This is a genomic window from Vibrio sp. 1CM7H (assembly GCF_023161645.1).
In the GTDB taxonomy this organism is placed as follows: domain Bacteria; phylum Pseudomonadota; class Gammaproteobacteria; order Enterobacterales; family Vibrionaceae; genus Vibrio; species Vibrio diabolicus.
This window is the reverse complement of sequence record NZ_JALNTV010000011.1, coordinates 1-57671: the sequence shown is the minus strand read 5'-3', so window position 1 is coordinate 57671 and position 57671 is coordinate 1. Positions and strand designations below refer to the sequence as shown.

The following is a 57671-nucleotide window of genomic DNA, read 5'->3' as shown; positions in this document are numbered from 1 at the left end:
CATCGGGGCCCTATCCACTTTAGGGTTTCTGGTGGTGCTGTTGATTGGTTTATTGGCAGCCATTGCAGAGCTCAGTGATAAGCATAAACCTCGTTAATGTTAATCGGCTCACGCTTTGGTGATGCCGATTGATGCTGTTTTCACCGTTGGACATTATGTGTCTGACCCACCTCTATTCTCCCGACATTAAATGTCCGACTCCGGTGTGGAGCTTTGATGTATTGAGAGCGTAGTCATGAGCAATAAAACCAGCATTGAAGGGTTATCCGCTTTGCTGCACACGCTGATGCTTATTCCTCAACATCGATGGATCACCGTTAGGGAGTTGCAGCAGCAGTTAGCCCTACTCGATATCCACCGCACCACGCGCAGCATTAAACGCTACCTCGATGACATCATTGTGGAGGTGTTTAACGTAGAGTGTGATTCGATGAGCATGCCCCATGTTTATCGGAAAACTTCAGAGCAATTACTGAAGCTCAACAAACAGGAAATGCTCCATTGGCAACTGACCAACAAGTACTTACTACCGCTGGTTCCCGATGAGCTGAATTATGGGCAAGGTCGCCCCTCGGAGAGAGACAAACCCTTGCCCTACAAGGGTTCAGCATATTCAAAAGAGCAAGCATGGTTGGCCAAAGTCCATGTGGCATTGCCCAACGTTTCTGAATGGAGTAATGAGCAGCGGCAAGTGTTACATGCGGTACACACGGCATTACTCAACAACCGTATGCTCAAGATATCGAGTCAAGTTTTGCAGCAAGAGAAAGCGTTCATTGAACCACTGGGACTCTCGGTTCAGTGTGACGCGCTCTTGCTGCTTTTTCGATTATCCGGTCAACCTACGATACGCACCCTAGCCCTACCTCTAATTGATGAGGCCAGTGTGTCGACGTTTTCTTTTACCTATCCCACTGATTTCAATCTTGAGCAGTTTATGCGTGAACATGCTGAAATCCGTGCATCCCAAATTTAACTCACCAATACGGAGAGATACCCATGAACACTCTAATTCGAACCATCATGATGGCCCTATTGCTATTCAGTATTACGGCTTGCAGCGAGCAAGATGCAGCGCAAACCGTTACCGCCGATGTTGAAGTATCGATATCCAGCAACCCTCACTGGGGAACACTGGTCTTTGATATTCAAGCTATCACCGACAGCACGGTAATAACCGGCGTGGTCATCAATCGAGGCAACTGCCGCCTACCCGCAGGCACGACCTCTGAACTATCTAGAAACGTTCAATTGAAGTTCGGTGAAACCTATACCGGATACAGCAACAACTGCACTGTGGACAGCGTGAAAGAGATCGAAGTCACCTCCAGCGTTGGCACCTTTGTGTACACCTTCTAACTCTCTATCCCTCAGTAACACACTAAATCAACTCGTAAGGATCAACTATGAACAAGTCAACTCTACTCATCGCGACAGCGTTAGTTTTCTCGACCTCTTCCGCCTTTGCTGGTGGAACACTGGGTGGTAACCCATCCGCAGATTCGGGAGCCGTCAATGTCAGTGTGGGTAAGTGCACTCAATACAAAATGGATGTGAAAGCGGCGCAAGAGGCAGGTAAGGAGGCGTCGACCATCACCGTTCCTGAAGGCTGTGACGCAATCAAAGAAAAGTAATACCTACCACCAGCGACGGTAAAAAATGACAATGGGGAGCAATTACGCTCCCCATTTTTTTGTGTCTGTACGTCAACTACCAGTTCAAAAAAACCACTGTTTCTCGACTAAAACATTTTGGAAATAAATAACTTAACTAGTACCAGATGATAATACCTGAGAGGTTTATCGTTTATTGCTTAGCTAACAATATGAACATTACGCTAACTATAAACTAGAAAATGTCTGATGTTTTTACAGTTAAAGTTGAAACCATTGCCTTTAGAGGTTTTGCTTGGTATTTACGCGGTGTTGCAAGCTTGTACTTTTGCTTCCATTCAGGCCAATCTTTTACGTTTTCATTGGCTCTTGTCGTTGATAACCAATTAAGATTATGAGAATTTTGAGTCTTAGTTGTCATAAGTGCTCCATCAAAATTTAACTCTTCAAACTTGCTAGTAATGCTGCTTCTTTATCGATGTATGACATCGGAAGCATCGGTACTCTAACGGAAGCGTTACTTCTTTTCCAGTCAATTACCTTACCATCAACTTTTCTTCGCAGCTTCCTGCCGCTACCTAATTTCATTGAAAACAAGTCCATAAACCTTCTTGGACCCACACCAACGAATGCACTAAATATTACTTTTTTTTCACCCTCTTCTGTCTCTCCTTCTATAAATATAGAATCTTTGTGAAGTATTCGAGCAAAACTTTTGGGATAAGGTTCAATGTAGACGACTTCTTTTACGCCAGAGGCAACAATATGCTTTGCACAATTGTGACAAGGGTATGTAGTAGTATACAAAGTGCACCCCAAAGTCGGACTTCCATTTCTTGCGCAAGACAGCATTGCTTCCATTTCTGCGTGTACAGCGCGGCCGTACTCCGTAATATCCAGCAATCCAGTGTCTCTTAGTAGCTGCTTACCATGGGATATCAGTGACTCTCTTTGTTGATCTGTCAGTTCTGCTACAGGAATCGTAATACCTTCGATATGAGGTCTGATGCTTTTTACTATTTCAAGAATTAGCTCGTACTTTATTTTTTCATTAGAGTCATATCCCCATGCATAGTCTCTTTCATCCCTTTCATCAGGCCAATAAAGACCACCACCCGCTTTGGGGACATCGTTGGCACCAGTGGCTATTAGGTCACCCTCACTGTTAAGAATGACTGCACCAACCTGCCGTGATAAATCCGCAGATCTCAAAGCCGAAGCATTGGCCATAAACATCGCAAATTCGTCTTTCGTGGGGTGTATATGCGGACAGCCAAAAATCAGATCTGTAATTCGTCGTATATCAGACTCTTTAGTATCAGAGTCCATTGAAATAAAAGCATCAGCCTGCTGGAAAACATCGCGAGTTTTTTGACCTAGTTTGTCTCGCTCAGCATCATCACGTTTAATAAGTATTTCTACTTGCTCGTCACTCAACCCTTTTACCGTTCCAAGAAACTCTCTCCGGCTAGAGTAAGAAGACGTTACACCAACTAAATAGAACCCCTTTCCATACACCTCTCTGAGTGTCTCAACCTCATCAGGATGTTTTAAGGAACGAATGATATGCGCAATGCCATCTAAAGGGGCATTGTTATTTCTCTTACTATATATGGAATCAATTGCTGCAATAGCTAAGGCATCACCTCTATCAGCTTGATGTCTAAGTTTATTGCCGATCTCCATCCCTGTTGTTATTCGGTCAAACTCAGAATGGCACAGGGAAGAATCTGCTCTTGAGTCAGAAAGTATAGATGATGCCACTTGGCTAAGATGTACAGTATTCGCTGTGTATCCGTACTGATGAAGTATGGACTCTAATGTTCTTTGAAAATCTTCTAGGTTTACTCCCACAGGGGATACTAGACCAATTACTATTTCTACAGCGGTCTCGTTGGTTTCCTTGTGATCGCTCATGAAGTTCCCTTTTTAACGAATATAATAACGCATTCACTACGCTCATCATTTCATCAATTTAGTTTATGAACTATGACCTAAAACTCATATTAAACATTTGAACTCGTACCAGCATCCCATCACTACATGTTGCATTTACCTAAGCTCTCCTTTGGGAAGCTTAGATCGTTTCAAAAACAGGCAAATGGTTTCTTCGAAATTGCTCAATTCCGAAGATTCTCAGTTCTTCTGGTCAGCTTTCAGTGACAGTTCGGCCAATCCCTAGATCTATTTCGGCCTCTCTTAGTAATAGAAACTCACTATGGGGTAAAAGAGTTCTATTAGCTCGGTTGGAGCTGTACCTGCTTCCGATCTCGCATCGTATTCACCTTCAGACATATGTTATCTATAAAAACGCAAATAACAGGCAATAGAGGCTTGTGGGTGCAATCCTACAAGCCACACTGTTACATCAATAGATATCGCTTCTAGCAGCATCAACTGCTAACGAATCCGCTATCTCATTCCCTCTCACTCCAGAATGTGCCTTGACCTTAATGACTTCGACATACTTGTCTGCACGAAGAGCATCAACTGTCTGCCACAGCCGTCGATTCTTAATTGGATTCTTATCGGCTTTTCGCCAGCCTTTCTTCTTCCAATCGTCCATCCAGATGTTGAAACCTTTCACACAGTAATCACTGTCCGAATAGATAACATCGCCATCTTCTGCGTATTCCAATGCTTCAATTAAGGCCAGTAGTTCCAGCTCAGCATTGTCGGTTTTTCGATTGATGGTAAAACTCTCTTCATGAACAATCTCATTGTCTTCATCCATAACCACCAGCCCAATGCCACCTCGTGTACATCCGTGTTGGTTGTTTGGTGCAGCGCCGTCTACGTAAATTGAATAACTCATTTATTATCTCTCGCTAATTGAAAAAGGGCGCATGACTTTGCTTAGCCAGCGCCCCGTTGATGGTTTATCTGATGCTTGCGTTACTGAAGGATGCTTGGTTGTCTCGCAGTGCTAGACGTTGCTCCATCCATTCTTCGATTTCACTTTCTACCCAAGCCACCGCTCGTCCACCGAGTGGTACACTCTGCGGAAAATCGGTTTCATCTGCCATGAACTTATAGATAGTTGAACGGCCTAGCCCTGTTAGTGACATCACGTCTTTAAGTCGTAGAAATCTCATTTTCACTGGGAATCGTCTCCTGCTTTGTATATACCCATGTGATAAGCCACCACTGTAAAAAAATGCAGTCGGTCTAATCTGCACTAGAGCCAAAGAAGTAACGCTCTTCTTTCCATGCTTCAGCAAGGTTGCTCATACGTTTAAAGACACTGTTCTTTATGTTAGTGTCAGTGCTCTTACAGCGTGTACCCAAGCTATAGTTCCCTCGATCATTCAGTTGGACCATTGAGCGCTCATTACCTTGGTAGTGCTTTTTAATAGCTTCTCCCCAAGCTGTTTTCAGATGTCCCAAAATTTCATTGCGCTTCTCCATGTAAATGGCCTCACCAAATTGCTGCTTATAATCAGTAAACAACATCACTTGATAATGGTGCGAACGGTTACCCTCTCGCTTACGCCACACGTAATGCAACGAATCGGCGTTCAACTTCTCTTTCAGGATCTCAAAGTAATCATTCAGGATGCAAAACTTCGCATCTTGATGATCTTTAGGCAGATACAAATCAAAACGTGTAGCGAGAGCGACTTCAAGCTGACTGAGTGCCTGTTCAAAGACATCGACCATCGAAGTCAGTGCTGACTCGTACAGTCCTTTGTCGCTGTAATACAGCGGGTATTCTTCAAAAGTTCTATCAAGGGTAATGCTTGGGAGGTGGGTTCTATTTGACATGAGTAATACCTTTTCGTGTGTGAATGACATAGGCATTTCTCGCGATGTATTTTTTTAAGGTGAGCCCTGGCTGTAACCAAGGAAATGATAATCTAACATGCCAGTTCCTGTGGTTATATCGTTAATCCCACAGGAGCTGACTGTAACGTCACTTCCGGCTTGTGCCAAAGTTTCGTTGGTGGTTGCCGAAGTGCTTGGTTTTTTCTTTTGCAAGATAGCTTCCATGCTCAAATAGATCATCAAACTGTTGATTGAAGTACTTTGAGTTGGAATCTAGACGATGAACTACTGGAACCCCTGAGCGATCTTTGGATACGTAAACCAAACCATTGGCTTCATCATACTCCACCCCTGCCACTTTCGCCCAAGCATCTATGATCATAGAAAGTAAGTTCTCTCGTTGGTTTCTCGCCTTCCCTAACCAGTTAAAACGATCTTTGTTGAAAAGCAGCAACAAGTGGTAATGGTCATTCAGTGAAGAGCAACACTCTCTTACCCACACATACCTCACGGTACAAGGATGGACTCGTTGTCCATGTCTTTCTTTTCTTCGACCATCATATTCAATCTGAGATTGCAGCGAGCGGATAAAATCGGTGATTGCTCCGCGTTTCTCTTGTCCATTTCTAAGTTTGGGGAATCGAAGATCAACTCGTAACGCCATTGTACGCGGGTAAGCATCCAGGGCCTGCTCGATAGTGTCATAAATTCTATCTAGATACGGAATACAGAGTGCACCATGAGTCGTTTGAATGGGATGACCTCTAAAGGTTTTTTTATTGGTTAGTCTCAGGTTTTTGTTTTTTCTAGAACGTACCTTCATTTCTATCTACTCCTGTGTTTAGGTTCATAGATAGGTCGATGCCGTTATTTTTAGTTGTGCAAGTTGAGTGCGTAGAGTCGGATGACGTTACAACAGATACCTAATAATACTAACCAGACAGACAAAACAAGAATCGCCACATACACAGTTCCAACCCAACAGGGGCAACAAACGCCAGGTAACCATCAAAGATAGGGTGATAAACTGTAAAACATCGATACAAGACCACCGTTCTCGAATCCAAGTCACTTACAAGTTAAATGACAACCCATTGAGCACGATAATAAACCTTGCATCCTCAGGAATGAGTACAACACAAGCACAATTTATCGCACCCTTTCTCCCAACGACAAGCTACATAGTTCAATCATTCTTTCCAATACTGTCTTACTGCTTCTAAAACAACATACTCATGTACCTTTGAGTTAAGAGCCTTCATTCATAAGCAGCTTGCACTACCATCATCACACCGTCACAAGTTTGTACAGATCAGCTCAAATCAAATGAATACCTTTTTCAAGAACAAAATGGCATTCATTCATTGACAACAAAACTATATAAAATTGACCATTATCTTAAGAAATAGCAGTATAAGCGCACCAAAATCAGTAGAAAATTTACAAATCGATTTTATTTCTGGAACTTTTTAACTACGATTTTTTACTAGCTATGGATACAATTAAAATGTAAGTAAACTACGGAAAATAATCATTAAAACTACTTAGTAGAGAAGAATAGGAATGATAACAAGCGAACAAGCACTTACTAAAATTGGCCTTTTCAGGGCTAATGATGAAAGGTACTTAAAGTTTTACTGGGGCTATCTTGCTAAAAATTTCGACAAGATTATGGGGTTAGATTGTCAGGACAAGAGAGAGCTACAACGTAAAATATCGATGGTTTTTATGCGTGAAGATCTAGATGTTAAAGGCTTGGTAAACAGGTTAAATACAGCAGCGTTGGACAGCTTAATACCTGAAAAATCGTTCGACTGGATAGATAAAAAAGACGATAGGATTGTCTATTTCGTTTGGTCAATGCTGAGATTAGCAACACCTAGAACCTTAAAGATCGATGGAAGAGAGTCAGGGCTGAGGTACGCACGTAGACTGGATGACTGTCTTTATTATATTGATTCAAAGAGATCAAACTATTACAAAAGTTTAAAGTTAAATCCACTACCTATGCATCGCTCAGAGGCTTTACCGCTCATTAAAGATTTCTTTGATCAATGGAATGTCACCGCTCGTTCCAAAGAAGAACTCATGCTTACTCTCAAAGAAAAGTGGTTGTATATTGCATCAGATCTTCGTCCTGATTACTCCTGGATCGACCCAAAGAACAAGCAACAAAATACTTGGACCTCTAACTATATTTCCTCTCAACTAGAGTGGTTACCACACCTACCACCGCCTCTAACAACCTCTCAAACTTACAACATCAACATCGCGAACTTGGATACCTTATTTACCTTTCACAAAGGCCAACTCAGAAACCCAATTGAAAGAGATGAGAAAAAGAAGACAGAATACAAAGAATGGCTCAGCCATACAGATGTCATGCACAAAATGATGAAGGCATGGAAGCAAAAGCAGTTTCGAGAAAAGGCTCGGCGCGCATCAGCTAAATCTTAACCAGATGATACGCACTTCGCACAAGCTCTTCCCCTTACTTTGTTCATTACCCTACCTTAGAGCAAAGACTAGGCCATCTTAGCTGAAGGTAACGGGTGGACGTTCGCTTCCATTAGCGATTGCAACTTGTTACCCCATGCCTCCAGAACCTTTAATTGCTCATCGATATAATCATGATGGTTATAAACTCTGAGCATACCTGGGAGCTGGTGGCCGACTGTCTTTTCAATCGCTACGATATCTAACCCCATTTCACTACAACGACTGATAAAGGTACGGCGCAAGTCGTGAGGTGAAAAGCGCTCAAAATCGATAGGTAGATTACGTTTGATCAATGCCCGTACTGCCGCAGGTTCTTGCACTTTATCGACCATTAGCTGGGGCCATACCAACTTCCACTTACTTGGCACACTGTCACGCTGGTCTTGTAGAAGTGCAAGCAAGTAGTCACTTAGAGGCACTTTACGTGCATCTTGGCTTTTAGTGTGTCGTTCTTCTGAGCTGGCTGGTAACAGCCAAGTTCCCTCTTCAAAATCTAACTCACTCCAACGCATTTCTAGTACAGCACTAATTCGCTGTCCACAACCAAGTAAGAACTGCATTAAACGAATGTTAGAGGGATCTGTGCGCCATGACGGCATACTCGTTAACAGAATCTTTAACTCTGAAAAGCTTAAATTACGTTTTGTTACTTTAGAGCCGCCGCCAACATCTTTTGCTTTCAGCTGTGGTGCAGGATGAGTATCAAGCATATTTAGTGCTAGGGCATGGTTAATCACTTGATTGATGATTTTATGACAAACCCCGATAGCCCCCGCCATACGCTTACCGTCTTTATCGACCTTCGCATCAAAGACCCGGTTGAGGTCATATATGCTCAAATCAGCCAATTTGATGCTACCGAGAATCGGCTTGATATCTCGATAGTAAATGGTCCTCGACTGGTCACCACGAAGCTGTTTTGAAAGACGTTTTTCATCGAAGCTAATAAACGCATCGTCAAAGGTCTTCGCCTCATCTTGCGCTCGTTTCTCGATATCCAACTCAACCTTTGGGTTCTTACCATTCTCCAACCAACTACGATAACGACCCGCTTCCTTTCGCGCCTGATCCAATGTCATCCCGCGCTCTGGTTTGATCTTAATGTATCGACCCATAGAGATTTTTTCGTGTTTCTTCCCTACTTGAAAACGAAAGATCCAAGTCATTGTGCCTGTTGGACGAACTCGAATGTTCAATCCTTCGACCTTCTTATCGGGGATCGAGTATTCCTTATCCTGTGGCTTCAATGCTTGCAACGTTGCATTGGTACTGATTCGTTTCGTCATCGTTGGAAAACCTCTACATTTCTGGGTACGGCTCTGGGTACGGCGTGGGGTACGGCAAACGTCGAGTTTCTATTGTACGGCTTTGGACTTTACCGGACAATACGATTACAAAAATCAATAAAAATCATAACTTTAAGCTCAAAAAATATAACTCTATAGACTTTAACGGATTAAAGGTTCGATTTACCCACCATATGGAAGCGGGCGTGCTATTGGAACGCAAAGCGTAACCCACCGCGTCAAATACAAAAAAGCGAGCTCAATGGCTCGCTTTTTTTGTATTTGATTCGTTTTGCTTATTCCGCAGAAGTCTTCTTGCTGACAAACCCTAGCTTCTTACCAATCCATGCGAGTAAGATCATTGAAACCATGATCGCAAAGAAGTTTGAGCCTGCTTCTGGGTATTGCGCTTTAATAAACGCAGAGTGACCAAACGCACCTACGAAGAAACACGCCAAGCCAACTAATGGGATATCTTCTGATACCGGATTATTTAGGTACTCTTGGTAAAGAGCTTGTACAGCCAGTACGAGTGCAATCAATGGGAAGATTGAAAAAGACACTTCACTCATGGTCAACCATGACAACAAAGCATCACCACACATACCTGCAACCAGTGCCAAAATCAGCGTTTTCTTTTCAGATTTATTTCCATTCGACATTATTCTATCCCGCCTTTTAATCGGTTACGTTCACGTTCTTTGCGATACCAATAGGCCCCTTTGGCTATCATTCGCAATTGCATGATCAATCGCTCGGCGAGTTCATCGCGCTCACGTCGATCTAAATCTAAAGCTTCAGCCCCCGAACTGAAAACCAAAGTCACAGACGCTTCTGCTTGAGTATACGCCTCTTCTCTGGTCACGCCGGTGCTCATTAAATACTCGGTTAATTCTGCCGCAAAATGCTGGATTTCTCGAGCAACAGCGGTACGAAATTCAGCAGAAGTGCCGGAGCGCTCACGCAACAATAAACGAAAAACGTTCGGACTACTTTCAATGAATTCCATAAAGGTTTCGACCGAGGTACGAATTACGCTACCTTCTTTCACAATACGTTGACGCGCCTGACGCATCAGTTGACGTAGTAGCAAACCGCCTTCATCAACCATGGTTAAGCCTAGCTCATCCATATCTTTGAAGTGACGGTAAAAAGAAGTCGGTGCAATCCCTGCCTCTCGGGCGACTTCTCGCAAGCTAAGGCTGGAAAAGCTGCGATCCGCACTTAATTGACTAAATGCCGCATCGATCAATGATCGACGTGTCTTCTCTTTTTGCTGTGCGCGGATTCCCATCGATTTCATTCTTAACTTGCTCTTTTTCTGTAGGGTACAAGAGCCTCAATATAACGCAATTTGCTCCTACGGAGAAAGATATGTTGCTTCGCTCGCTCTGAGCGCCGAGAACGTTACTATTGGCATGCATCTAATTGCAATGTTCTCGATGCAATTTATAGACATACAACATACCAAATCATCCTTTTGGTCGATTCTGCGTGATCACTTCCACTCTCTAACAGGCATGACGTGTACCAATAGAGTAAATGAGTTAAAATCGCGCTAAAGCAATGTTAAGCAAATATAACAAGGAAGGCATCATGGCGCATGTTAATCACTATGACGTGATCGTAATCGGTAGTGGCCCTGGCGGAGAAGGGGCTGCAATGGGATTAACCAAAGCGGGACTGAATGTTGCCATTGTCGAGAAAGAAAGCAGTGTCGGCGGCGGTTGTACTCACTGGGGAACTATTCCATCAAAAGCTCTGCGTCATGCCGTTAGCCGCATCATCGAATTTAATAGCAACCCGCTATTTTGTCGAAACAACACCAGCGTTCATGCAACATTTTCTGACATTTTAGGTCATGCTAAATCGGTCATTGATAAGCAAACTCGACTTCGTCAGGGCTTTTATGACCGTAACTCATGCACACTTTTGTTCGGAACCGCGCGATTTATCGATAACTACTCAATTGCAGTGATGCAAAGCGACGGCACAGAAGAAATCTATTCTGCGGATAAGTTTGTCATCGCGACGGGTTCTCGTCCGTATCAGCCTAACGACGTTGATTTCTTGCATGAGCGCATCTACGACAGTGATTCCATTTTGAGCCTGAAACACGACCCTCGCCATATCATCATTTACGGTGCAGGCGTTATCGGTTGTGAATACGCTTCTATCTTCCGCGGTCTTGGAGTGAAAACCGACCTTATCAATACCCGCGACCGCTTGTTGGAGTTTTTAGATAACGAAGTGTCAGATGCGCTGTCTTACCACTTCTGGAACAGCGGTGTGGTAATTCGTAATGATGAGACCTATGAAAAAATCGAAGGCACAGAAGATGGCGTGATTATTCACCTACAATCTGGCAAGAAGATGAAGGCAGACTGCTTGTTGTATGCGAATGGTCGAACAGGTAACACCGATAAGTTGAATTTGGGTGCTGTGGGTCTGGAAGCGGACTCTCGCGGACAACTAAAAGTAAACCGTAATTACCAAACCGATATCGAACACATTTACGCTGTAGGCGATGTCATCGGTTACCCTAGCCTTGCAAGCGCCGCTTATGACCAAGGGCGATTTGTCGCACAAGCCATTACGAAAGGTCAGGCAGAAAACTATCTGATTGATGATATTCCAACGGGTATCTACACCATCCCAGAGATTAGCTCTGTGGGTAAAACCGAGCAAGAGCTAACAGCTGCGAAAGTACCGTATGAAGTAGGACGCTCTTCGTTCAAGCATCTAGCTCGTGCACAGATCGCAGGGAAAGACATCGGCAGCTTGAAGATATTGTTCCATCGTGAAACCAAAGAAATTTTAGGGATTCACTGTTTTGGCGAACGTGCCGCGGAAATTATCCACATCGGTCAAGCCATTATGGAGCAAAAAGGCTCAGCGAATACCATCGAGTATTTCGTCAATACCACCTTCAACTATCCAACAATGGCCGAAGCGTATCGTGTCGCTGCGTTGAATGGTTTGAACCGCTTGTTCTAATCTATGCTTCTTGATAGCAGACAGAAAAACAGCAGGCTTGGACCTGCTGTTTTTATATCAACATTGTGCGAGGAAGGTATCCTTGTGCCATTGGTAGAGAAAGATAACCCCTAAACCAACCCCCCGCATCAACATAAAGCTCGTCATTGCAAACCACAGCGCGTGATTTTCCCACTCGGCGAATAAGTAAAAGACGACGAAGAAACTGCTGGTCGCGACAAACATACTATTGCGCATGTCTTTGCCTTTGGTTGCACCGACAAAAATGCCATCCAATAGAAAGCACCACATCGACGCAAGTGGCATCACCACCAGCCAAGGTAGATACACCGCTGCTTGCTGTTGTACCGCCTCAATTGAAGTGATCATGGCGATCAACTCCGATCCCGCCAAACCAAAGAGCGCGGTCAGTCCTAAGCAAATAATCAAACTCCAAAAGAAAGTGCCGACAAGCGATGCACTCAATTGTTGCCTATCTTTTGCGCCAATCGCCTTCCCGACCATGGCCTCCATTGCATAAGCAAAGCCATCCATGCCATACGAGATAATCATCAGGAAGCTCATCAGAACCGCATTTGCAGCGACAACCTCATCACCAAAGCTTGCGCCTTGGAACGTCATAAAGCTAAAAGCCGCTTGCAGACACAAAGAGCGCAAGAAAATATCGCGATTCAATTTCACGAAGCGCCCTAAACCGTGTTGAGTGCTGGCTAGCAACTTTTGAGGTGATGGTAATTGCCTCTCTCGCCAAGTTTTCCAGACACACATGAGACCAAAACCCATACCTGAGTAGTCAGCAATCACCGATGCCAGCGCAGCGCCTTCTACTTTCCACCCCAAACCAATCACAAACAACAAATCGAGGGCAATATTAGTCACGTTGGTGATGATCACCATCCACATTGGTGCTTTGGAATTTTGCGTTCCGAGCAACCACCCCAACAACACAAAGTTCATTAGCGCAGCGGGGGCACTCCACACTCGAATAGAGAAATATTGCATGCCGTAGTGCTTCACTTCAGCACTGGCGTCACTCCAACCAAAGATCAAATCAGCAATCGGGTTATGGGCAATAAGAAAGACTAACGCAAAGAGCAGCGCCATGAGTGAGCCTTGCATAAACACCAAGGCAAGTTGCTTTCGGTCGTCACCGCCATAGGACTGCGCCGCCAACCCAGTAGTCGACATACGCAAAAAACCAAGCAGCCAAAATGTCACACTGATCATGGTACTGCCCAACGCAACACCGCCCAAATACCAAGCATGGTCTAGATGACCAATCACCGCAGCATCGACCAAACCGAGCAATGGAACAGTAATATTCGACAGCACCATAGGTATCGCTAAAGCTAATACCTGGCGATGAACTTTTGGATTAGATAAAGGAGAGAAGATTGAATTTGTCACAGGCACCTCATCAGTAAGATCGACGAGTGTACCTGAGCGCTTAACGACTAGCCAATTACCACTTGATATGAACGAGGACTGGCGTGAGGCGATGCTTCAACATTGGAATCTTATTAAGCCAACGCTGCCAAGCTTTCCAACGAGAACAGAATCTATCGAATGGCGAGAAAGCTTTCACCCACTGTGCCCATGGTAACCATTGCAATATCTGTTCTGCAGGCGCTTCAAAGCCATGAGCATAACGATCAGAGCCAAGCTTTTGTCCCCATTTGGTTTCCGTTAAATCTCCTGCCAACACCATACACAGTTCAGCAGAGACAAAATGTCGACCCAAGGTTTGAATAAATTTCGCGACTTGGCGCTCTGTGCAATCGAGCAGTGCCATTTCACATAAAATGAGTACTGGTGCTTGCTCTGGAATGGCTAACGTCTCTAGCCACGACATTTCATCCACACTGCCACAGCGATGTTCATAACGTTCATTTTTGTGGAACAAGCGCTGACGCCATACCAAATTTTCCGTCACGTCCAGCTCTATCCAATGGCAGCGCCCATTATCCAAACGATAAAAGCGGGTATCCAGCCCAGCTCCAACATTGATTATCCAAGCATCGGGATACTGCTGTAAGAAGTGACTAACCTGCTGGTCACAAAGCTGAGTCAGCGTCACGTGCAGCAATTGCTTCTGCGCAATATCACCACTCAAACAATCCGGCGCCATCTTACAACTCAAACACGCTTTAGCAGCTATCGGATCGTACACCAAGCCATTGTCGACCATGCTTTCACGGCTACGCAATAACAGTGGCTTTAATAGATGGTTAGGAACTTGATGTTTAGACTGAGACATGGGCATTTCCTGCGCCAGAGAGAAAACATAGACATTAATAAGGATGATAATGAATATCAATTACATTATCAAGCTTATAAATTGCTCAAAACAAACAAGGTCAAGATGATAAGCAAGCTTTTGGAGGAAGTAGAAAAAGAGAAAAGAAGAGAAAAGACAAAACAGCCCAGATGAACTGGGCTGCTTAAACACACTTACATCCAATCGGTATTACGAATAATACCAACGGCTAAGCCTTCAATCGTAAGGTGCTGAGATGTTAAGTCCACTTGAATTGGGGCAAACTCTTCATTCTCAGCATGCAGTAAGATGATTGAGCCTTTGCGCTCTAAACGCTTTACTGTCACATCATCATCAACGCGCGCAACGACAACTTGACCGTCTCTCACGTCTTGGGTTTTATGCACAGCGAGCAAATCGCCATCCATAATCCCGATGTCTTTCATACTTTCGCCATTTACACGAAGTAAGAAATCCGCTTGCGGCTTGAACATCGCAGGGTCGACTTGGTAGTGCGCTTCTACGTGTTCCTGAGCCAATATGGGCTCACCTGCAGCAACTTGACCAATCAAAGGCAAGCCCTGTTCGTCATTAGCTGCAGAGTCATCAAGTAGGATACGAATCCCACGCGATGCACCTGGGATAATTTCAATTGCTTGCTTACGAGCAAGCGCTTTTAGGTGTTCCTCTGCGGCATTCGCAGAGCGGAAGCCAAGCTCACGCGCAATCTCTGCACGAGTTGGTGGCATTCCGGTGTCATCGATTTTACTTTTGATCAAATCGAAGACTTGTTGTTGGCGTGGCGTTAACGGCTTCATGTCTCACCTGTCTTTTTATACAGTTAACTGTGAGTATATCCAGTAAATGCTCAAATGAAAACCCAATTGGTTGTTTTTTAATTTATTTGTGGAGTGCACTTCGTTTGCTGCCCAAGTTCATTATTCATGCGTTTAAAACACCGCCTTTTCAGTTAATCAAAGTAAAGCAACAACTTAGGAGTTCGACTAATTTACAGCCAATAAAATTAAAAGGTTTGACCAGTTTCTGGTATCCTTGCTGCGCTTAAATTTTATCGCCTAGGCTTATTTCTTTTGCCGTACTCATTTCTTTTTCTATAGAAGACATGCAAAGCGGACACTGAAATAAGGTTAGGCCTGTTTGAATACCTATTGAGGCTGTGAACTTTATGTCTTCTGGACAATCATTTTCACGTTCATTACTAAAACTACCTTTATCGGTACTGGTAAAGGGCACCACAATCCCGTCGAACCCGATTGAAGATCTGAATATCGACCTCGCTAAGCCGATTGTATATGCCCTACCGTTCCGCTCGAACGTGGATTTGCTGACACTGCAAAAACAAGCCATGAGCCTTGGTCTGCCTGACCCGCTCAGTCCGCTGGAAATCAATGGCAAAACGCTGAACCGTTTCGTCTTTATCGCTGCGCGTCCAACTGTGATGAACAACGATAATGATGTCCCAACCGACTCTGTCTCTCTGTTCACTGACTTACTGGAACTACATAAACTGGACAGTGAGTTGGATGTTCAAATGATCCCTGCAACCGTGCTTTGGGGTCGTAAGCCAGGTAAAGAAGAGAACCAAAAGCCTTACCTTCAACCGATGAATGGTCCGCAAAAAGCCAAAGCGGTAATGGCGGCAGGACGCGACTGCTTAGTTCGCTTTAGTCCCGTGGTATCTCTGCGTTATATGGCAAACTCTCACGGTACCGACAGCGCAATTGCGCACAAATTGGCTCGCGTGGCGCGTATCCACTTCTCACGCCAGAAACTGGCTGCTTCAGGCCCAAACCTGCCACAACGCCAAGTGTTGTTTGCTCGTTTATTAAAATCCCCAGCTATTGAACTGGCGATCGCTGACGAAGCCAAGAGCAAAAATATCTCGATTGATAAGGCACGTAAAGAAGCCCACGACATCATGGATGAAATCGCCGCCGACTTCTCCTACGGTCTAGTGAAAAACGGCGACCGCATCCTGAGTTGGCTATGGACAAAGCTATACCAAGGGTTGCACATCAATAACGCCTCGACTGTGCGTCGTTTAGCGCAAGACGGCCACGAAATTGTGTACGTTCCGTGTCACCGTAGTCACATGGACTACCTACTGTTGTCTTACGTTCTATACCATGAAGGCATGGTGCCTCCGCACATTGCGGCAGGCATTAACCTGAACTTCTTCCCGGCCGGTCCTCTTTTCCGTCGCGGTGGGGCGTTCTTTATTCGTCGTAGCTTTAAAGGTAACAAACTGTACTCAACCATTTTCCGTGAGTATCTAGCCGAGCTGTTTGCCAAAGGCTATTCAGTCGAGTACTTCAGTGAGGGTGGTCGTTCACGTACAGGTCGCTTACTGCAAGCGAAAACGGGTATGCTGGCTATGACCATCCAAGCAATGCTACGTGGTCTAAACCGCCCAGTAACGCTAGTGCCGGTCTACATCGGTTACGAGCACGTAATGGAAGTAGGCACTTACGCGAAAGAGCTGCGTGGCAAACGCAAAGAGAAAGAAAACGCAGGGCTTGTACTGCGTACTCTGCGTAAACTGCGTAACTTTGGTTTGGGCTATGTGAACTTCGGTGAGCCAATTCAGCTCAACCAATACTTGAACGAGCATGCTCCTGAGTGGACGAAAGACATCGACAGCATGGGTGGTAACAAACCACAATGGATGAATCCTGTGGTCAATGACCTTGCTAATAAGATGATGACGCACATCAACGATGCGGCGGCAGCAAACGCGTTGACCTTGTGTGCAACCGCACTGCTTGCTTCTCGTCAACGTGCACTTTCTCGTGACTCGCTGATCAACCAGATTGAGTGTTACTTAAAGCTACTCAAAAACAACCCGTACTCAAGCACCTCCACTATCCCTACCGAAAGTGCTGAGGAGTTGGTCGATCATGCGATTTCACTTGATAAGTTCGTGATTGAAACCGATAGCATGGGTGACATCATTTCGCTGGACCGTAGCCAATCGATCCTGATGACCTACTACCGCAACAACATCATCCACTTGTTTGCTCTGCCATCATTAATTGCTCAGATGATCATTCGTCAGCGCAACCTTTCGGTAGAAAAGATTCAAGCGAATGTCGCGCAAATCTACCCATTCTTGAAGAAAGAGTTGTTCTTAAGCTATCAAGAAGACGAGTTGGATGAATTGGTCGTTAAAACACTGCATGAGTTTGCCGATCAGAAAATGATTAGCCTCGATGGTGATAAGCTGGAGATCAATCAGTCGAACAACCAGCCTTTGGTTCTGCTAGGTCGTACAATCACGGAAACACTGCAGCGCTACTCTATCGCGATGAACTTGCTTGTTGCTTACCCAGAGCTCGGTAAATCGGACCTAGAACAGAAGAGCCAAGATATTGCTCAACGTTTAGGACGCTTACACGGTATTAATGCGCCAGAATTCTTCGATAAAGGTGTGTTTACCGCTATGTTCAATACGCTCAAACAGCAAAAATACCTCGATAACGATGGTAACTGTGACACGAAGAAAACGCAGCAATTTGCACGATTACTATTCACTCTGCTTTATCCAGAAGTGAAACTGACGATCGAAGAGAGTATTCATCAACTTCAGTCGTAACCGTTTTACCTTCTTCCAAAATAAGAAAAAAGGCATCCAATCGGATGCCTTTTTTCTATTTCTTCGCTTACCAAAATGCGACCAATAACCCTATCGCTATCACCATGCCAACATAGTTGTTGTTGAGGAAAGCCTTAAAGCACAACTCCCGCTCACGGTGACGAATTAAGTGCTGCTGATAAACAAACAACGACGCTGCAATCAAAAGGGTCCAGTAGTAACTTTGCCCCAATTGGTAGAACTGCCCTAACCAAACCAACATCGCGAGCGTAATCAGTTGCAACACACCAATAATAAGCTTGTCATGACGACCAAACAAAATTGCCGTCGATTTAATGCCAATCTTTAAATCATCATCGCGATCGACCATCGCATACTGAGTATCATAAGCAATGGTCCATAAAGCGTTAATCAGAAACACAAACCAAACTATCAGTGGTAGCTCCCCGGTTTGTGCAGCCCACGCCATTGGAATTGCCCAGCTAAAAGCTAAGCCTAAAAAGAGTTGTGGAATATGAGTGTAACGCTTCATAAATGGATAAATGAACGCCAACACGATGCCAGCGAAGGATAGCTGAATCGTCAACGGGTTCATGGTCAGCACTAACAAGAATGAGCTGATACCCAAAACCAAAAATAATCCAATCGCTTCTTTTGCTGTCACTTTCCCTGATGGCAGTGGGCGTTGCTTGGTACGTTTTACATGGCCGTCGACTTTGCGGTCAGCAAAATCATTAATCACGCACCCCGCGCTACGCATTAGGAATACACCCAATACAAACACGATAAATACATCCCAACTCGGCATCCCTTGGGCTGAGATAATTAGCGCCCAAATCGTTGGCCACATCAGTAACAGTGAACCAATCGGGCGATCCATGCGCATCAGTTGCCAATATGCTTTGGCTTTTTCTGCGGACATTTACACTGTCTCCTTAGCGTAAACTGGTGAATTAGATAAGAATAACTCGGCGACTAGCATCGGTTTGTGATTCATCCACAACCTTGAGCGTCGCGCTAACAAACGTCCTTCTGGTACGGCTACCCATCCCATTTGCAAAGAGTCCCGCTCAACGTTATCTGCGCTGAACACAGTTAGTCCTAATGGGATATCCCCTTGTTGAGCCAAATCATACTGCTGATCAACTAAGGTTGAGCGAGGAATTAATGTCCGTCCGATAACCCAGTTATCATTGTCACCACACAAAATTACCTCTCGCAGTAAGCAATCTTGTTCGGACAATAACTGGCTTTCGTCCTGTTTTAACGTCGCCGCAGTGACGATCTGATTTTGTAGCAATTCTACCGTTAATGCTTGGCAGTGTTGCTTTAAACGACGTGACAAAGACCCTTGCTCTTCAAGCCAGTGCTTGGCAAATTCATTTGGAAATTCGAATTCTTCGGGGTTTTGCCACTCTACTTCCAATAAAGAAGCAAGATAGAGTGATGTTGGCTGATTCATACTAGTATTCAATTGGAGGCTTTATGCGTACAATAAAGCAACAACTTACCGTCCATAGTAATGTATGTAACCGTAAGTTCCGTTATTTGTTATAGACGGCCCATTGTATCAAGACTGAAGCGATTCGAATATCGCGATCCAGAGAAAGAAAAGTTAGAAATATGTACAAACGTTATATAGCCCAAATTATTTTTGCGTTAACCATACTGTTCGCCGCACCAAGTTGGGCTGAAACGGAAGAAGCTGGACCTAAGTTGGCATACTTTACCCTTGAGCCTGATCTGACTACTAACTTTTACACCAAAGGCAAAAAGTTAGGTTATGTGCAAGTGCGCATCGACATCATGGTAATGAGCCAACAAGATTTATCGATTGTTGAGCATCACCAACCTTTGATTCGCGATGCAGTGATTGAATTACTGGGTAAGCAAACAGAAGATACTATTAAGTCCCTCTCTGGCCGAGAAGATCTGCGCAAAACCTTAGTGACGACCCTCAACGAAACACTTTTGCCCGAAACAGGTAAAACCATCATTGCCGATTTGTTGTTTACAAAATACCTTTACCAATAAACCCAAATCGTTTTGAACATAAAAAAGACCGCTCTTGAGCGGTCTTTTCATTTCAGCTTTAGGCTTGCTGTTGGTATTTCATCTTGCCTGAATCAAACAGCGCAATCGCCATCCCCGACAGTAAACCCACTAAGTGAGCGGTGTTTGCAATCGCCATGAACGGCTGCACAAAACCAAGAACTAACCATACCAACATAAAAACGATGATTGGCTTGGGTAGCGTAAGGCCTAAATGTGGCAAGCGGTAACCCAATATCCACAAATAGCCAAGCAGTGCATAGACCACGCCAGACAAGCCACCGAAGTTTGCCCCTTCAACATAGAATTGGCCAGCCCCAGAAAGCGCTGCTGATACTACAAAGAGTTGCAATAGCTTACCGGAACCGAGACGACGTTCGATGTCGCCCCCCAACTGCCACCACCATAGTAAGTTGAACACGATGTGAGTCACTGAAAAGTGCAGTAACGCATGGCTTAGCCATCGCCACACTTGCCATTGTTGTCCCTCAAAGGCTGGGAAGTGCAACAACTTAAACACGCCATTGCCAAAGCCAAACATTTGTAACAAGTAGATGATGGTACACACCGTCATGATCAGCAAAGTCATTGGGCCGGCTTTTGCTTTGACCATGCTCATGATACTCGGGCTAGAATAATGAAAGGTGCTCTTGCGAGTATCGGCAACGTCCCACGAGGCGGCGCTGTATTTTGAATCAGACGGGTTAGCAAGGAACTGCTTAAGTTCGGCTTCCGCTTCTATTTCATGCTGGCTATCAGTCAGCCACAGCGCAAATTGCCCATCCCCTTCTGGCATCATTTCGATGTCAATTTGGCGAGAGGCCATATAATCAATAAAGGCTTGTGCCATACGTGGATTATTTAACGTTACCAATCTCTTCATTAACTTCTCACTATCGGTAGTTCTGCTCGATGCCAGGCTTCAAAGCCACCATCCACACTGTACACCTGTTCAAAGCCTTGGTTAACTAAATATTGCGCCGCACCTTGGCTACTAATGCCGTGGTAACACATCACCAGAATAGGTTGTTCGAACTCCACTTCATCCATAAACGCAACGATCGTATCGTTAGTTAAGTGATACGCGGACTCCGCATGCGCAACGGCAAACGATTGAGGGTCACGGATATCTACAAGCTTCGCATCACCCTGCTCGAGCAGCGCTTGCGCACCTTGTACATCGATATGCTTAAACTGATCCATTTACTTTCTCATTGTCTTATTAATATACCCAAGCAACCTCGAACCTAACGTGCTAATCAGCACCCGTGGTACAGCATAAAATCTATATTTGAAGCCGCTTGGGTATACTGCCGCTATTGTAACCTATCCAACGGCAAACTTAGACACATGGATAATCAGGCTTTTCAAAAGTGTACACATTCCAACCATTTGTGGATAAAGCTGTGAATTGCGTTGATAAAGTGTATTTGGATCTTTTGATCCACAATATGTAGTGATGATCCTGATCTAACTGTGTGTATATCTATAACTATCCCCAGATGGGAAAGTGCTTGAATCCCTTATTTTGTCCGGGTTTCGAACAGTTGATAAATAATTACTTCACAGAGTTATACACAGGTAGCACATAAAATCCGGATCGCAAACGCTATCGATTTTCGATCGACAATAAAAAAGCCGAGATCACATGATCTCGGCTTTCTATGAAAATCTTACTTTCAATTAGCAGTGGAAATTAAAATTCACCCACGGCCAATTTTAGTTTCTTCATTGCGTTTTTTTCTAGCTGGCGAATACGCTCGGCAGAAACACCGAACTCATCAGCTAAGTCTTGCAATGTTGCTTTCTCATCATCTAACCAACGAGAACGCACGATGCGCTGACTACGCTCATCCAAACTCGCTAATGCATGACCCAAGCGATTGTTGGTGTGCATTTCCCAGTTAGCTGCTTCGATGTTGTCAGCCACATCAGACGATTTGTCTTCTAGGTACAGCATTGGCGCTGTGTAAGCGTTTGAGCTGTCGTCTTCGTCAGTTGGCATATCAAAGGTTGAATCCACCGCCGCTAAGCGTGATTCCATCTCGCGAACTTCAGAAGGCTCAACACCTAACTCACGCGCAACGGTTTCGACTTCACCGTTGTTAAACCAACCCAAGCGCTTTTTCGACTTACGCAAGTTGAAGAACAACTTACGTTGCGCTTTAGTGGTCGCAATTTTCACGATACGCCAGTTACGTAGCACGTATTCGTGGATCTCTGCTTTGATCCAGTGGACAGCAAAAGACACCAAGCGAACCCCTACCTCTGGGTTAAAACGCTTAACGGCTTTCATTAGACCGATGTTACCCTCTTGCACAAGGTCCGCCATTGGCAAACCGTAGCCAGAGTAACCACGAGCAACGTGAACAACGAATCGTAGGTGCGAAAGAATTAGACCTTTTGCAGCCTCAATCTCACCTTTGTAGTGTAATCGTTCTGCCAGTTCACGCTCTTCGTCTGCAGTCAGCATTGGGTAGCTGTTTACTGAGCGAATATAGCTATCAAGGCTATCTTGCGTGACTAGAGCCATCGGATACGCTTCTTTTGTCATTCAATTCCTCATCAATCTCTGATCTGGAGCATTACATTGCAAATTTAGCTTCGATATCTTGAACTCAAAATGAACAAGTTTCAAGAAGGGGAAGCAATTATCCATAAACATTCGGTCTAAACAAGGGATCCAGATTAGCTAGTGCTAATAAAATCCAAGTAGTAAGACCTTCATCACTTAAACTGGTTCAATTTCTTTTAAATGTCGTTGCGCAGAAAAGCGCGCCGCAATGCATCCCAAAAGACTACCAATGATGATTAATAGCAAAGATTCATCCCAGCTTAGACCAATCAGGCGAAACTGGCTGTCGTACAATGCAGCAAGATCTTCCACCGCACTATTCATAACAATGGTCACTAAAGCCGTTACCAACCACGCGATGGTGGCACCTAATACGCCAAACCACATCCCCGTGTACAAATAAGGACGCAGAATAAAACTGTCCGTCGCACCGATCAGTTTCATGGTTTGAATCTCTTCTTTATTCGCCAGCACATTAAATCGCAACGTGTTGCCAACGATTAAAAATACCGCACCGAGCATCAACACTGTCAGAGTAATGACAATAATACTCGCGAGAGTTTTGATCGCATCAAGACGCGCCAGCCAATCTTCATCAAGTCTCACGTCGGTCACGTCTTGTTGCTCTCGAACGTCTTTGGCTAATGACTGAATATCACTTTTTAGCTCCGAGGCTGGCGTAATTACCAACACACCGGGTAGCGCATAGCCACTTAAAAGACTGATAGCCTGATCGAATCCTGCATATTGGCTTAAATCAGATAGACCTTGTTGCGGTGAAATATATTCCACCTCTTTTACCAAAGGCCAAGTTTCAATTTGATCTTTGAGAACCATCACACGTGCATCCGGCATGCCTTCTACTAAGTAAGCACTAACTTGCGAGGGAGATGCCACATCTTCCGCGGCACCCGCGACGTTTTTGCCCAGTAGATACAAACAAGCTGGCATAGCAAGTGCCATTGAAATCACGGCTAGGGTCAGGATATTACCTAAAGGTCGTTGCCATAAGGCGCTAAAAGAGGATTTTGCTTGTTTTGCGTGGACAGAGAAAAAACCATCGGTATTTGCACGCTTGGCACTGCGGCCTTTCCCCTTCTTTTGGGAGTGCTTGTTACCTGCCATAGTCTTCTACCTCACTTAGGAAGCCTTGGTTTAATTCAAAATGACGATACTGTGGGCGAGTGTTTACTAACCCCACATCGTGCGTGGCGAGTAAGATGGTCACTCCCGCACGATTAAATTCTTCGAACAACCGCAATACGCGATTGGATAGTTCGGGATCGAGGTTACCTGTCGGCTCATCAGCCACCAGCAACGTTGGTCGATTGACTACGGCACGAGCAATACCGACGCGTTGTTGCTCACCACCAGAGAGTTGGCTCGGCAGGCAACGAGCCTTATCAAGCAAGCCCGTTTTATCTAACGCCGCAGAAACGCGGCGTTTGATTTCGTTTTCAGAAATCGATTCGATGCGCATCGGCAGAGCGACATTGTCGTATACGCTGCGATCCATCAATAGGCGATGATCTTGAAAAACAATCCCAATATTGCGGCGCAAAAAAGGGATGTCTTTGCTTGGAATACGCGTGATGTCGTGGCCATTAAAATGGATTTTGCCATCGGTTGGTCGCTCTATCGCGCAGATCAATTTCAGCAAGGTACTTTTACCAGCCCCGGAATGTCCGCCTAAAAACGCCATTTCACCGCGCCTCAGGTGAAAATCGACTTTTTGCAGTGCTTGTCGACCACCTCGGTAAGCTTTGCTTACTTGCTGAAATTTGATCACCGTTGATTTCCTCTAACTCTTTTTATTCTTCACGACTAAACAGTGCGTCAATAAACTCTTGAGTTTCAAATGGACGCAAGTCTTCGATACCTTCACCCACACCAATGTAACGAATTGGAATACCGAACTGATCAGCAATAGCGAAAATTACGCCGCCCTTGGCTGTACCATCCAGCTTAGTCAAAGTAATCCCGGTTAGAGGGGCAACATCACTGAAAAGTTTCGCTTGGCTAATGGCATTTTGTCCTGTACCTGCGTCAAGCGTTAGCATGATCTCATGTGGTGCAGAGTCATCAATTTTCTTCATCACACGTACAATCTTACGCAGCTCTTCCATTAGGTTCGCTTTGTTCTGTAGACGACCTGCTGTATCAGCAATCACCACATCCACACCACGTGCTTTTGCCGCTTCAATCGCATCATAGATAACAGAGGCACTGTCTGCGCCAGTATGTTGAGCAATCACAGGAACATTATTACGTTCACCCCACACTTGTAGCTGCTCAACCGCTGCGGCACGGAAAGTATCTCCCGCTGCAAGCATCACTTTTTTGCCTTGAGTTTGGAACTGCTTCGCTAGCTTACCGATGGTTGTGGTTTTACCCACGCCATTTACACCCACCATCAAGATGACGTAAGGCGTTTTGTTGCTATCGATTTCTAGTGGCTGTTCGACTTTAGAAAGAATCTCAGCCATTTCTTCTTTCAACAAACCATAAAGGGCTTCGCCGTCTTTCAGATCGCCACGTGTGGCTTTTTCTGTCAGGTTGTTGATAATTTTTGTTGTGGTATTCATGCCCACATCAGCAATAAGCAGTTGCTCTTCTAGCTCTTCAAATAAGTCTTCATCGATTTTCTTACCGCTGAACAGACCGAAGAAGCCAGCACCAATATTTGCTTTTGTTCGGCTTAGGCTGCGTTTAAGACGAGCAAAAAAGCTTTCTGTTGGCTTTTCTTGTTCTTGAACACGAGGCGCGGCCGATACGACTTCTGGCTCCTCTGCTTCTGGCTCCTCTGCTTCTGCTTCTGCTTCTGCTTCTGCTTCTGCTTCTGCTTCTGCTGGGGCAGCCTCCGCTTTTTTCGATTCTTCTTCAAGTTCTGGCGTTGCTTCCGCTTGCTCAGCAGCCGCGTCGGTTTGCTGCTCTTCAGAAGGCGCTTCCACTGCTTCTTCTTTTACTGTTTCTTCAGTTTTTGGTTTTGGGCTTTGTTCTTCGTCACCAAAACCTAGCCACGAAAGTAATCCGCGCTTCTTTTTTTCCGTCATCTGGGGCTATCCTAGATTGTTCTTTTATCTATTAATGACTCTTTTTTGACAAGATTATTATCTGTCTAAAAAAGGCTAATGACAAAGTTGTGAAAACTTTCCGATTAGGTAATTCTAATCTTATTAGTGTTACACTCTGTCATCTTGAATATTCTGGGCTGTATCCAAGCTCCAAGCTCATTGCTTGGGCGATTAGATATAGTATCACTTTATTAGCGGTCAAAAAATCTATGGTAAGACGTCGCCAGCAAAACTCATCACAAAAAAAGCCAACAACGGGCTTTGTTCGCATTATTAGTGGCTTATGGAGAGGCAGAAAACTTCCTGTACACGATGCTGAAGGCTTACGCCCCACGACCGATCGCGTCAAAGAAACGCTGTTTAACTGGTTAGCTCAAGATGTACCACAGGCAAAATGTCTCGACTTGTTTGCTGGCTCTGGCGGCTTGGGATTTGAGTCAGCTTCGCGCCAAGCAGAGCAAGTGACCATGGTTGAGCTAAACCCACAAGCTTTCCAACAGTTACAAAAGAATGTTGCCTCTCTTAACGCGAACAACATCCAAGTGGTAAATACCGACGCACTGAGCTTTTTGAAGCAACCGGGTTCTGCTCACCATGTGGTGTTTATTGACCCACCGTTTCGCAAAGGCCTATTGGATGAGACCGTGGCTCTGCTAGAACAAAATGGCTGGCTCGCGGAAGATGCGATGATTTATATTGAAACAGAAAAAGAACTCAATATTGCCGACTTACCAGAAAACTGGCAATTACATCGAGAAAAAACAGCAGGCCAAGTGAGCTATCGTCTGTACGAACGTACCTCCGCATAACGCCTCGATTTAAAAGGATACTTAAATGAAAGCACTAATTATGCTGGCCAAAGCGGCTATCGCCTTTGTTTGGTTAGTATTAATCCTAAATATTTTTATGCCCTTTCCCGGCAATGCCGCGATTGCGCTATACATCATGACCGCTTTTTTGTTCATCATGCACGGTTTACAAATGGCCATCTTCATTGGTGCATTTGGCGACAAAATAAAAATGAGCAGTTGGGAAAAATATTCAATCCTGATTTTTGGTATTTTTGCCCTACTCGATATTCGTCGTAAACACATGATGTAATCGCTCAGATACGAAAAAGCCGCTCTTGTGAGCGGCTTTTTTTCTGCGTTTAGTTCGTCACCCAATGTAACTTTTTACACCATCCAAGAACATTTGAGTGGAGATCATCACCAGTAACAAGCCCATTAAGCGTTCTACCGCCTTCAAGCCACGTTCACCCAACAAGCGATTAAAGAAGCCATAAAACATCAGTATAAAAAATGTTGCGCCCCACGCAATTACGACTGATGCTGACATTTCCAACATTTTCTCTGGATGTTGCGAAGACAGTAAAAGCAAGGCTGCAATCACTGAAGGGCCCGCGATCATAGGAATGGCCATCGGAACAATAAAGGGCTCCTCGCCTGCTGCCAGTCCAGTGATGCTGCCAGCACTCGGGAAAATCATCTTAATCGCAATAATGAAGAGAATAATGCCACCTGAAATGCTGAGCGTTTCTGGCTGGACATGCAAAAAACTTAAGATGCTTTGTCCTGCAAACAGAAACAGCATCAAAATCAGTAAGGCAAACAGTAGTTCACGAATCAATACCTTACGACGACGCTTGGGATCGATATGTTTGAGAATAGACAACACAATCGGCAAGTTACCGAGAGGGTCCATGATTAGAAACAGCATGGTCGCTGCAGAAAGAATGTCCATATTCTGGCCTCACCTAAAAAATGGCGGCCAGTGTATAGCAAACTGACAACGTGAGTACATGGCTGAGGGCGAAAACAGCATATTCACCCTCGCATCATAGCCGCCGCTTAGTGATTGCAGACACGCGCCATATTGACCACAAACTTACCTTCAAGCTCACGGATTTTGTCGCGCTTGAGCAAAAATGCTAGCAATGTATCTAAGTCTAGATTATTCAGTTTACAGGTGTGAAAGCGAACGGTGTTGCCAAAGTGCTGTGCCAGCGCTTCGCGATCCATTGGCGTTTCTCGAAGTAGGTTTAGCAGCTCGTGGGCATGGATTTCACTCATTATTGACTCCAGTCATCAAGAACAATACGTCCAGTTTACTGAAATCTTCGGGAGCTGCTTTGACTTAAATTAGTAAATGATAGAGGCAACAATGAGGGCGTGGGCAAAGAAGTAGCTACCACTTACCCACAAATAGGCGTGTTTCATCGGTTTTCGGTAACCGTGTATCGCATACGCCAACGCCGAATAGATCAAAACTAGGGTTCCGCTGAAACCGATAGCATTGGCATAGCTCGGGGCCTGCAACCAAACTTCACCCGCCGCCCAAGCAAGCTGAACCAACATCATCCCCATGATCACAACAGGAAACACCAGAGAGTCGAGTTGAGGTAGCAACAAAAAGAACGCCACGATACTCGCTGCGAGCAGTAGGGCCAACAGCCACCAGACAATCTCACCATTAAGCTGCACCCAAAATGACTTGCTGTAGCACACCTGAGCAAGCAAATACGCAGCAAAGTAAATTAGCTTACGAGTTTTAAACGAGTGCAGCGTATCTGCCACCATAGAAACAATAAGCCCACCCGCAATCCAGTAGGTATATGTTGCGGATGCGCCTTGAGTTAACACCAACACAAGAAGAAGTAGCAGAGTAAAGATTTTAAACACGAGGGATTGTGTCGGGTTAGCTTGTTTTGCTCCCAACACGGAATACACACCTGATAGCCCTATCGCCAGCCAACTCCACATGCCGTATACACCTTTTACTTAAACTCGCCGCTAGTCTAGGTAGACCAGTTTTGATGTAAAGACACAATCTGCGAAAGTTGGATCTCGCTAGCGATTCGAAACATTTTGTAACCCTCAGTCTGCACAACAATTAAGTCGATGAGCCTTAGTGACGGCCATAAATATGGGGCACTGCCCTATCCCATGAGCCAAGTTCATCAAATCACACGGCACAGTAACCCGCGCTTATTAAAACAATTTAACTAAAAGCCAGCCCAATGGCCTTGGTAACCCATCACGTCAAAAACTGATGACTAAACCATCAGACTGCATACATCACAGGCAACAAGAATAAATAACAGACACAAAAAAGAAAATCGTCTTGGTAGTGAGCTAAAATAGTAGAAACCACCGCTGAACAGATTAGAACAACATGAAAAATCAAACTTAACTCAATAACAAAAACATCAAATAACGAACGTAAGCCAATGATAAATAAAGCCACATTCTCAATAACCATTGAAAACACCGACTTCATAAACCATCAAATCACTAAACACTTTTTAAGCCCATATTTTCTCATTAGATAAGAAAATTCCCCTTCCACACCTCAACTCAATGATGCACCTCCATAGCACATCTTTTTATTTTCTCAATTTTTGAGAAACACAGACAAAATCGGCAATCAACATACCAACCGAAACAAAAAACAATTTCCAAGCCAACAACAAACCAAGATTGACACTTTAAAATCATACACTTAAACAAAATACGAACAACAATCACACAATACGAGCATTTTAAATACAACACAAAAAACACAGTTTCATTAGTCAAAAACACGTAAAAAAAGACAAGTTAAGTGTATTTTTTGAAAAGATTATCGAGCATATGTTGATCAAACCCCAAAAACAGTGCTATATTAAATTCATCGAGTTCATCAAAGATTAAGGGGTAGTGTTATGATTTCATCTTCTCAAAAACAAGGGCTGGTAATGATTGCAGTGGTTGTGGGTTTAATGACACTGCCAATGATGTACTAACCTACTGATTAAAAATAAAAAAGGACGCAAATGCGTCCTTTTTTATTTATCTGTGCTTTTTTACTGTATGTGTTTGGACAAGATATCCCAATGCATGTAGTAGAAACCAAGAGCGGCGAGCGTAATCAACGTCATTAGCAAAATTGCTGCACGCCAAATAAAACGAGAGCTTCTTGGCGTTAGCTCTTTTTCACAAGCGTCACATGCCGCCATAAAGCCTTTCCGATCATCCAGCTTATAATCGTCTTCGTGAACCACTTTATTACGCACAGTAGCGATAAAACGAAGCTTTGCTATCACGTCATGTGGTAAACGTTCTTCACAACTATTAATAAGTTGGTGTAACCCTTTCCCTTCTGCATGGTACTGAGTACGCAAAAGTTTTTCGATCGTTCGGGTACGCATGACTACTTTTTCAATATCTGACATCGTAACCCTCCTTACCAGACCCTTCCCGTGTTCGTTATTTTTATTCTTCTATAAATTTAGAGCTTTTTCGAGCCGTTAAGTGCAATTTTACTTTCAATTTGTGCCCTTGAGCGCATATAGCCAGACAAGTGAAAGCTGCTTAGTTCAGCTTTAGTGACGTAGCTTGCAGATGAAGCAACGATTTCATCGCGTCCCCATTGAGATAAACCGTGAAGTGCGCCGAATAAAATTCATGTCCCTTTCATTAGATTATGAATAAGTTATCTCAACTCATCGTTTCATCAGTGAGTTCTGTAGAATAGAGCTCAATGAAACATCGGAGGTTAACATGCCAATCTCACTTATTGTTGCCCTGTTCGCCCTTATTGCTTTGGGCGCATGGGTATTTTTTCGTTTCTATAGCAAGCACTATGTGGGCGAAGATGCTCCAGAACAAAGTGCACAGGTAACTATTTTAGATAAGCAAGCTATCGACGTCCCAGATGCACCACCAGGCCAAGACGACCAAGAATATTGGATTTATGTCCAGCGCGGTTCTATTGGCCCTAAACGAGAGTTCCAAATTGGAGTGCACTACTACCATGCACTCAACCCTGGAGATAAAGGAACGCTAACCTATCGTGGTAACAAATTCCTTCACTTCGCCATCAAACGTTAAGGCAGTAACCAACGAGTCTTGGCAGAGCGAGAAAAGAGATAGCTCATCGCCAAGGCTCCAGCTCCACTGATAATGATCCAGACTGGAATCACCCATGCGGGATGTCCGGTGTACCAACCAAACGCTTTCATCGGCCATAAGAAAATTGGGTGAAGTAAATAAATCCCCAAGCTGTGCTGACTGATCACACTCACCACTTTTTGTACTTTTGGTGACAAGCCTTCCCCAAAGTAACGACCGATCATGAAAATCATCGAAGCCGCTAGAATGACATTCAGTGTTTTGTAAGACAGCCAGCGTCCAACCGTGTACTTCTCCGCCTCTAAACTGTTCGTCACGACCATAGTAAATGTCACAGCCAACGCGACGAGGCCAAACCCTGTAAATAAGGTCACCATAGAGCGGCTCAAAGGCACTTTTTGAAATAGAACATAACCCAGAGGAAGGTAACCCATGTAGAGCCACATTTGGTTACTCCACGGACCATCAATCTTGAACAAAAACAGCGTGCTGGTGAAAAGCCAAAATGCGAGATAGGTATACAACACATTGTCATCAACGTTGCGTACCATCCATTGGAACAACGGAATCACAAAATACAGCGGTATAAAGTAATAGAAAAAACCGAGGTGGTAATACGTTGCGTGGAATGGGCTATTGCTTAACACCTCTTTTACGGTTTCAAAGTCAAACCCTTGAGCCGTCCAGCCAGAGAGGTATGCATAAAACATCGACCAAATAAGAAATGGGACTAAGACTTTGCCTAAACGCCTTTTGATATAATACTTACCGTCAAATGGTCGAGTGTCACTGAGCATCAACGCTCCGGTGATCAGAATGAAAACTGGCACCGCCCAGCGGGTAACGCTATTAACGCCTACCGCCGTCAACCATTGGTCAAACGGAATCACTCCTAACTCATTTCGATAAGGGGCCAAGACGTGAATGGCGATCACTGCCACCGCAGCAAAGCAGCGCAATAAATCAAAAAACAGAACCCTTTCTCTCATACCTTTCCCTACTTTGAGTCGCTTATCGTTTATAGCATAGGGTAAATCTCAGCCAGTGAAATGGTTAACAATCTGTTTTTGCTTATTTTTAACGCAACAATGACCTACAACGGGGATTTCATCGCCACTCTAATCAATTAACGAGAAGCAAACATTAGCATTCACTCTCGATGCCAAACCCACACAGTTTGATTACATCAAACGGCGCATAAGAAATAAAAAATGGCTCCAAGTTGGAGCCATTTTTTACGATCTACAGATAAAAACACCGGGCAAAATTTACGCTGTGGCAACTTTAGCTTTTGGCAACTTAATCGAAATCAACGTCGTCAGCGCCAAGAAAGCAAAGGAGACCCATAAGCACGCCGCAAGACCAGCCTCTTGGTAGATCCAACCCGATAATACCGTGCCAATCAAACGTCCCATCGCATTGGCCATGTAATAGAAGCCAACATCCAGAGATACGCCATCGCCTTTGGCATAGCTCACTATCAGATACGAGTGCAGCGAAGAGTTAATGGCAAACACAGCGCCAAAAATCATTAACCCCACAACAATCACCAACTCAGGCTGCCAGCCGATTTGCACACCATAAGCAATACCGCCCGTAATTAACGCAAGAATTCCTGCCCATACTAATGCTGCACTACCATCAGGCACGCGACCTTGCGCTTTACCAGTAATACGCGGCGCAAAGCCTTGCACAAACCCATAAGCAATGACCCATGCGGCTAAAAAGCCACCGACCCACAAGTGATCCCAACCAAACACGCTGCCGAGATAAATAGGCAGAGCGACCACAAACCACACATCACGCGCCCCAAACAAGAACATACGTGCCGCAGATAAAATATTTATAGATTCGGATTTGGAGAAAATTTGGCGAAACTTAGGTTTGCTCTTTGCTTTACCCATGTCAGCTTCTAGCCAGATCATGCTGCAAACAAACACCAATGCAAGCACACTCGCCATAATAAACATCGAGTTTTGGAAACCCACCCAAGACAACAACAAGCCACCGACAAAGAAACCCGCTCCTTTGAGCGCGTTCTTCGAGCCCGTCAAAATGGCCACCCATTTGTAAAGCGCGCCTTGCTTCTCGTCTGGCACTAGCGTTTTAATCGCACTCTTAGCACTCATCTTGTTGAGGTCTTTGGCTATCCCCGACAAAGCTTGTGCCGCCATCACCCAAGGAATCGTCAGCCATGCGTTGGGTACTGCCAGCATCAACAACGCAAACACTTGCATCGCTAAACCAATGTTCATGGTTTTGTTCAGGCCTAACCTTGCGCCCAACCAACCACCAATCAAATTGGTCACCACACCAAAAAATTCATAGAAAAGGAACAGTGAGGCAATAGCTAACGTGGAATAACCCAAGTCGTGAAAATAGAGCACCACCAGCATACGCAGCGCTCCGTCGGTCACGGTAAAGTTCCAATAGTTAAACGTCACTAACATGTACTGACGAATACTTTTGCTCAATTGAGAAATCATATTGACCTCTTATGTACAGCGATAGAAGCATTTAGATCATCATGTGCCAAATGCTTATTAACCTGTACACCAACCATAAGGCGATACAACCTTAGTTCGAATTCACAAACACACCGAAATTTATAAACGGACAAATATAACCAATAAAAACAAAAATTTAGATTAATATCTTTAGTTTTACTTCTGACCTATTTTCCATTATATAAACCGGAACATAGCTTTTGGATCATGATGTTCCAAAAGCTATTTAAGCTGATCAAGCGTCTTTCGCCACGCGTTCGATGTACTCAAGCTGCACCGGTTTTGTAAACGCACCAGGGCGAAGCGCCTGCACTTCTCGCACGATATCTTCTAACTGCCATTTCTTCTCTAGCAGCAAGTGAGCCGCAAACAAACCTGTACGACCCGAGCCGCCCATGCAGTGCATCGCGACTTTGCCACCTTGAGCAAGAATCGCATGCAGTTCCGGACTGGCTTGGTGCCACTTCGCCGCAAATTCTTCACTTGGTGCGCAGTCATCTTCAATCTCGATCTGGAACCATTTCATGCCCAATTGCTGAGTGGTGTCACCCAAAGCCGCAACGTCTTTCGCTGCTAACTCGCTATCGTCCAATGCAGTAACGACCGCTTGAACCCCCTGCTCCTTCAACTGTTCCAACGACGCTTTCAACTCGACGCCTTTGGTACCCGGGCACGGTGTTAGGACTAATGCACCAGAGTCCAAATCTAATTGCCATGTAGGATGAGACATTGTGAACTCCTGTTATGCCAGACCAACGTTTCGAACCAATTCTGCGGTGCGCGTTGCGTATCCCATTTCATTGTCGTACCAGGCGTAAATCTTCACCATTCGTGAGCCAACCACCATGGTGGATTGTGCATCAACGATGGTTGAGCGTTGGTCGCCTTTGTAATCGATCGACACTAACGGACGTTCCTCAAAGCCAAGAATGCCTTTTAGCTCCCCTTCCGACGCCTCTTTCAGCAAAGCATTCACTTCTTCTGCTGTGGTATCGCGTTTTACATCGAAGATGATGTCGGTCAATGACGCATTCGCCAACGGTACACGTACCGCGTGGCCGTTAATCTTGCCTTTTAAATCTGGGAAAATTTCCACAATCGCAGTCGCACTACCGGTAGTGGTCGGGATAAGACTCATGCCGCACGCACGAGCACGGCGCAGATCTTTATGTGGCGCATCCAAAATGGTTTGCGTATTGGTCAAATCGTGAATTGTCGTGAAAGAGGATTGCTCAATGCCCAACTTCCCATGAATGACTTTCACCACAGGCGCTATACAGTTTGTTGTGCACGAAGCGGCTGTCACGATACGATGTTTTTCAGGGTCGAAAATATGATCGTTCACGCCAACAACAATGTTCGCAATGCCTTCTTCTTTCACTGGCGCACTCACCACCACGCGCTTCACACCTTGATCGAGGTATTGGTCTAGGTACGAGGTTTTGCGGTGTACACCTGTCGCTTCAATCACAACATCGCAGCCAGACCAGTTCACAGCGTCGATATCACGTTGCTGAGTCGTGGCGATGCGCTTGCCGTTGATGACGAGTTCATTGCCCTCAACCTGCACTTCATGGTGCCAACGACCTTGCACTGAATCGAACTCTAATAAATGGCCAAGCGTCGCTGCATCACCTGCGACATCGTTGATTTGCACAAACTCTAACTCTGGCCAGTCGAATGCCGCTCGCAGTGCTAAACGACCAATTCGGCCAAAGCCATTAATGCCTACTTTAATTGTCATAGTTTTACCCTTTAATCTTCTACCTTGAATCTCTGTTTGCTATTAACAGCAAGCCTCACGACTTTTATCGTGCAAGCGTGTGATGTCGTCTTGGTACTCTTGCTTCAAACAGTTTGATGCCACTAAGTCTTCAATCAGCTTACGCATCCAACCTGGTAATTGCTGCGATAACTCGTAGTACACCCATTGCCCTCGGCGTTTATCCACCAAGATGCCACTGGAGCGTAACTGAGCAAGATGACGAGAAACTTTCGGCTGACTCTCTTGCAACGCAAACGCCAAATCACCCACGCAAGTTTCGCCTTCACGGGCCACCAGCATTAAACAACGTACGCGCGTTTCATCGGATAACAGCTTGAAAAACTGATGTGGAAGCATAATAAACATACCTATATATGGATATGCGTATATACTTATTTAACTCTAGGATGTCGTCAAGAGTGATCCCAGAATCGTCATAAAAGTTTCACATCGAAACAGCCAATAAAGATTGAGAGAAGAACGGTTAGAGAGAATAAAGATACGGCAGAAATTTACGCAGTTGCGACGTTTTGACTCCAGCGAACCGCTTCACCTAACGAGAGCTTGACCTCTTCCAAAGACAACCCCAACTGCGTCGTGATTTTTTCGACGCCTGACCAGTCGGCACGCTCGTAACACTCTTCCAGAGAAATCAGCGCACCATAAACCCCCTTGCGATGTAATAAGGCTTGTTGTACAGATTCGCTAAGTGGCAATTGCTTGACTAAAGATTCCACCGACAAATCAAGCATCGCATCTAAAATCGATAATAAGCCGACCATAAACCCTTGTTCGTTGAGGTGGGAAAATGGCTGATAACGCGACATTAATTGGCAGAACTGCGCTCGTTGTAATGAAAGGTGATACAGTTCTCGAGGCTTGTTACTAGAGATATACGACGCCACGACCAAGGAGACAAACTGCTTAAGATTATCCTGACCAAGGTAGATCAAGGCCTGACGAAACGAGCTGATTTCGACAGCGAGGTTCGGCGCTTGCGTATTTACAAAGCGCAATAATTTGTACGACAACGCGACATCTTGCGTAATGATGGTTTCAATACGAGTAAAGTCTGGCTCTGGTGAGCAGACTTCACGAAAAAGCTGTAGCGCTAACACTTGCTCAGGGCTCACGTATTTTGTTTGCGAAACTAATGGCTTACTAAAAAAGTAGCCTTGGAAAAACTTAAAGCCAGCCGCTTTGGCTTGCTCAAACTCTTCTGCGGTTTCAACACGTTCCGCCAAAAAGTGATATTTGACGCGTTTAGCAAGGTGAGCTTTGACCAACGCACACGCTTTTTCCAGCCCCATTGCCATGATATCGAGTTTAACGATGTGCACGTAAGGTAAGAAGCGACGCCACTCCGGCGTTAAGGTGAAATCATCCAGCGCGATCAAATAACCTTCTCGATACAACTCGCGAATTGCATCGAGAAGAGCATCGGTCGGTTGGCAAGTTTCCAGGACTTCAACGACGATTTTATTTTTTGGCAAGCTGCGCGGTAAGCGGCGCACCAAGCTTTGATGAGGAAAGTTGATAAAGCATCGCGAAGAAGCAATCACTGGGTTAGTGCCCAGTGATAGGAAATTCTCGACAATTAATCGGTATGTTGCTCGGTTTGACTCAATATGCGAAGGGTATGCATTACTCTCCCCATCTCGAAACAACAATTCATAACCCAGCGTCTGTCTTTTGCGGTTAAAGATCGGCTGGCGAGCAACATACGTTGTATTCATGCTAAAGAAGGACCTATAAATGGCTTATGACTTTGCAGCTGCTAATAATGCACCACAACCCATAAACATTGAACCGAAGACTTTGTTTATTTTCCCCATGATTTTATCGGAGCGAATAAAACGTCCCATTTGCGCCGCCAAGGTGGTGTAACCCAACATCACGCACGCGTCGATCACAACAGTCGTAACACCAAGCACCAACAGTTGCGTCAGTTGGTCTTGTGCCGGGTCAATAAACTGTGGAAACAACGCCACCAGAAAAACAATCGATTTAGGGTTCGTCAGGTTAATCAAAATAGCTTTGTACAAGAGTGCCATGCCAGACATGTCTTTGTGGCTCTCAGCCGCCACCAAGCTGGAGGTGTCTCGCCATTTCTGGATACCCAACCAAACCAAATAAGCCGCGCCAACCCATTTAATGACAGAAAATGCCGTTGCCGACTGTGCGACCAGCGCACCAATTCCCGCCCCAACTAACGCAATGTGAATGGCCAAACCAATTTGGAGACCGATCACAGCCCCCAAAGATTTGCGAGTACCATAACTCAAACCATTGCTGATTGAGTTCACCGTGCCAGACCCCGGAGCCAAACTAAAAACGATTGCAGTTACTACATAAGCTAACCAGACGTGGGTATCCATTGCATTTCCTCACTAATTCTTCGATGATACATCGCGTAAACAACGTATCTTCAGGTAATCGACTAATGGCTACTAACCATTCACCTTTGACTTATACTCAAGAGTCATTATTTGAGCAAGCAATTGGTGGTCCGATCGCGGCACTTTGGCAAACTCGCCAAGAAGGCTTTGTTAAAGGAACTGAGAAAAAGAACATCTACTGGTGCAAACTGACCAACCCAGAACATAAAAAAGCCGTGCTCATCGTTAATGGGCGCATTGAATCCTCCTGGAAATACCAAGAACTGTTTTACGATCTCTATCGCCAAGGCTTCGACGTCTATTCCTTTGACCACCGCGGACAAGGTTTATCAGATCGTCTATTGTCTGACTCAGATATGGGTCACGTCTATGACTTTACTGATTATATTGACGATATGGGCGTGGTCGTAAACAAACACGACCTTAGCGACTATCAGCAATGTTTCATCATTGCCCACTCCATGGGCGGCGCAATCGCTACACGTTATCTGCAAACTCACCCAGAACATCCCTTTACCGGCTTGATTCTTAGTGCGCCTATGTTTGGTATTAATCTGCCATGGTACTTATCGCCAATAGCGATTCCAGTGACACAAATTATGTCAGCGGTATCGACTTTGCCACGCTATGCACCAGGACATCAGGCCTACTTTCCTAAACCCTTTGAAGATAACCCACTCAGCCAAAGTTACGGCCGCTACCAATGGTTCCGAAATCTCTATACGGAAAAACCGGAACTGCAAGTCGGTGGACCGAGCACTCGATGGGTATGGCAAGGGCTAATGGCAGCAAAACAATGCTTTTTATTGACTCGCCAAGTCAAAGTACCGGTGCTCCTGATTCAAGCTGGGAACGATCGTATTGTCAGCAATCTGGCACAAAAACGTTTTATCGATAAATTGCGTAAAACCAACCCATATGCGGAGCTACTTTCTATCGAAGGCGCACAGCATGAGATCTTATTCGAGACCGACCAGTATCGTAATCAAGCACTCGATGCGATCTTCCGCTTTATGAATGACCCGAAATCATCGCCAAACGAAAAAACATAATAAGAACTCTAGGCGACCATTTCACGGCCATGATTAAAGAGGAAATGTCTGCACATTGATTTACCCTCTTTTTCATCCTCATTTTGACGTACACTGCTTGGGTCTGGCTGCGTTGAACCATGCAGATGCAACCGACCAAAGTTCCCCCGCATTCGGAGCAGCATGATCTAGTCAGTCTGCTGTACTCCGTTTGCAATCACCTGTTCCACACTATCCAAACCGTTTACGAGGACTTCATGAGCACATCGCTACCTTGCAAAGAGATCACTAAAATCGTTGCCTCTGATCTGGATGGCACGTTACTCGCACCAAACCATCAGCTCAGTGCTTACTCAAAAGAGACGCTAAAAGCGCTGCACGAAAAGGGTTACACCTTTGTCTTTGCAACAGGCCGTCACCACGTAGACGTTGCGAGCATCCGTCGTCAGGTCGGTATTCCGGCTTACATGATTACCTCCAACGGTGCCCGTGTGCATGACCAGGAAGACCAGCTGATGTACAGCGAGAATGTCCCTGCAGAGCTGGTTCAAGGCGTGATCGACACGATCAAGCACGATCAAGAAATACTTATCCACATGTATCAAAATGACAGTTGGTTGATGAACAAAGACGACGAAACATTGCGTGATTTCCATGACGAATTCACATACGTCTTATTCGATGAAGACCAAGCGCCAACTGACGGTATTGCGAAAATCTTCTTCACCCATCCGGCACAAGATCACGAACGCTTGGTGGTGTTTGAAAACAAACTACGTGAACAATTTGGCGATAAGCTGAATATTGCGTTTTCAACACCATGGTGCTTGGAAGTAATGAGTGCAGGTGTGTCTAAAGGCCATGCTCTTGAAGCGGTAGCGAAAAAGCTCGGCCTCACGTTAGCAAATTGCGTGGCATTTGGTGATGGCATGAATGACGTAGAAATGCTGTCGATGGCAGGTAAAGGATTGGTCATGGGCACATCACACGAGAAAGTGATGAAAGCATTGCCAAATAACGAAGTGATTGGCAGCAATGCAGAAGATGCGGTTGCACACTACCTACAAGATCACTTGCTGTAAGCTGCAATACTCCAAACAATAACAAAGGGCTGCACATTCGCAGCCCTTTTCTTTTATCGCTGACTTGGCAACTTCTCTTTGCCAAGGATCGCTTCCCACTCTTCTTCTGTCACAGGCATGATCGACAAGCGATTTCCACGTTTCACCAATGGCATGTTCTCAAGTTCTGGCATCGCTTTCATCACCGATAACGGAATCACTCGCGTCGTTTTACGCACGAATTCGACATCCACCATAATCCAACGCGGGTTGTCTGGGTCTGACTTTGGATCGTAATAATCACTTTCAGGATCGAACTGGAAATGATCGGGATAGGCTTCTCTCACGACTTTAGCAATACCGGCAACGCCAACATTCTTGCAAGAAGAGTGATAAATCAGGACTAAATCGCCCACCTTCACTTGGTCACGCATCATATTGCGCGCCTGATAATTACGAACTCCCTCCCAACATGAAACCTTTTGGGTTCGAAGCGTGTCAATAGAAAAGGTATCTGGTTCAGTTTTAAATAACCAATATGCCATAATGCCATCCGATGCCGATTGAGTAACAATAATGAGGAAGATATAACATGAAGGCTTTGAAAAACCCAGTGGCGCTTGCCACTCTGCTGGTTCTGCAAGCATGTAGTTCGCAGCCGCCACAATCTGGCGCTGCCGACCCAACTTCTCCAGCAGCCACCTTAGATAAGCCTGACACCATTCAACCTCAAACCTTTATGCTACGTGGAAAAGTGATCGTCGGTCACGAGAGCCAATACATCATGCCTTGTGGCAGCGACAAGCAATATTGGTTACAACTGTCACCACAGCAAATGCAACGAGCAATTCAGTTAAATAACGAGCCTTACCAGACCATGTATGGAGAGGTTATCGGCCATCTCAACCCACCGGGCATCGATGGGTTTTCTGCCGATTTCGATGCTAACTTTGTCGTAGAACAAGTGAACTTCCTCACAACGGAAAATCCAAACCGTTGTCAGCAACCAAACAAACCAACTCGCGTGTTTGGTAATGAGCCTTCTTGGTCGGCAAGCTTTGAGGCTAATGGACTGACATTCCAGCCAATCGGAAAACAAACCTCAAAATTAGCGATTAAGAGCAGTCAACTTCAACCTCGCCAGCGCACATATCAACTACAAGATGGTGAACTTCGCCTAACAGAAAACCTCTGCTCAGATACGATGAGTGATTCTTTGTATGGCTGGAAAGCGACGCTAAAACATGATGGCGACACTTATCAAGGTTGTGGTACAGCTGCAAACGTGGACGCTACGCTTAGCTGGGCCAATACCTATGTCGCGACTTCAACCCAATCACAAGGTTTTGAGGTGCAAATGACCTTAAACCCAGACCACAGCGCCACAACAAAATACAGTTACGCCAATGGGCAGGCACCGTTAATCGAGCGTGGGTACTGGCAACAATTAAGTCCGTCTCAGGTTCAAGTCGTCATGACGCATCATCAACAACAAAGACTGATGTCAGAGCGACTGTTTACGCGAGAAGGCAATCAGCTCAAAGCGACCAAAGAAAAAGTCGGTAACTTGGTATACCCAATCGCCGATGGTGGTTTGGTGCTTTACCCTGCCACCGTTCGTGATGAGGGCATGATGCAACCAGCCGAGAAACGCGCCAACAAGCCCATCAGCAGTGCAGACGTACCTTCTAGTGCGGAGTTTGACTCCAAAGTAGATGCCGCCGTGCGCAACTACTTCTTCATTCACCAAACCAACCCCAACAACAACCAGTACCGTTGGCTAACTTACGACCTCAACGGCGATGGTAACGAAGAGCTATTAGTACAGCTGGATTGGTGTGGTTCCGGTGGCTGTACATTGCTGATATTTGAACATCACGAAAAAGAGTGGCGCTTCAATAGCCGTATCACACTGGTACAAAGCCCAATTATGCTCGGCCAACAAACCTCTCATGGCTGGCGAGATCTAATTTTTAATGTCAGCGGTGGCGGAGCTAAGGCAGCCCAACACGTGATGCAATACAGTGGGATTAGCTACCCACTCAACCCAAGCATGGCACCAACGGCAACGCCAAACCAAATCAGTGGAGTGCGTCTGTTCTCGGATGGGATTAGCCCGGTTCGCGAAGGAGTTCGTCTGTAATGTCGCAACCGTGTCCAAATTGTGGTTTTCAATTCAACTGTATGTGCTCACTGGTGCCGAAACTTACCAGCGAGCACAACATCTTGCTGTTGATGCATCCGAATGAACTGACGCGTGATACTAATACCGGCCAGCTACTAGAGCAGTGCCAACTCAATATTGAGCGAGTAATCTGGGACCGAAAACAACCACCAGCAGAATTGCTCGCTCGATTAGCTGATCCGTCGCTGTATCCAGTGCTTCTATTCCCAAGTGAAGAAAGCGTCACACTCGAACATGTGGCGCTCCAAAGCCAGCAACAAACCAAAAATCCGCTGTTTATTATTTTGGATTCCACCTGGCAAGAGGCGCGCAAGATGATCAACAAGAGCCGTTGGTTAGAAAGTATCCCTACTATGGCGCTGTCTACATCGGCAGACTCGCAATATCAGCTGCGACGCAACCAACAACAAGGCAACTTGTGCACGTTTGAAGTCGCCGCACATTTACTCGGACAACTAGGCGAGCAAAATAACCAGCAAAAAATGCTCACATTCTTTGCTCACTACCTTGCACTATTTCAAGCCGAAAAAAGTGGACACGCCCTCAAGCAATCACCGAGCTAACTCAACTAAAACCGAATGGCTCAAAATAAAAAAACGCAGCCAAGGCTGCGTTTTTTTATTGGAATGGTTTCACGTGAAACACAACTAAAACAAACGCGTAGGTTCACCCAAGTAGTAGCCTTGCAGATAGTCGACGCCCATATCCTGCGCGATTTTGCACACCTCTCGATTGTGGACAAACTCCGCCACCGTCTCCGCGTTAAACACCTGACATAAACGCACCAACTGAGAAGCTATTTTGCGCTGCTTTAAGTCTTTATCGATATCACGGATCAAGCTGCCATCGAGCTTTATGACTTCCGGCTCCAGCTTTAGGATTTCATCAATATTGGAATAGCCTGAGCCAAAATCATCAACAATGATACGCGCTCCTAAGCTTCTAAAATGACTGCATACTTCGATCATTCGACCGTAGTCTTTGATTTGCTCAGATTCCAACACTTCCAAACCAATTCGCCTAGGGTCATTGAGCTGACAAATTTCATGCTCTAAAAGCATTAAAGTTTTATCACTAAGCAAATCTTGCGGCGATAAGTTAATAGAAAAGTCACCTTGCTTATCTCGCATGTAATATAACGTAGAATGGATCATGTGCCGACTCAATCGAGTATAAAGATGCGTATCGGAAATAATAGGCAGGAAGCGCCCTGGCGCAATCACCGTTCCATCCTCCTCCAAAATGCGAACCAAACATTCTTGGCTTGCCAATTTATGGCTATCCGCATGCACTATCGGCTGGCTATAGGTGATGATGTTCTGTTTGAGAATGGCTTTACTGACGCAGCTCAACCATCCAAGTTGCTCTTTACGCACATCCTCACTGACTTCGATGTCTTTCGCATTGCAGATATGGGTATTACTGCGCACACCGGAACGCCTCGCTTCAATGCCTTTAAGCAATAGCTCATCCGCAGAAGCTGATGGAAAATCTCGACGACTCACTAAGCCACCGCACAGCGAGATAGAAAGATAATCTATTTCGCGCAGACCAATTGGCTCAAAATTAGTTTGCTCTACCGCGTCGGCAAAACGAGTAAAGTGCTGTTTGATGGTTTCGCTGCTTTGGTCAGCTTTAAATATGAACGCCCACTCACCAACCCCAATACTATAAAGCTGCAAAGCCGTTGGCATGCCAAAACGCTTTCGCAGTCGATTCGTAAAATGCATTGAGAGGTCTTTAAGTAGCTGATCCCCTACTCTATAACCGTATTTTTCATTGATATGGCTGAAGTTAAGTAGCTTTAGAGTCAGCAAGTGCTCATCCAAATCAATGCTACTCAGCCGCTCTTGCAGCGCAACTCGGTTTTGTAATCCAGTGCGACTATCTCGCCGATAGCTTTCTTGTAACTTGCGCGTTTGGCGATCGAGTTGATACCCCATATGCGCGTTCATATGGTTGAGGTCGCCAATCGCATTTCGAATCAAGCTAAACAATGGTGAAATAGAGGAGCTAACGGGCGACTTAGGCAAGTTCAATGCTTGTACTTCATCTCCCTCTCGCATCGCTAAATACGTCAGACTGTGATGAAGAATTTCTGGCTGTCCAATACCGCCATGCAGTTCCCCCATACAATAACTACCAAACGTCGTCGCGATATCTTTGAAGGCTTGGACTTCGTCGCTGCTGTCAATAAAGTCTAACCGTGACGCGCAGTTAAAAATCATCACGACTTCAGGTTGGTGCATGGCTAACTCAACCACACCATGTCGCACCTGTTCGAGCGTTAATGAGGGGTGGTTATAGCAAAATTGTACTTCGTCACCAAGACACCAAGGCCTGTCGAAACTCATACTGCCATCAGCGTGCAGCTCCGTTACCGTACAAACTTCCTTGCGCCCCAAACTTTCTCGATACAAAGGAAAGCTGAGCAACTGACTCAGCGTCACATCATGGCCATCCGCCAAGTAACGCTTGTATACGTCCAACGCTTTCTTCTCACCTAAGCAATACAAGCGCGTTCCTTTTGCATGGGTGACTTTATGTGGCATGCCAATCGGGTTCCATTCCGAATACGCATCCGTCCATAACTTCAAGGTATCACTGTGCAAAGCTACGGCGACCACAGCGTTATCGTAAACTCGGTTTTGATATATCACCCAGCATCCATCATCAATACTCTGCGCCAACCCTCCAGAGATCACGACTTCTTCACTGGCGAAGGTTTGAAACAAGGGATAGTCGCGTCGTTCAATTTGCACAGCAAAGCTGAGGATCACTTGCGAATTATACTGCAACAGAAGCGAGCGTTTGAGCTCTCCACCATCAATATCGGGGGAGTAAGAGTAGGTTTGTACAGCAGAAGTAAGCGTGGTTTGTTCGAACTCAGTCACACTGATCAGGCAACCAGAGGTAAATATCTCCCCCTCCAGAATGACATTACGCGTACTATGCCCCATGACATGGGCATTCGGCAGCAACAATAAAACAGCGTCCGCAAGTGTGGTCGTAAAGTCGCGTGATTGAGTCGACAATATTTGCACCAAATATTGTTTACTTGAAGAGAACTGAGAAGTGACTAAAAAGTCATTTAACTGACTGACATCATGAACCAGTTTTGAAAAAGCTCGCATGCACCTACCACTGCCGTAACACTATCTTCACCACGACGTGTGGCGTTACTCTTTTTACTTAATAGTGAATAATTTACGTGGCTTTACGCTGCTTTTCTAGACACAAAATGAGATTAGAATGGATTAATGCGAAAGCAATTAAAAAAGTGTGAGTAACGGCTGCAAACTATTGATTTCAATATCAGGTAAAGTACGTGTTTTTGAATGGTTAATGACATTTTTATTCATATCATTAAACCAACAGGCTGCAAAACCAGCCAACTTTGCACCATGAACATCCGTGGTTAGGTGATCACCGACATGCAGAATATTCTCCGCAGGGATATCCAAGAATCGCTTCGCTTTAGTAAACATATCGGTGGCGGGTTTCGCTAACCCATCTGGCCCCGCTTTGAGCACACATTGAAAATACGGCGTTAAGCCAATTTTATCTAAATCGACGTTGCCGTTTGTGATCGCCACGAGCGGAACTCGCTCTCCCAATTGTGTCAAAACATCTAAGCTTGATTGGGGCACTTCAAACTGACTGCGCCAATCCAAAGCGAGCTGCACACCCTCTTCAGCTGCGGCTTGAGCTTGCGCTTCATCATAGCCAACTGAAAGAAAACCATGCTTTAGCTGCACCACACGCCAAAGCGTCACATCGCTTCTGAGATCAGGTCTCTGCTGGAGCACATGTTTTTTTACCTGCATCCAATCTGCCTTATCCATGTGCGCCACGGCAGGATGTGTTTGCTGCAACCAAGCCAGCAACTCACGCTCCATACGGATAATCACCGGGTAATTGTCATACAGCGTGTCATCAAGATCGAAGGTCATGGCCTTAATAGGCTCGATACGGCGATAAAATTTCATACTTCGGCTCACTCCCCGTTCTTTTTACGTGCGCGTGGGTGGGCTTGGTCGTAGGCTTGCGCTAAATGTTGGAAATCCAAGTGCGTGTAGATTTGGGTCGTCGAAATGTTCTCGTGTCCTAAAAGCTCTTGCACCGCACGTAAGTTATTGCTGGATTCGAGCATATGTGTCGCAAACGAGTGACGCAATTTATGCGGACTAATATGGCTCGCCACTGACTGTTTCTGTCCCCATTCTGCCATACGTTTTTGCACGCTACGGTGCGAAATACGCGTTCCGAGTTTAGACACAAACAAGGCAGGTTCACCTGGCGCAGCAAGGTCGCCCCTGACTTTCAACCACTTGGCAACCCATTCAGTTGCCATGCCAGAGAATGGTACTTTGCGTTCTTTATCGCCTTTACCGATAACACGAAGCTCTCCACTGCGCAGTTGTACATCACGTACATCCACACTCACCAACTCAGCCAAACGCAAGCCAGCACCGTACATCAGCTCCATCATGGCGCGATCACGCACAGCCAACGGGTCGTCTTCGTTGACCTCAAGCAGTTGGCTCACTTCATCAACATCGAGGTTTTTCGGCAACGGGCGCTTTTTACGTGGCGCTGAAACCCCTTTGGCAGGGTTAGCTGACATCTCGCCACGCAGAATGAGGAAATCGAAAAAGCTTCGCAGCGATGAGAGGCGCGTCGCCAAACTGCTGGCTTTCATGCCTTCCCGCATGCCCTTACCTGCTAATTGGCGCACCCAGCCTGCATCAACTTGAGACCAATCTTTAAGTCCCATTTCAGCCAAGTGCTGCGCCATGGTTTCTAGCTGCTGTTTGTAATTGCGTTGAGTATGTAGGCTGAGCCCCTTTTCGCTTCGTAAGAATTCATAGAAGCGCTCAAGAGGCTTTTGCAGACTATTTGGCAGAGGAGTGTTGGGAGTTGTCGTCATCGTAACTTTGCCATACCAATGTTTGAGCGAGATGTGCCACTACTAATGATAGGTGACGCAAAAACAAGGTATCCATATCTGGTTGAAAATGACCGCCATCCTCACTAGAGAACGCTAGCACGCCCAGTGTTTGCTGTTTCACGAGCGGCAGTACCACATAGGACCCCATTTCCGGCACATCCATATTGCCAAACAAAGCTTCACGATCCACTTTGCGAAGACGTCCTAGGTACGCGTCTTTGCCATTTAAGTGAGTGGTCGCAAAACGTTGATAACTTTCCTTACTCAATTGAATCGATGCGTCGCATTGACTAAACAATCGAACAAACGCACGTAAGCCCAGTGCTTTAGCTTTCTCTTCAATAGAATGAATGACTTGTTTAAAGTCACCACACTTTAGAATCTGCCCCTGCAAATCCATAAATTCGTAAAAGGAGCGATCGTTGTTCGCCGCAAGCGACATCAGTGTGGTGATCTCTCCCTCTAACTCTTCAATGCGCTGACGTTGGCGATTCATTTGTATGTGCACCAAAGACACCGCACCCAAGTCTGAGTGTGGGAAAGATAGACGATCCACAAGCTCCGGACGCTGCACAAAAAAATCGGGATGATCTTTGAGGTACTCGGCCACCACTTCAGCCGTTAAGGCATCTGCTTCTACTTGAGACAAACCGTTTCCTTTTTCTTCTACTAGCAAGACAATTGACCATCAAATACATGCGTTGTAGGTCCGGTCATAAACAACGGCTTACCCGGACCTTGCCACGCAATTCGCAGTTCACCACCTGGTAGAGAAACCTTAACGTTTTCATCCAGCAGACCCTGAAGAATCCCTACCGCTACCGCCGCGCATGCGCCGCTACCACAAGCTTGTGTTTCACCTGCGCCTCGCTCGTAAACTCGAAGACGAATATGGTCACGACTCACCACCTGCATAAAGCCAGCGTTGACGCGCTCTGGAAAACGCTCGTGTGACTCAAGCAGCGGGCCTAATGTATCGACATCAGCAGTATCCACGTCATCAACCACCGTCACCACATGCGGGTTACCCATGCTTACCGCGCCACAGAACAGCGTTTTTTCACCAGCGCGCATGATGTAGGTTTTCTCTTTTTGCTTGGCTTTAAAAGGAATCTTGTTCGGCTCAAACTCTGGAACGCCCATGTTGACCGTCACTTCTCCATCATCTTCAATGTTGAGAATCATCTTTCCTTTTTTGGTGCTTACGCTGATGCTGTATTTATTGGTCAACCCTTTTAAGCGAACAAAACGCGCGAAGCAGCGCGCGCCATTCCCGCACTGCTCGACTTCACTACCATCGGCATTGAAAATCCGATAATGGAAATCAGTTTCCGGGTCGTAAGGGGCTTCTACCACGAGCAATTGGTCAAAACCAACGCCGGTATGACGATCCGCCAAACGGCGGATCAGGTCTTGCGAGAAAAACACGTTCTGGGTAATACAGTCGACGACCATGAAGTCGTTGCCCAAACCGTGCATTTTGGAAAAGTGGAAATGCATTTGTTGTGTGTTACTCCGGTAGAATCTGTTCCAGCTGCCACAAACTGGTCAGCTCCTCACGCTGGCGAACTAAGTGGCTTTGTTTACCATCCACCATTACTTCTGCCGCTCGGGTACGAGTATTGTAGTTCGAAGACATAACAAAACCATAGGCACCTGCTGAACGAACCGCGAGTAGATCACCTTCTTGCAAAACGAGTGCGCGATCTTTACCCAAGAAGTCGCCGGTTTCACAAATAGGGCCAACCAAATCGTAAGTCTGAGCTTCACCCGTGCGCGGCGAAACTGGCACGATATCTTGCCATGCTTGGTATAGTGCAGGACGCATCAAGTCGTTCATTGCCGCATCGATGATGGCAAAGTTCTTGTGCTCAGTATGTTTTAAAAACTCAACACGCGTTAGCAAGATACCTGCGTTCGCAGCAATTGCACGGCCTGGCTCAAAGATCAGCTCCAAGTCTTGGTGATTTTCAAGACGGCCTAGTAACGCTTTGGCGTAATCAGAAGGCTGAGGTGGTAATTCATCACGATAGACCACACCCAAACCGCCGCCGACATCAAGGTGACGAATGTTAATGCCTTGCGCTTTTAAATCATCAATCAGGGCTAATAAACGGTCTGTCGCGTCGATAAATGGGTCTATATTGGTCAGCTGAGAACCAATGTGGCAGTCGATACCTTGCACATTCAAGTTAGGCAGGCTTTGCGCGAATTTATAAACATCTGGCGCACGATCAAACGCAATGCCGAATTTATTGTCGCGAAGACCAGTCGAAATGTAAGGGTGTGTTTTCGCGTCGACATCTGGATTGATACGCAGAGAAATTGGCGCAATCACACCAAGCTCACCCGCAACCTTGTTCAAACGTTCTAGCTCTGGCTCAGATTCAACGTTGAAACATTTGATACCTAGCTCAAGAGCGCGCTTCATTTCTGCAGGTGTTTTCCCAACACCAGAGAAGACGACTTTCTTCGGATCACCGCCTGCGGCAATCACACGCTCAAGTTCACCACCTGATACGATATCAAAGCCCGAACCCAAACGCGCCAGTGCGTTCAATACGCCTAGGTTTGAGTTCGCTTTCACCGCGTAGCAAACTAGATGAGGATGTTGACCCACAGCACTATCAAACGCCTTCCAGTGGCGCTCTAGCGTGGCTCGAGAATATACGTAAAGAGGAGTGCCATATTGCTCTGCAAGAGCTTGAAGTGGGACGTCTTCGGCCCAAAGCTGGCCATCATCCTGATAGTTGAAGTAATCCAAAATTCGCTTCCCTTATTTTATTCGACTGCTGAACCCTAATTTCACCCTAAGGCGCGGTTATTTATTGTGATTGCTCATTCTGTTGAGTGTCATCTGGAATGTATAGTGAGCCAGACTGGCCACATCCCGCTAACGTCGCGGCAACCATCACAAACAACACAGTAACTAATTTTTTCATTTCGCATATCGTGATTATTGAATCAATGCCCCCTATAATCGCACCACACTCAGGAAAAGCAATAGGATAGACGGATGAACGATACTGAATTTCATCAACTGGTGGATGCGCAGATGCAAATCATCGAAGAATCCATCGATGATTCAGGCGCAGACATTGATTACGAAGTCACTGGCAACGTAATGACATTGGAATTTGAAGACCGCAGCCAAATCATCATTAACCGCCAAGAGCCGATGCATGAGATCTGGCTAGCGTCCAAATCTGGTGGTTTCCACTTCAAGCTTATTGAAGATAAATGGACCTGCTCAAAAACGGGCATGGAGCTATTTGAAATGGTGAAGCAAGAGTGTGAAAAGCACGCGGGCGAAGCCATTGATTGGGCATAATGTCCGTCAATCGTCACCAAAACAAAAAGAGCACCGAAGTGCTCTTTTTGTTTATTGATACGGGTTTAATTACGCGTTCACCGCTTTCGTCGGACGATGCGGCGAGCAACCATCATTACGATAAGGGATGATATAAGCATTGCCCTCTTCTGGATGGATAATCTGGTAGTACTGCGGCAGGTTAAAGTTGATAAATTTCGACGCAACACGACTGTCGTCTTTTACTGATGTGTAAAAGCTGTTCACGGACGAAATCATCTCGTCTTTGGAGCCACTGAATTGGTGATACACTTCAACTTGGTTTGACTCATCCAACACATAAATATTGAAGCCATCTTCATTATCTTCAAAGAAGAACTGCACCAGACCTTCACTGGCAAAACCATCCACCGCTTCTGGCATTTGATACTCTTGCTCTCGATCGAGCATTAATAGCGGCGAGCCTTTAAGTTTGTTAGTAGAAATGCTGCGATAGAAATCAATGGAGTTTTCTAACTTCTGCACCGACACGCCACGACGTTCAAAGAACAGCCCGTAAGTTTGGTTACCGAGGCGCATCGCTTTAAAGCGGCGGCGTTTTTCTTGCTCTACTGGCTTCAAGCGTAAGTCGATACATTCCGCTAAAAGCTGGTAGACCATATTACGCATAACACCACGCATGTTCTTCGCATAACAGAACACATCCACCGATTCTGGTGGCAACGCGTCTTGGTGCATTTTGCCCAGAATAGTTTTCAGTGCGTCCAGCATCGCCGTTTCCCCTTTGAAATGCAGCGTACGCACTTCATGCCAGGAGTTACGGTAAACCAAGTCGACACTGCCGACTAAGTTTTTATGTTCCGGACCAAAACTGAAGATATCGGTATTTTTCACATCCACTTTCAGTGAACGGCCCGAAAGCTCTGACGTAGGATCATTTTCAAAGTTGATGAACATCGCTAGCTGGCTGATCTCACATGGGCTCGCTAATGCCTGCATCGTCGGACGGCGCTTACGCAGCGCAAAGGTATTTCGTAAGTCGCTCACCATTTGGTAGAACTTATCGATATCCAGTTGCGCTTCACGCACCACCGCGTGCAAACGAGTCGACTCGGTGATTAAACCATTAAAGAATGCCCAAGAGACTAACTTGCTCAAGTATTCATGATGTTCTAAGTATGGCTGCCCCAAAATGCGGTGCGCGATCAGAGGTTGTTTATAGAGATACCAACCAGACTTGTTCACACCACCATCTTTCACTTCGATGAAGCTTAAATCCGGTTCATGCAAATCAGGGGAAATCTGTGGGTTGAGCAACGTCACTTTGCCCGGCAATACTTCAAAAGCGGCGTAAAGCTTACGAGCCAAAATACTGATGTCTTGCGGGCTGATAGCGGAGGTAATGTCGTTGCGACGCGCAAATTGAATCAAATTACGGTAGCTCTGCATCAACGCATCCAGCAACGCATGATGCACCACTTTTACCTGTTCAACTTTCCAGTTGCGGCGATCATCAAGCTCAGCAACAACGCTGGCATCCCAATCCCATTTTGCAATCATGTCGCTCAGCGCTTCACGGCGCCAAGCCACTGAACCGACATCCGGTTCACGCGACAACTTTTCATGGGTTTTGAGATAGAAGCAACGGCGCACCAAATCCAAACGAGTGTCGTCTTGGATTCGCTCTAAATAGCGGGTTACTTTTTCCAGCATTAAGTAGTATGCATCCATGCCATAAAGGTCTGGCTCATGGGCAAAGAAACGACGCTTGGTATCGATGCTTAACAGTTGCGTATGCGGGTATTCCCACGAATAAGCTTCAAGCAGAATGGCTTTTAATACCGATTTGTAGGGAGAATCGATACTTTTGTATAGCTGCCACAAGTTCGAGCCGAAGTACTCTTCAGCAGGAATGCGGTTCAATTTGCCAAAGTCGATCCATTCACTACAGTCAATGTAACCTTCACTGCACAATTGAGAAACGTACTCGTCGTAACACTCTTCCATTTCTGGCGGCACTATTTGCCATAATAAACGCTGTCCAGCAATACGCACCGCGCTGCGATAGAATTCATCAAGCAAAAGTAAGTGCTGAGATGAGCCACAGTTATCACCCGTCATCTCTTCAGAATGGTTGCTTCTAAAGCGTTCTTCATCCATTAAGAAGAAGTTCGCCTCCACCCCTTGGCTTTGTGCCCAGTCGGTGATCAGCAAGCATTTATTGGTCAGCAATTCTCGCTCGTCACAATCCATCTCTGGTGAAATACACACCCAAATATCTAAATCACTAGAAGTACTTTGACCAATTGATGAGGTACTGCCCATGGTGTATAAGCCCAAGATAGCCGGCTTCTCTGCCGTCTTAAGTGGCTGACCAATCGCAAGTTGAATGTCATCAATGAATTGCTGCTGAATGCTATTTAGCGCCAGCCCATGCACACCAAACGGGACATCGGCATCGTAATAGCCAGGAATCACAGGGTGGTTGTAGTTCAACAAGGCAGGAATCAAGTGGAAGACTTGCTGGCTTTGCGAATCCATAAGCGCCAGCGCGCGATCAACTCGCTGCTGATTCAAATTATCTAGTCGCTGAATGATTTTTTGGGTGTAAGCCTGCAAGGGGAATTCCTTGGTTGAACAATCACGAAAATCTGCTGACGTTTTAAACCAAAACGGCCTAAAAACGTGATCAATTTAACACTTTTATTGGTGCGGGTAAAGTTTCACGCCCACGCACCACTCAGGATGCAAAACCATACTTTAGTCACAAAATTAATCGCGCGGTAGTGTCGCTCTTATTACCTATTACTAATAATAGTCCTTAGTCTAATTGAGAATCCAGTCACACTATTTTCATAACGTCATGTAATTCCATTCATAGCTCTCAGAGATAACGAACTAACAGTAAGCATTTCTTGATGAGAATGGTAGGATAAACCCAAATCCAAACAGCATTGAGAAGATCATGACACAATCCACACCGATTCGCATTGCAACTCGAAAAAGCCCTCTTGCTTTATGGCAAGCTTACTTTGTTAAAGACGCCCTTCAAGCCGCTCACCCAGGCTTGGAAGTCGAGTTAGTAACCATGGTGACCAAAGGTGACGTGATTTTAGATACACCACTAGCAAAAGTTGGCGGCAAAGGCTTGTTCGTAAAAGAGCTTGAAGTCGCGATGCTAGAAGGACGTGCAGACCTCGCCGTTCACTCAATGAAAGACGTGCCCGTCGATTTCCCGGAAGGCCTTGGCCTCGTGACCATTTGTGAGCGTGAAGATCCTCGTGATGCTTTCGTCTCCAATACCTATAGCAATATTGATGAACTCCCTCAAGGTGCAGTGGTTGGTACTTGCAGTTTGCGCCGTCAATGCCAACTGAAAGAATATCGTCCAGACATCATCATTAAAGAGCTTCGCGGTAATGTGGGCACTCGCCTTGGCAAACTAGATGCGGGTGAATACGATGCGATCATTCTTGCTGCGGCTGGCCTTAAACGATTGAAACTTGAAGAGCGCATTCGTAGTTTTATCGAACCAGAGCAATCACTACCAGCGGTAGGCCAAGGTGCTGTCGGTATTGAGTGCCGCCTTGACGATGAAAGACTGCTTAAGCTGCTTGAGCCACTTAACCACCAAGACACCGTAGACCGCGTTTTGTGTGAGCGCGCAATGAACCTTACGCTAGAAGGCGGCTGTCAGGTACCGATTGGCAGCTATGCCCTACTAGACGGCGACAACATTTGGCTACGCGCATTAGTTGGCGAACCAGATGGCAGCGAAATTGTTCGTGGTGAAATCCGTGGCCATCGTAAAGACGGCGAAACGTTAGGAGTGCAGTTAGCCAATGAACTACTGGATAACGGCGCTCGTGAAATCCTAACTAAGCTGTACGCAGATCACGAATAATCATGGCAGTGTTGGTCACTCGGCCGGGAGAGCAAGGTAACGCGCTTTGCTCTCTGCTCGAAAGGCACGGCATTTCCGCATATCACCATCCTCTGATCGACATTGTCGCCGATCTCACGGACACACACCTCTCTAAACACCTGCATCAAGCTCAAATTGTTATCGCTGTTAGTCGACATGCCGTGCAATGTGCACAGCAAATCTTAACCAGCAACGAGACATCATGGCCGAAACAAGCCATTTACCTTGCCGTTGGTCAAAAAACAGCACACTATTTAAGCAAATGTACCCAACAGAAAGTACACTATCCCCAAGTCAGTGATAGTGAACATTTATTGCGACTGCCAGAGCTCAATAATGTGGCCCAACAACAGGTTCTTATCCTTCGTGGGAACGGTGGAAGAGAGCTGATCAAAGATGCATTGGTGAGACGTGGCGCAAAAGTTCACTATAGTGAGACTTACAAGAGAGAATTCATCCCATTCGATCCAGTAAGCTGTGTCTCACTATGGAAAACGCTACAAATTGACCAGATCATCGTCACCAGTGGTGAGCAACTGGATTATTTGTGCAGCCAATTGACGTCAGAGCAATTGACTTGGCTTAATCAACAAGAGTTGTATATCCCCAGTCAGCGTATCGCTGACATCGCACTTCAAAGGGGGTTCACTCGGGTGAGATGCACGGGAAGCGCATCCAACCAAGAATTACTGGCGGCTCTCCAGCCCTAGCTACACAGGATATAGGCATGACAAGTAAAAATAACGACCAAAAAAATAACGATAAAAACCTTTCCGAAGAAACCTCATCGGCACCGCTAGCCGAAAAAAGCACATCGCAGCAGGATGCGGCCCCTAAAAAAGAGCAGCCAAAAGTGGCCGAGTGCCCAAAAACAGCCGAGCCAGCCAAAGTCGAATTTGAAGAAAAACAAGGTAAGCGCGGAGTTAAACTAGGCACAGTCGCTATCATCTTATCGATTATTTTTGGCGGTGGCCTCGCATACAAACTGCATCAGCAGCAAGCCGATTACCAAGCGCAGATCGCCCAACTAAAAAGTCAGCTAGAAAGCACTCAAGCCTCCATGAAGCAAGAGCTCAGCCGGGTACAAGAAGAAACCATCGAGAAAGCAACGACCGTGACACACAAAGCGGAAGTGGTACTGGGACAGCAACAGAAGAGCATTGAAAGCTTACAGCTTGCCGTTGCCGATGTGAAAGGTCGCCGACCAAACGACTGGCTACTTGCTGAAGCCGATTACCTCGTCAAATTAGCAGGTCGTAAACTGTTCTTAGAGCATGACGTAGAAAGCGCAACTCAACTAATGGAAAGTGCTGATCAACGCATTGCCGCACTGAATGATCCTAGCCTCGTCAAACTACGTAAAGCAATGGCGAACGATATCACCAAACTTCGTACTATCCCGCTGATTGACCGTGATGGATTGGTACTACGCTTAACTGCTCTGCAACAGCAAGTAGACAAGCTACCTCTCGCCAATGCACTACTCCCAGAAGCAGAAGCCGTAGAGAACACTGAAGTGTCGGAAGATATTGCAAACTGGCAAGATAACTTAATGACCTCTCTGAAGGACTTTTCAGAAAACTTCATTACCTTCCGCACGCGCGATGGTAACGTCATTCCACTGCTTTCTCCTGAGCAACACTTTTACCTAAAAGAAAACATCAAAGCCAAATTGGAGACCGCAATAAAAGCGGTGTACCAAGAGCAAGGTGAAATTTACACCACGTCTCTAAAAACGGCCGACAAATGGGCATTAGCTTTCTTCAACCAAGACGATAATTCCGTTAAAGAGTTCAACAAAACGGTTAACCAGTTAAGCCAGCAAAACATTCAAGTGGAATACCCAACGAAACTGCAAAGTCAGTCTCAACTATCAGATGTCATCCGTGAGCGCCTACGTCGCGAAGTCACAACGATGACAGGTATGGAGGATAAGTAATGTTTCGTCTTATTTTCCTATTTGTTGTACTAGGTGCAGGACTATTTGTTGGCACTCAATTTTCTGGTCAGCAAGGCTATGTACTCATCTCCATCGCTGAGAAAACGATCGAGATGAGCGTAACGACATTGGTCGTATTCGTTATCGCAGCACTCGCAGGTCTTTTTCTACTTGAGTACCTAATTAAAAAGCTAGTTTACGCAAGTTCTACAACATGGAACTACTTCAGCGTGCGCAAAATGCGCCATTCCCGTCGATACACCAATGAAGGCATTATTAAACTCCTTGAAGGAGACTGGAAAGGTGCCGAGAAGAAAGTAACTCGCTGGGCAAATCATCACGATATGCCGCTGCTTTGCTACTTGGTTGCGTCTGAAGCCGCACAAGGCCAAGGTGATAAAGCGAAACGAGATCACTATCTAGAGCTAGCGAGCCAACAAGAGAACGCCCATCTCGCAGTAGAACTGACTCGAGCGAAACAATTTATCCGCGACAACGAGTTCGAGGCTGCTTTCGATACTTTGCAATCGTTAAAAGGTCAGTATGCGAGTAATTCGATTGTATTGAACTTGCTGAAAACAACGTACATGCAGCTAAAATTGTGGCAACCTCTTATTGACCTCTTGCCACAACTCAACAAAGCAAAACTCATCACGGAAGAAGAACACGCAGAGCTGATTCAAAAGGCGCAATGCGGCTTACTCCATGAAGTGGCACAGCAGCAAGGTAGCGAAGGGCTTATCTCTCATTGGAATGGCCTTGCACGCAAAGTAAAACAAGACACACACCTAGTCGCCTGTTTTGCTCGTGAGTTGATAGCCCGGAAAGCAGATGCTGAAGCCTTTACTGTGCTAAAAGAAGCATTGAAAAAACAACCGGCTCCTGGGCTTTATCAACTACTGCCAGATCTAAACCTGCCAGATATCCACCCTGTCGTGGTTTTCTTAGAGGGGGTAGTGAAGAAAGAGCCAGATAACGCCGCAGCGCATAGCGCATTAGCGCACTTCTATTTCCGTCAAGAGAAGTGGCAAGAAGCCCAAGACCACTTTGAGATCGCCTTAAAGCTTCGCTCTGACGTCTCTGATTATGCATTCTTAGCAGATACACTAGAGAAGCAGAATCTAACTAAAGCCGCTCACGAAGTCTCTCGTAAAGCTCTCACGCTCGTCCAGAACGACTAAGTAGCGGTCATCTAACCAAGCCGGCAGTTTACTGTCGGCTTTTTTATTGCCTGTCACTCATCAACACTACACAAACCTGCAATATCCACTAGAGCTAATGCCCTTCAATCGCCTAAACCTCATTGAGAGCCTCATCGCTTCCAGCAGCACTCCATTAAGCCCAATAAAATCCTCAAAAAAATAGCTTGCACACTTTCTTCAAGGCGAACAACCAAATATAAGTTTCTAGGAAGGAGCTCTACTAACAAAATACAGGTAACTTGAAATAGTGCAGGAAGCAAAATAGGTACATAAGCTCCGATACTCTCCATTCTCTTCAATGAAGGGCTGTCCTATACAATGCTTAGAGAGTGTTTATTGTACCAACTAGGGCAAGATAGCGAAGAGCCATTAGGTAACACTAAGAGCGCTAACGCACGTAACATCGAGTAAAGAGTAAAAACAAGTCTCTTGTTAACAGAAACACTTCACCCTTAGAGGTAAGAATGCCAATACTCAGACTTGATGGTTCTCGTTAGAAGATAAAGTTATAGACTTCTGTCGCTGCACAACCCGTGGATAACGAGAACGCGCTTAAAGCAAGGCTTCTCAAGTGACATAGTGCAGGGATACCTAGTCCGGGGATACGATCAGCTAAGGGATTGATTCCAGTCCCTAACGAATTTCCAAGCGTCAGAAACGAAGAAAGCCTCGCTATTTCTAGCGAGGCTTCTGAATAGTGGCGGAGAGATAGGGATTTGAACCCTAGATACGCTATTAACGTATGCCGGTTTTCAAGACCGGTGCTTTCAACC

The 57671-nt window shown here is 45.5% G+C and carries 59 protein-coding genes and 1 pseudogene (1 of these 60 running past the window's edge); 20 read left to right on the top strand and 40 right to left on the bottom strand.

The features are described from left to right. The 4 genes from MSG33_RS21725 to MSG33_RS21710 all read left to right on the top strand — a co-directional run. Positions 1-97 carry the 3' portion of a hypothetical protein gene (locus MSG33_RS21725; RefSeq protein WP_155486780.1) on the top strand. 80 nt of this gene lie to the left of the window's left edge, so only the last 97 of its 177 coding nucleotides appear in the window; its start codon lies off the left edge, out of view; it ends in the stop codon at positions 95-97. A 138-nt stretch (positions 98-235) separates the two neighbouring features. Beyond that, positions 236-976 (top strand): hypothetical protein, encoded by a 741-nt coding sequence (locus MSG33_RS21720; RefSeq protein WP_054575487.1) that lies wholly within the window; start codon positions 236-238, stop codon positions 974-976. 23 nt (positions 977-999) lie between these two features. Then, entirely contained in the window at positions 1000-1359 is a 360-nt protein-coding gene (locus MSG33_RS21715; protein WP_054575488.1) for a hypothetical protein, read from the top strand. A gap of 47 nt (positions 1360-1406) precedes the next feature. Then, on the top strand, positions 1407-1634 hold the full coding sequence (locus tag MSG33_RS21710; protein ID WP_248382086.1) for a hypothetical protein: 228 nt from the start codon (positions 1407-1409) through the stop codon (positions 1632-1634). Between the two features lie 214 nt (positions 1635-1848). On the opposite strand, the gene MSG33_RS21705 is transcribed toward MSG33_RS21710, so the two are convergent. The 6 genes from MSG33_RS21705 to MSG33_RS21680 all read right to left on the bottom strand — a co-directional run bounded on the left by MSG33_RS21705 (position 1849) and on the right by MSG33_RS21680 (position 6201). Further along, entirely contained in the window at positions 1849-2034 is a 186-nt protein-coding gene (locus tag MSG33_RS21705) for a hypothetical protein (RefSeq protein WP_154180728.1), read from the bottom strand. A 17-nt stretch (positions 2035-2051) separates the two neighbouring features. Continuing rightward, on the bottom strand, positions 2052-3530 hold the full coding sequence (locus tag MSG33_RS21700) for an anti-phage dCTP deaminase (protein WP_154180726.1): 1479 nt from the start codon (positions 3528-3530) through the stop codon (positions 2052-2054). A 451-nt stretch (positions 3531-3981) separates the two neighbouring features. Then, on the bottom strand, positions 3982-4428 hold the full coding sequence (locus MSG33_RS21695; protein WP_178982854.1) for an RNase H family protein: 447 nt from the start codon (positions 4426-4428) through the stop codon (positions 3982-3984). 64 nt (positions 4429-4492) lie between these two features. Further along, complete coding sequence (locus tag MSG33_RS21690; RefSeq protein WP_248382099.1) at positions 4493-4708, bottom strand: AlpA family transcriptional regulator; 216 nt, start codon at positions 4706-4708, stop codon at positions 4493-4495. Positions 4709-4781: 73 nt separating this feature from the next. Continuing rightward, positions 4782-5378: an inovirus-type Gp2 protein gene (locus tag MSG33_RS21685; RefSeq protein ID WP_248382084.1), complete on the bottom strand. Its 597-nt coding sequence runs from the start codon at positions 5376-5378 to the stop codon at positions 4782-4784. Positions 5379-5526: 148 nt separating this feature from the next. Next, positions 5527-6201, bottom strand: a complete 675-nt coding sequence (locus tag MSG33_RS21680; protein ID WP_043036012.1) for an inovirus Gp2 family protein — start codon at positions 6199-6201, stop codon at positions 5527-5529. A gap of 740 nt (positions 6202-6941) precedes the next feature. On the opposite strand from MSG33_RS21680, the gene MSG33_RS21675 reads away from it, so the two are divergent. After that, positions 6942-7835, top strand: coding sequence for a hypothetical protein (locus tag MSG33_RS21675; protein ID WP_029857137.1), 894 nt, complete (start codon positions 6942-6944; stop codon positions 7833-7835). Positions 7836-7903: 68 nt separating this feature from the next. Here MSG33_RS21675 and MSG33_RS21670 read toward each other — a convergent pair whose 3' ends face one another. From MSG33_RS21670 to fabR, 3 genes are all read right to left on the bottom strand, one after another. After that, positions 7904-9163 carry a site-specific integrase gene (locus tag MSG33_RS21670; protein WP_248382082.1) on the bottom strand — a complete coding sequence of 420 codons (1260 nt, stop codon included), beginning with the start codon at positions 9161-9163 and terminating at the stop codon, positions 7904-7906. 296 nt (positions 9164-9459) lie between these two features. Next, positions 9460-9825 carry a YijD family membrane protein gene (locus MSG33_RS21665; RefSeq protein ID WP_005378634.1) on the bottom strand — a complete coding sequence of 122 codons (366 nt, stop codon included), beginning with the start codon at positions 9823-9825 and terminating at the stop codon, positions 9460-9462. Continuing rightward, the gene (gene fabR / locus MSG33_RS21660) at positions 9825-10466 is read right to left on the bottom strand and encodes an HTH-type transcriptional repressor FabR (RefSeq protein ID WP_005378632.1); all 642 of its coding nucleotides are present in this window, start codon (positions 10464-10466) and stop codon (positions 9825-9827) included. Before fabR ends, MSG33_RS21665 begins: the two co-directional genes overlap by 1 nt. 263 nt (positions 10467-10729) lie before the next feature. Between fabR and sthA the strand changes: the two genes are divergently transcribed. Continuing rightward, entirely contained in the window at positions 10730-12160 is a 1431-nt protein-coding gene (gene sthA, locus MSG33_RS21655; RefSeq protein WP_005389689.1) for a Si-specific NAD(P)(+) transhydrogenase, read from the top strand. Positions 12161-12217: 57 nt separating this feature from the next. On the opposite strand, the gene dinF is transcribed toward sthA, so the two are convergent. The 3 genes from dinF to lexA all read right to left on the bottom strand — a co-directional run bounded on the left by dinF (position 12218) and on the right by lexA (position 15235). Further along, a complete protein-coding gene (gene dinF, locus MSG33_RS21650) occupies positions 12218-13567 on the bottom strand; it encodes an MATE family efflux transporter DinF (protein WP_248382080.1) in 1350 nt (449 codons plus the stop codon). Positions 13568-13622: 55 nt separating this feature from the next. Further along, entirely contained in the window at positions 13623-14417 is a 795-nt protein-coding gene (locus tag MSG33_RS21645; protein ID WP_005393777.1) for a class I SAM-dependent methyltransferase, read from the bottom strand. 194 nt (positions 14418-14611) lie between these two features. After that, positions 14612-15235 (bottom strand): transcriptional repressor LexA, encoded by a 624-nt coding sequence (gene lexA / locus MSG33_RS21640; RefSeq protein ID WP_248382078.1) that lies wholly within the window; start codon positions 15233-15235, stop codon positions 14612-14614. A gap of 368 nt (positions 15236-15603) precedes the next feature. On the opposite strand from lexA, the gene plsB reads away from it, so the two are divergent. After that, positions 15604-18030 (top strand): glycerol-3-phosphate 1-O-acyltransferase PlsB, encoded by a 2427-nt coding sequence (gene plsB / locus MSG33_RS21635; protein ID WP_167426145.1) that lies wholly within the window; start codon positions 15604-15606, stop codon positions 18028-18030. 67 nt (positions 18031-18097) lie between these two features. On the opposite strand, the gene ubiA is transcribed toward plsB, so the two are convergent. Continuing rightward, a complete protein-coding gene (gene ubiA / locus MSG33_RS21630) occupies positions 18098-18952 on the bottom strand; it encodes a 4-hydroxybenzoate octaprenyltransferase (protein WP_005393780.1) in 855 nt (284 codons plus the stop codon). After that, entirely contained in the window at positions 18953-19492 is a 540-nt protein-coding gene (locus MSG33_RS21625; RefSeq protein WP_005393781.1) for a chorismate lyase, read from the bottom strand. Between the two features lie 161 nt (positions 19493-19653). Here MSG33_RS21625 and MSG33_RS21620 point away from each other — a divergent pair, with 161 nt between their 5' ends. Beyond that, a complete protein-coding gene (locus tag MSG33_RS21620; RefSeq protein WP_046874381.1) occupies positions 19654-20064 on the top strand; it encodes a flagellar basal body-associated protein FliL in 411 nt (136 codons plus the stop codon). A 58-nt stretch (positions 20065-20122) separates the two neighbouring features. Here MSG33_RS21620 and glpG read toward each other — a convergent pair whose 3' ends face one another. The 6 genes from glpG to ftsY all read right to left on the bottom strand — a co-directional run bounded on the left by glpG (position 20123) and on the right by ftsY (position 25710). Next, the gene (glpG, locus tag MSG33_RS21615; protein WP_005393785.1) at positions 20123-20965 is read right to left on the bottom strand and encodes a rhomboid family intramembrane serine protease GlpG; all 843 of its coding nucleotides are present in this window, start codon (positions 20963-20965) and stop codon (positions 20123-20125) included. Then, on the bottom strand, positions 20965-21285 hold the full coding sequence (gene glpE / locus MSG33_RS21610) for a thiosulfate sulfurtransferase GlpE (RefSeq protein WP_005378691.1): 321 nt from the start codon (positions 21283-21285) through the stop codon (positions 20965-20967). Before glpE ends, glpG begins: the two co-directional genes overlap by 1 nt. A gap of 493 nt (positions 21286-21778) precedes the next feature. Continuing rightward, positions 21779-22636 carry an RNA polymerase sigma factor RpoH gene (rpoH, locus tag MSG33_RS21605; RefSeq protein WP_005378693.1) on the bottom strand — a complete coding sequence of 286 codons (858 nt, stop codon included), beginning with the start codon at positions 22634-22636 and terminating at the stop codon, positions 21779-21781. Between the two features lie 177 nt (positions 22637-22813). After that, the gene (gene ftsX, locus MSG33_RS21600) at positions 22814-23782 is read right to left on the bottom strand and encodes a permease-like cell division protein FtsX (RefSeq protein WP_005393793.1); all 969 of its coding nucleotides are present in this window, start codon (positions 23780-23782) and stop codon (positions 22814-22816) included. Continuing rightward, on the bottom strand, positions 23772-24446 hold the full coding sequence (gene ftsE, locus MSG33_RS21595) for a cell division ATP-binding protein FtsE (RefSeq protein ID WP_005393800.1): 675 nt from the start codon (positions 24444-24446) through the stop codon (positions 23772-23774). The genes ftsX and ftsE overlap by 11 nt, the downstream gene beginning before the upstream one ends. A gap of 22 nt (positions 24447-24468) precedes the next feature. Further along, a complete protein-coding gene (gene ftsY, locus MSG33_RS21590) occupies positions 24469-25710 on the bottom strand; it encodes a signal recognition particle-docking protein FtsY (RefSeq protein WP_248382076.1) in 1242 nt (413 codons plus the stop codon). Positions 25711-25940: 230 nt separating this feature from the next. Between ftsY and rsmD the strand changes: the two genes are divergently transcribed. Further along, complete coding sequence (gene rsmD / locus MSG33_RS21585; RefSeq protein WP_005378702.1) at positions 25941-26540, top strand: 16S rRNA (guanine(966)-N(2))-methyltransferase RsmD; 600 nt, start codon at positions 25941-25943, stop codon at positions 26538-26540. Positions 26541-26565: 25 nt separating this feature from the next. Further along, the gene (locus MSG33_RS21580; protein ID WP_005378704.1) at positions 26566-26832 is read left to right on the top strand and encodes a DUF1145 domain-containing protein; all 267 of its coding nucleotides are present in this window, start codon (positions 26566-26568) and stop codon (positions 26830-26832) included. A gap of 57 nt (positions 26833-26889) precedes the next feature. Here MSG33_RS21580 and MSG33_RS21575 read toward each other — a convergent pair whose 3' ends face one another. The 4 genes from MSG33_RS21575 to MSG33_RS21560 all read right to left on the bottom strand — a co-directional run bounded on the left by MSG33_RS21575 (position 26890) and on the right by MSG33_RS21560 (position 29944). Next, the gene (locus MSG33_RS21575; protein ID WP_005389671.1) at positions 26890-27474 is read right to left on the bottom strand and encodes a YhgN family NAAT transporter; all 585 of its coding nucleotides are present in this window, start codon (positions 27472-27474) and stop codon (positions 26890-26892) included. Positions 27475-27581: 107 nt separating this feature from the next. Continuing rightward, positions 27582-27803: a YecH family metal-binding protein gene (locus MSG33_RS21570; protein ID WP_048626825.1), complete on the bottom strand. Its 222-nt coding sequence runs from the start codon at positions 27801-27803 to the stop codon at positions 27582-27584. A 69-nt stretch (positions 27804-27872) separates the two neighbouring features. After that, positions 27873-28493 carry a lysoplasmalogenase gene (locus MSG33_RS21565; RefSeq protein WP_005393811.1) on the bottom strand — a complete coding sequence of 207 codons (621 nt, stop codon included), beginning with the start codon at positions 28491-28493 and terminating at the stop codon, positions 27873-27875. A gap of 1082 nt (positions 28494-29575) precedes the next feature. After that, on the bottom strand, positions 29576-29944 hold the full coding sequence (locus MSG33_RS21560; protein ID WP_005393815.1) for a hypothetical protein: 369 nt from the start codon (positions 29942-29944) through the stop codon (positions 29576-29578). A gap of 328 nt (positions 29945-30272) precedes the next feature. Between MSG33_RS21560 and MSG33_RS21555 the strand changes: the two genes are divergently transcribed. Continuing rightward, positions 30273-30602, top strand: coding sequence for a DUF2500 domain-containing protein (locus MSG33_RS21555; RefSeq protein WP_012841295.1), 330 nt, complete (start codon positions 30273-30275; stop codon positions 30600-30602). On the opposite strand, the gene MSG33_RS21550 is transcribed toward MSG33_RS21555, so the two are convergent. The 7 genes from MSG33_RS21550 to rhtB all read right to left on the bottom strand — a co-directional run bounded on the left by MSG33_RS21550 (position 30599) and on the right by rhtB (position 37273). Further along, positions 30599-31612: an acyltransferase family protein gene (locus tag MSG33_RS21550; RefSeq protein ID WP_134648299.1), complete on the bottom strand. Its 1014-nt coding sequence runs from the start codon at positions 31610-31612 to the stop codon at positions 30599-30601. The genes MSG33_RS21555 and MSG33_RS21550 overlap by 4 nt on opposite strands. A gap of 279 nt (positions 31613-31891) precedes the next feature. Continuing rightward, complete coding sequence (gene arsJ / locus MSG33_RS21545; protein ID WP_248382073.1) at positions 31892-33109, bottom strand: organoarsenical effux MFS transporter ArsJ; 1218 nt, start codon at positions 33107-33109, stop codon at positions 31892-31894. A gap of 256 nt (positions 33110-33365) precedes the next feature. Continuing rightward, positions 33366-33860, bottom strand: a complete 495-nt coding sequence (locus MSG33_RS21540; protein WP_202600835.1) for a cyclin-dependent kinase inhibitor 3 family protein — start codon at positions 33858-33860, stop codon at positions 33366-33368. Positions 33861-33872: 12 nt separating this feature from the next. Beyond that, on the bottom strand, positions 33873-34874 hold the full coding sequence (locus MSG33_RS21535; RefSeq protein ID WP_248382071.1) for an ArsJ-associated glyceraldehyde-3-phosphate dehydrogenase: 1002 nt from the start codon (positions 34872-34874) through the stop codon (positions 33873-33875). Positions 34875-34916: 42 nt separating this feature from the next. Then, positions 34917-35252 (bottom strand): metalloregulator ArsR/SmtB family transcription factor, encoded by a 336-nt coding sequence (locus MSG33_RS21530; protein ID WP_005393826.1) that lies wholly within the window; start codon positions 35250-35252, stop codon positions 34917-34919. Positions 35253-35407: 155 nt separating this feature from the next. Beyond that, positions 35408-36631, bottom strand: coding sequence for an EAL and HDOD domain-containing protein (locus tag MSG33_RS21525; protein ID WP_248382069.1), 1224 nt, complete (start codon positions 36629-36631; stop codon positions 35408-35410). A 24-nt stretch (positions 36632-36655) separates the two neighbouring features. Continuing rightward, entirely contained in the window at positions 36656-37273 is a 618-nt protein-coding gene (gene rhtB / locus MSG33_RS21520) for a homoserine/homoserine lactone efflux protein (RefSeq protein WP_005393828.1), read from the bottom strand. 65 nt (positions 37274-37338) lie between these two features. Between rhtB and MSG33_RS21515 the strand changes: the two genes are divergently transcribed. Both MSG33_RS21515 and MSG33_RS21510 read left to right on the top strand, forming a co-directional pair. Next, the gene (locus MSG33_RS21515) at positions 37339-38346 is read left to right on the top strand and encodes an alpha/beta fold hydrolase (RefSeq protein ID WP_248382067.1); all 1008 of its coding nucleotides are present in this window, start codon (positions 37339-37341) and stop codon (positions 38344-38346) included. A gap of 236 nt (positions 38347-38582) precedes the next feature. Beyond that, complete coding sequence (locus MSG33_RS21510; RefSeq protein WP_248382097.1) at positions 38583-39407, top strand: Cof-type HAD-IIB family hydrolase; 825 nt, start codon at positions 38583-38585, stop codon at positions 39405-39407. Positions 39408-39460: 53 nt separating this feature from the next. Here the strand turns inward: MSG33_RS21510 and MSG33_RS21505 are convergent, their stop codons facing one another. Continuing rightward, positions 39461-39931: an EVE domain-containing protein gene (locus tag MSG33_RS21505; protein ID WP_114324079.1), complete on the bottom strand. Its 471-nt coding sequence runs from the start codon at positions 39929-39931 to the stop codon at positions 39461-39463. A gap of 47 nt (positions 39932-39978) precedes the next feature. Between MSG33_RS21505 and MSG33_RS21500 the strand changes: the two genes are divergently transcribed. Together MSG33_RS21500 and MSG33_RS21495 are read left to right on the top strand one after the other, a co-directional pair. Next, positions 39979-41529, top strand: coding sequence for a hypothetical protein (locus MSG33_RS21500; protein WP_248382065.1), 1551 nt, complete (start codon positions 39979-39981; stop codon positions 41527-41529). Beyond that, entirely contained in the window at positions 41529-42134 is a 606-nt protein-coding gene (locus MSG33_RS21495; RefSeq protein ID WP_248382064.1) for a tRNA-uridine aminocarboxypropyltransferase, read from the top strand. Before MSG33_RS21500 ends, MSG33_RS21495 begins: the two co-directional genes overlap by 1 nt. An 84-nt stretch (positions 42135-42218) precedes the next feature. Here MSG33_RS21495 and MSG33_RS21490 read toward each other — a convergent pair whose 3' ends face one another. From MSG33_RS21490 to MSG33_RS21460, 7 genes and pseudogenes are all read right to left on the bottom strand, one after another. Beyond that, positions 42219-44705, bottom strand: coding sequence for an EAL domain-containing protein (locus tag MSG33_RS21490; protein ID WP_248382062.1), 2487 nt, complete (start codon positions 44703-44705; stop codon positions 42219-42221). 138 nt (positions 44706-44843) lie between these two features. Next, positions 44844-45560, bottom strand: a complete 717-nt coding sequence (gene yigB, locus MSG33_RS21485) for a 5-amino-6-(5-phospho-D-ribitylamino)uracil phosphatase YigB (RefSeq protein WP_248382060.1) — start codon at positions 45558-45560, stop codon at positions 44844-44846. An 8-nt stretch (positions 45561-45568) separates the two neighbouring features. Then, the gene (xerC, locus tag MSG33_RS21480) at positions 45569-46501 is read right to left on the bottom strand and encodes a tyrosine recombinase XerC (RefSeq protein ID WP_012841287.1); all 933 of its coding nucleotides are present in this window, start codon (positions 46499-46501) and stop codon (positions 45569-45571) included. Next, entirely contained in the window at positions 46467-47198 is a 732-nt protein-coding gene (locus MSG33_RS21475) for a DUF484 family protein (protein ID WP_248382058.1), read from the bottom strand. The genes xerC and MSG33_RS21475 overlap by 35 nt, the downstream gene beginning before the upstream one ends. Further along, complete coding sequence (dapF, locus tag MSG33_RS21470) at positions 47192-48022, bottom strand: diaminopimelate epimerase (protein WP_006743008.1); 831 nt, start codon at positions 48020-48022, stop codon at positions 47192-47194. Before dapF ends, MSG33_RS21475 begins: the two co-directional genes overlap by 7 nt. Positions 48023-48032: 10 nt before the next feature. After that, on the bottom strand, positions 48033-49286 hold the full coding sequence (lysA, locus tag MSG33_RS21465; protein WP_006743007.1) for a diaminopimelate decarboxylase: 1254 nt from the start codon (positions 49284-49286) through the stop codon (positions 48033-48035). A 61-nt stretch (positions 49287-49347) separates the two neighbouring features. Further along, positions 49348-49559: pseudogene (locus tag MSG33_RS21460) on the bottom strand (lipoprotein). Here MSG33_RS21460 and cyaY point away from each other — a divergent pair. Then, positions 49539-49853: an iron donor protein CyaY gene (cyaY, locus tag MSG33_RS21455; RefSeq protein WP_012841286.1), complete on the top strand. Its 315-nt coding sequence runs from the start codon at positions 49539-49541 to the stop codon at positions 49851-49853. The pseudogene MSG33_RS21460 and the gene cyaY overlap by 21 nt on opposite strands. A 69-nt stretch (positions 49854-49922) precedes the next feature. Here cyaY and MSG33_RS21450 read toward each other — a convergent pair whose 3' ends face one another. Beyond that, positions 49923-52451, bottom strand: a complete 2529-nt coding sequence (locus MSG33_RS21450; protein ID WP_248382051.1) for a class I adenylate cyclase — start codon at positions 52449-52451, stop codon at positions 49923-49925. 346 nt (positions 52452-52797) lie between these two features. On the opposite strand from MSG33_RS21450, the gene hemC reads away from it, so the two are divergent. The 4 genes from hemC to MSG33_RS21430 are packed head-to-tail and all read left to right on the top strand — an operon-like array spanning position 52798 to position 56877. Next, positions 52798-53736: a hydroxymethylbilane synthase gene (hemC, locus tag MSG33_RS21445; protein ID WP_005393847.1), complete on the top strand. Its 939-nt coding sequence runs from the start codon at positions 52798-52800 to the stop codon at positions 53734-53736. 2 nt (positions 53737-53738) lie between these two features. Next, complete coding sequence (locus tag MSG33_RS21440; protein ID WP_248382050.1) at positions 53739-54467, top strand: uroporphyrinogen-III synthase; 729 nt, start codon at positions 53739-53741, stop codon at positions 54465-54467. Positions 54468-54484: 17 nt separating this feature from the next. Beyond that, positions 54485-55696: a uroporphyrinogen-III C-methyltransferase gene (locus MSG33_RS21435; RefSeq protein WP_248382049.1), complete on the top strand. Its 1212-nt coding sequence runs from the start codon at positions 54485-54487 to the stop codon at positions 55694-55696. Then, positions 55696-56877, top strand: coding sequence for a heme biosynthesis HemY N-terminal domain-containing protein (locus tag MSG33_RS21430; RefSeq protein ID WP_248382047.1), 1182 nt, complete (start codon positions 55696-55698; stop codon positions 56875-56877). The genes MSG33_RS21435 and MSG33_RS21430 overlap by 1 nt, the downstream gene beginning before the upstream one ends. Positions 56878-57671 lie beyond the last annotated feature (794 nt).

Excerpts from the sequence above, each read along its gene's own strand:
- MSG33_RS21440 (WP_248382050.1), top strand. The coding sequence starts at position 53,739 with ATGGCAGTGTTGGTCACTCGGCCGGGAGAGCAAGGTAACGCGCTTTGC.
- MSG33_RS21515 (WP_248382067.1), top strand. The coding sequence starts at position 37,339 with ATGGCTACTAACCATTCACCTTTGACTTATACTCAAGAGTCATTATTT.
- MSG33_RS21525 (WP_248382069.1), bottom strand. The coding sequence starts at position 36,631 with ATGAATACAACGTATGTTGCTCGCCAGCCGATCTTTAACCGCAAAAGA.
- MSG33_RS21625 (WP_005393781.1), bottom strand. The coding sequence starts at position 19,492 with ATGAATCAGCCAACATCACTCTATCTTGCTTCTTTATTGGAAGTAGAG.
- MSG33_RS21565 (WP_005393811.1), bottom strand. The coding sequence starts at position 28,493 with ATGTGGAGTTGGCTGGCGATAGGGCTATCAGGTGTGTATTCCGTGTTG.
- cyaY (WP_012841286.1), top strand. The coding sequence starts at position 49,539 with ATGAACGATACTGAATTTCATCAACTGGTGGATGCGCAGATGCAAATC.
- MSG33_RS21560 (WP_005393815.1), bottom strand. The coding sequence starts at position 29,944 with ATGTCAGATATTGAAAAAGTAGTCATGCGTACCCGAACGATCGAAAAA.
- MSG33_RS21430 (WP_248382047.1), top strand. The coding sequence starts at position 55,696 with ATGTTTCGTCTTATTTTCCTATTTGTTGTACTAGGTGCAGGACTATTT.
- ubiA (WP_005393780.1), bottom strand. The coding sequence starts at position 18,952 with ATGTCCGCAGAAAAAGCCAAAGCATATTGGCAACTGATGCGCATGGAT.
- yigB (WP_248382060.1), bottom strand. The coding sequence starts at position 45,560 with ATGAAATTTTATCGCCGTATCGAGCCTATTAAGGCCATGACCTTCGAT.
- lexA (WP_248382078.1), bottom strand. The coding sequence starts at position 15,235 with ATGAAGCCGTTAACGCCACGCCAACAACAAGTCTTCGATTTGATCAAA.
- plsB (WP_167426145.1), top strand. The coding sequence starts at position 15,604 with ATGTCTTCTGGACAATCATTTTCACGTTCATTACTAAAACTACCTTTA.
- MSG33_RS21495 (WP_248382064.1), top strand. The coding sequence starts at position 41,529 with ATGTCGCAACCGTGTCCAAATTGTGGTTTTCAATTCAACTGTATGTGC.
- MSG33_RS21575 (WP_005389671.1), bottom strand. The coding sequence starts at position 27,474 with ATGGACATTCTTTCTGCAGCGACCATGCTGTTTCTAATCATGGACCCT.
- MSG33_RS21710 (WP_248382086.1), top strand. The coding sequence starts at position 1,407 with ATGAACAAGTCAACTCTACTCATCGCGACAGCGTTAGTTTTCTCGACC.
- xerC (WP_012841287.1), bottom strand. The coding sequence starts at position 46,501 with ATGACGACAACTCCCAACACTCCTCTGCCAAATAGTCTGCAAAAGCCT.
- MSG33_RS21535 (WP_248382071.1), bottom strand. The coding sequence starts at position 34,874 with ATGACAATTAAAGTAGGCATTAATGGCTTTGGCCGAATTGGTCGTTTA.
- MSG33_RS21570 (WP_048626825.1), bottom strand. The coding sequence starts at position 27,803 with ATGAGTGAAATCCATGCCCACGAGCTGCTAAACCTACTTCGAGAAACG.
- MSG33_RS21700 (WP_154180726.1), bottom strand. The coding sequence starts at position 3,530 with ATGAGCGATCACAAGGAAACCAACGAGACCGCTGTAGAAATAGTAATT.
- MSG33_RS21550 (WP_134648299.1), bottom strand. The coding sequence starts at position 31,612 with ATGAGAGAAAGGGTTCTGTTTTTTGATTTATTGCGCTGCTTTGCTGCG.
- ftsX (WP_005393793.1), bottom strand. The coding sequence starts at position 23,782 with ATGGCAGGTAACAAGCACTCCCAAAAGAAGGGGAAAGGCCGCAGTGCC.
- MSG33_RS21505 (WP_114324079.1), bottom strand. The coding sequence starts at position 39,931 with ATGGCATATTGGTTATTTAAAACTGAACCAGATACCTTTTCTATTGAC.
- MSG33_RS21690 (WP_248382099.1), bottom strand. The coding sequence starts at position 4,708 with ATGAGATTTCTACGACTTAAAGACGTGATGTCACTAACAGGGCTAGGC.
- arsJ (WP_248382073.1), bottom strand. The coding sequence starts at position 33,109 with ATGATTTCTCAATTGAGCAAAAGTATTCGTCAGTACATGTTAGTGACG.
- MSG33_RS21530 (WP_005393826.1), bottom strand. The coding sequence starts at position 35,252 with ATGCTTCCACATCAGTTTTTCAAGCTGTTATCCGATGAAACGCGCGTA.
- MSG33_RS21435 (WP_248382049.1), top strand. The coding sequence starts at position 54,485 with ATGACAAGTAAAAATAACGACCAAAAAAATAACGATAAAAACCTTTCC.
- MSG33_RS21670 (WP_248382082.1), bottom strand. The coding sequence starts at position 9,163 with ATGACGAAACGAATCAGTACCAATGCAACGTTGCAAGCATTGAAGCCA.
- glpE (WP_005378691.1), bottom strand. The coding sequence starts at position 21,285 with ATGGATCAGTTTAAGCATATCGATGTACAAGGTGCGCAAGCGCTGCTC.
- dapF (WP_006743008.1), bottom strand. The coding sequence starts at position 48,022 with ATGCATTTCCACTTTTCCAAAATGCACGGTTTGGGCAACGACTTCATG.
- MSG33_RS21685 (WP_248382084.1), bottom strand. The coding sequence starts at position 5,378 with ATGTCAAATAGAACCCACCTCCCAAGCATTACCCTTGATAGAACTTTT.
- fabR (WP_005378632.1), bottom strand. The coding sequence starts at position 10,466 with ATGAAATCGATGGGAATCCGCGCACAGCAAAAAGAGAAGACACGTCGA.
- MSG33_RS21715 (WP_054575488.1), top strand. The coding sequence starts at position 1,000 with ATGAACACTCTAATTCGAACCATCATGATGGCCCTATTGCTATTCAGT.
- rpoH (WP_005378693.1), bottom strand. The coding sequence starts at position 22,636 with ATGACAAAAGAAGCGTATCCGATGGCTCTAGTCACGCAAGATAGCCTT.
- glpG (WP_005393785.1), bottom strand. The coding sequence starts at position 20,965 with ATGAAGAGATTGGTAACGTTAAATAATCCACGTATGGCACAAGCCTTT.
- MSG33_RS21665 (WP_005378634.1), bottom strand. The coding sequence starts at position 9,825 with ATGTCGAATGGAAATAAATCTGAAAAGAAAACGCTGATTTTGGCACTG.
- MSG33_RS21680 (WP_043036012.1), bottom strand. The coding sequence starts at position 6,201 with ATGAAGGTACGTTCTAGAAAAAACAAAAACCTGAGACTAACCAATAAA.
- hemC (WP_005393847.1), top strand. The coding sequence starts at position 52,798 with ATGACACAATCCACACCGATTCGCATTGCAACTCGAAAAAGCCCTCTT.
- MSG33_RS21620 (WP_046874381.1), top strand. The coding sequence starts at position 19,654 with ATGTACAAACGTTATATAGCCCAAATTATTTTTGCGTTAACCATACTG.
- MSG33_RS21555 (WP_012841295.1), top strand. The coding sequence starts at position 30,273 with ATGCCAATCTCACTTATTGTTGCCCTGTTCGCCCTTATTGCTTTGGGC.
- MSG33_RS21490 (WP_248382062.1), bottom strand. The coding sequence starts at position 44,705 with ATGCGAGCTTTTTCAAAACTGGTTCATGATGTCAGTCAGTTAAATGAC.
- rsmD (WP_005378702.1), top strand. The coding sequence starts at position 25,941 with ATGGTAAGACGTCGCCAGCAAAACTCATCACAAAAAAAGCCAACAACG.
- MSG33_RS21500 (WP_248382065.1), top strand. The coding sequence starts at position 39,979 with ATGAAGGCTTTGAAAAACCCAGTGGCGCTTGCCACTCTGCTGGTTCTG.
- rhtB (WP_005393828.1), bottom strand. The coding sequence starts at position 37,273 with ATGGATACCCACGTCTGGTTAGCTTATGTAGTAACTGCAATCGTTTTT.
- ftsY (WP_248382076.1), bottom strand. The coding sequence starts at position 25,710 with ATGACGGAAAAAAAGAAGCGCGGATTACTTTCGTGGCTAGGTTTTGGT.
- MSG33_RS21540 (WP_202600835.1), bottom strand. The coding sequence starts at position 33,860 with ATGTCTCATCCTACATGGCAATTAGATTTGGACTCTGGTGCATTAGTC.
- MSG33_RS21510 (WP_248382097.1), top strand. The coding sequence starts at position 38,583 with ATGAGCACATCGCTACCTTGCAAAGAGATCACTAAAATCGTTGCCTCT.
- MSG33_RS21720 (WP_054575487.1), top strand. The coding sequence starts at position 236 with ATGAGCAATAAAACCAGCATTGAAGGGTTATCCGCTTTGCTGCACACG.
- sthA (WP_005389689.1), top strand. The coding sequence starts at position 10,730 with ATGTTAAGCAAATATAACAAGGAAGGCATCATGGCGCATGTTAATCAC.
- MSG33_RS21580 (WP_005378704.1), top strand. The coding sequence starts at position 26,566 with ATGAAAGCACTAATTATGCTGGCCAAAGCGGCTATCGCCTTTGTTTGG.
- MSG33_RS21695 (WP_178982854.1), bottom strand. The coding sequence starts at position 4,428 with ATGAGTTATTCAATTTACGTAGACGGCGCTGCACCAAACAACCAACAC.
- MSG33_RS21705 (WP_154180728.1), bottom strand. The coding sequence starts at position 2,034 with ATGACAACTAAGACTCAAAATTCTCATAATCTTAATTGGTTATCAACG.
- MSG33_RS21675 (WP_029857137.1), top strand. The coding sequence starts at position 6,942 with ATGATAACAAGCGAACAAGCACTTACTAAAATTGGCCTTTTCAGGGCT.
- MSG33_RS21645 (WP_005393777.1), bottom strand. The coding sequence starts at position 14,417 with ATGTCTCAGTCTAAACATCAAGTTCCTAACCATCTATTAAAGCCACTG.